The sequence below is a fragment of the Bradyrhizobium sp. USDA 3262 genome (assembly GCF_054060035.1).
The window spans coordinates 1025804-1082514 of the sequence record NZ_JBSSCT010000001.1 but is presented as its reverse complement, the minus strand read 5'-3'; the positions used below and the strand labels follow the sequence as shown (position 1 = coordinate 1082514).

General features: G+C 65.0%; 52 protein-coding genes, 1 tRNA gene and 2 pseudogenes (2 of these 55 running past the window's edge). 32 read left to right on the top strand and 23 right to left on the bottom strand.

The genetic code is table 11. The features are described 5' to 3' along the window. The 7 genes from dnaJ to ACVWYP_RS05000 all read left to right on the top strand — a co-directional run. Positions 1–961, top strand: the 3' portion of a protein-coding gene (dnaJ, locus tag ACVWYP_RS05030) for a molecular chaperone DnaJ (RefSeq protein ID WP_028341758.1). Its footprint begins 167 nt before the window's first position; 961 of the gene's 1128 nt are visible here — the last part of the coding sequence; its start codon lies beyond the left edge, outside the window; the stop codon is at positions 959–961. A 99-nt stretch (positions 962–1060) separates the two neighbouring features. Beyond that, positions 1061–1663, top strand: a complete 603-nt coding sequence (locus ACVWYP_RS05025; RefSeq protein WP_028341757.1) for a class I SAM-dependent methyltransferase — start codon at positions 1061–1063, stop codon at positions 1661–1663. 50 nt (positions 1664–1713) lie between these two features. Next, positions 1714–2292 (top strand): NADPH-dependent FMN reductase, encoded by a 579-nt coding sequence (locus tag ACVWYP_RS05020; protein WP_038382696.1) that lies wholly within the window; start codon positions 1714–1716, stop codon positions 2290–2292. 6 nt (positions 2293–2298) lie between these two features. Beyond that, the gene (gene pyrF / locus ACVWYP_RS05015) at positions 2299–3009 is read left to right on the top strand and encodes an orotidine-5'-phosphate decarboxylase (protein WP_304497958.1); all 711 of its coding nucleotides are present in this window, start codon (positions 2299–2301) and stop codon (positions 3007–3009) included. Positions 3010–3030: 21 nt separating this feature from the next. Continuing rightward, entirely contained in the window at positions 3031–3333 is a 303-nt protein-coding gene (locus ACVWYP_RS05010) for a DUF1330 domain-containing protein (protein ID WP_028335765.1), read from the top strand. A gap of 65 nt (positions 3334–3398) precedes the next feature. Next, the gene (gene dapB / locus ACVWYP_RS05005) at positions 3399–4211 is read left to right on the top strand and encodes a 4-hydroxy-tetrahydrodipicolinate reductase (protein WP_304497957.1); all 813 of its coding nucleotides are present in this window, start codon (positions 3399–3401) and stop codon (positions 4209–4211) included. A gap of 47 nt (positions 4212–4258) precedes the next feature. Further along, a complete protein-coding gene (locus tag ACVWYP_RS05000; RefSeq protein ID WP_304497956.1) occupies positions 4259–4888 on the top strand; it encodes a 2,3-bisphosphoglycerate-dependent phosphoglycerate mutase in 630 nt (209 codons plus the stop codon). 155 nt (positions 4889–5043) lie between these two features. Here the strand turns inward: ACVWYP_RS05000 and ACVWYP_RS04995 are convergent, their stop codons facing one another. Next, positions 5044–5940, bottom strand: a complete 897-nt coding sequence (locus ACVWYP_RS04995; RefSeq protein ID WP_028341752.1) for a methylated-DNA--[protein]-cysteine S-methyltransferase — start codon at positions 5938–5940, stop codon at positions 5044–5046. 108 nt (positions 5941–6048) lie between these two features. Beyond that, entirely contained in the window at positions 6049–6609 is a 561-nt protein-coding gene (locus ACVWYP_RS04990; RefSeq protein WP_304497955.1) for a DUF2244 domain-containing protein, read from the bottom strand. A 22-nt stretch (positions 6610–6631) separates the two neighbouring features. Here ACVWYP_RS04990 and nth point away from each other — a divergent pair, with 22 nt between their 5' ends. The 6 genes and pseudogenes from nth to ACVWYP_RS04960 all read left to right on the top strand — a co-directional run. After that, on the top strand, positions 6632–7417 hold the full coding sequence (gene nth / locus ACVWYP_RS04985) for an endonuclease III (RefSeq protein ID WP_304497954.1): 786 nt from the start codon (positions 6632–6634) through the stop codon (positions 7415–7417). 66 nt (positions 7418–7483) lie between these two features. Next, complete coding sequence (locus ACVWYP_RS04980; protein ID WP_304497953.1) at positions 7484–8617, top strand: HlyD family secretion protein; 1134 nt, start codon at positions 7484–7486, stop codon at positions 8615–8617. After that, on the top strand, positions 8604–10232 hold the full coding sequence (locus ACVWYP_RS04975) for an MFS transporter (protein WP_304497952.1): 1629 nt from the start codon (positions 8604–8606) through the stop codon (positions 10230–10232). The genes ACVWYP_RS04980 and ACVWYP_RS04975 overlap by 14 nt, the downstream gene beginning before the upstream one ends. Positions 10233–10372: 140 nt before the next feature. Further along, a complete protein-coding gene (locus tag ACVWYP_RS04970) occupies positions 10373–11425 on the top strand; it encodes a type III polyketide synthase (RefSeq protein WP_304500437.1) in 1053 nt (350 codons plus the stop codon). Then, entirely contained in the window at positions 11422–11934 is a 513-nt protein-coding gene (locus ACVWYP_RS04965) for an isoprenylcysteine carboxyl methyltransferase family protein (protein ID WP_304497951.1), read from the top strand. The genes ACVWYP_RS04970 and ACVWYP_RS04965 overlap by 4 nt, the downstream gene beginning before the upstream one ends. Then, positions 11931–13450: pseudogene (locus ACVWYP_RS04960) on the top strand (DHA2 family efflux MFS transporter permease subunit); the annotation flags it as partial. The gene ACVWYP_RS04965 and the pseudogene ACVWYP_RS04960, both read left to right, overlap by 4 nt. Positions 13451–13491: 41 nt before the next feature. Here the strand turns inward: ACVWYP_RS04960 and ACVWYP_RS04955 are convergent. From ACVWYP_RS04955 to ACVWYP_RS04945, 3 genes are all read right to left on the bottom strand, one after another. After that, positions 13492–14244, bottom strand: coding sequence for a sulfate transporter family protein (locus ACVWYP_RS04955; protein WP_304497949.1), 753 nt, complete (start codon positions 14242–14244; stop codon positions 13492–13494). Between the two features lie 205 nt (positions 14245–14449). Then, positions 14450–15862 (bottom strand): MFS transporter, encoded by a 1413-nt coding sequence (locus tag ACVWYP_RS04950; RefSeq protein ID WP_304497948.1) that lies wholly within the window; start codon positions 15860–15862, stop codon positions 14450–14452. Between the two features lie 254 nt (positions 15863–16116). Next, positions 16117–17040: a LysR family transcriptional regulator gene (locus ACVWYP_RS04945; RefSeq protein ID WP_016840003.1), complete on the bottom strand. Its 924-nt coding sequence runs from the start codon at positions 17038–17040 to the stop codon at positions 16117–16119. Between the two features lie 171 nt (positions 17041–17211). On the opposite strand from ACVWYP_RS04945, the gene ACVWYP_RS04940 reads away from it, so the two are divergent. Further along, positions 17212–18381, top strand: coding sequence for a CaiB/BaiF CoA transferase family protein (locus tag ACVWYP_RS04940; RefSeq protein ID WP_304497947.1), 1170 nt, complete (start codon positions 17212–17214; stop codon positions 18379–18381). 7 nt (positions 18382–18388) lie between these two features. Further along, complete coding sequence (locus tag ACVWYP_RS04935; protein WP_304497946.1) at positions 18389–19336, top strand: hydroxymethylglutaryl-CoA lyase; 948 nt, start codon at positions 18389–18391, stop codon at positions 19334–19336. A 113-nt stretch (positions 19337–19449) separates the two neighbouring features. Here ACVWYP_RS04935 and nikR read toward each other — a convergent pair whose 3' ends face one another. Next, positions 19450–19893 carry a nickel-responsive transcriptional regulator NikR gene (nikR, locus tag ACVWYP_RS04930; RefSeq protein ID WP_038382678.1) on the bottom strand — a complete coding sequence of 148 codons (444 nt, stop codon included), beginning with the start codon at positions 19891–19893 and terminating at the stop codon, positions 19450–19452. A gap of 147 nt (positions 19894–20040) precedes the next feature. Here nikR and ACVWYP_RS04925 point away from each other — a divergent pair, with 147 nt between their 5' ends. Then, positions 20041–22242 (top strand): TonB-dependent receptor, encoded by a 2202-nt coding sequence (locus tag ACVWYP_RS04925; RefSeq protein ID WP_304497945.1) that lies wholly within the window; start codon positions 20041–20043, stop codon positions 22240–22242. Between the two features lie 3 nt (positions 22243–22245). Here the strand turns inward: ACVWYP_RS04925 and ACVWYP_RS04920 are convergent, their stop codons facing one another. Then, entirely contained in the window at positions 22246–23121 is an 876-nt protein-coding gene (locus ACVWYP_RS04920) for a YiiX/YebB-like N1pC/P60 family cysteine hydrolase (RefSeq protein WP_304497944.1), read from the bottom strand. 199 nt (positions 23122–23320) lie between these two features. Here ACVWYP_RS04920 and ACVWYP_RS04915 point away from each other — a divergent pair, with 199 nt between their 5' ends. After that, positions 23321–24733, top strand: a complete 1413-nt coding sequence (locus tag ACVWYP_RS04915; protein ID WP_304497943.1) for a flavin monoamine oxidase family protein — start codon at positions 23321–23323, stop codon at positions 24731–24733. Positions 24734–25043: 310 nt separating this feature from the next. On the opposite strand, the gene ACVWYP_RS04910 is transcribed toward ACVWYP_RS04915, so the two are convergent. The 4 genes from ACVWYP_RS04910 to pheS form a co-directional block, all read right to left on the bottom strand. Next, entirely contained in the window at positions 25044–25988 is a 945-nt protein-coding gene (locus tag ACVWYP_RS04910; protein WP_304497942.1) for an MBL fold metallo-hydrolase, read from the bottom strand. Positions 25989–26027: 39 nt separating this feature from the next. Further along, on the bottom strand, positions 26028–26804 hold the full coding sequence (locus ACVWYP_RS04905) for a sulfite exporter TauE/SafE family protein (RefSeq protein ID WP_304497941.1): 777 nt from the start codon (positions 26802–26804) through the stop codon (positions 26028–26030). A gap of 242 nt (positions 26805–27046) precedes the next feature. Beyond that, a complete protein-coding gene (pheT, locus tag ACVWYP_RS04900; RefSeq protein ID WP_304497940.1) occupies positions 27047–29455 on the bottom strand; it encodes a phenylalanine--tRNA ligase subunit beta in 2409 nt (802 codons plus the stop codon). Positions 29456–29580: 125 nt separating this feature from the next. Beyond that, positions 29581–30663 carry a phenylalanine--tRNA ligase subunit alpha gene (pheS, locus tag ACVWYP_RS04895; RefSeq protein ID WP_304497939.1) on the bottom strand — a complete coding sequence of 361 codons (1083 nt, stop codon included), beginning with the start codon at positions 30661–30663 and terminating at the stop codon, positions 29581–29583. Positions 30664–30871: 208 nt separating this feature from the next. Here pheS and ACVWYP_RS04890 point away from each other — a divergent pair, with 208 nt between their 5' ends. After that, entirely contained in the window at positions 30872–31282 is a 411-nt protein-coding gene (locus tag ACVWYP_RS04890; protein WP_304500436.1) for a hypothetical protein, read from the top strand. A gap of 15 nt (positions 31283–31297) precedes the next feature. On the opposite strand, the gene rplT is transcribed toward ACVWYP_RS04890, so the two are convergent. The 3 genes from rplT to infC all read right to left on the bottom strand — a co-directional run bounded on the left by rplT (position 31298) and on the right by infC (position 32919). Continuing rightward, a complete protein-coding gene (gene rplT / locus ACVWYP_RS04885) occupies positions 31298–31657 on the bottom strand; it encodes a 50S ribosomal protein L20 (RefSeq protein ID WP_018269297.1) in 360 nt (119 codons plus the stop codon). A gap of 75 nt (positions 31658–31732) precedes the next feature. Then, complete coding sequence (gene rpmI, locus ACVWYP_RS04880; RefSeq protein ID WP_008539890.1) at positions 31733–31933, bottom strand: 50S ribosomal protein L35; 201 nt, start codon at positions 31931–31933, stop codon at positions 31733–31735. Positions 31934–32379: 446 nt separating this feature from the next. Then, on the bottom strand, positions 32380–32919 hold the full coding sequence (gene infC / locus ACVWYP_RS04875; RefSeq protein ID WP_026192043.1) for a translation initiation factor IF-3: 540 nt from the start codon (positions 32917–32919) through the stop codon (positions 32380–32382). Between the two features lie 229 nt (positions 32920–33148). Between infC and ACVWYP_RS04870 the strand changes: the two genes are divergently transcribed. Together ACVWYP_RS04870 and ACVWYP_RS04865 are read left to right on the top strand one after the other, a co-directional pair. After that, the gene (locus tag ACVWYP_RS04870; RefSeq protein WP_304497938.1) at positions 33149–33973 is read left to right on the top strand and encodes an alpha/beta hydrolase; all 825 of its coding nucleotides are present in this window, start codon (positions 33149–33151) and stop codon (positions 33971–33973) included. 177 nt (positions 33974–34150) lie between these two features. Continuing rightward, a complete protein-coding gene (locus ACVWYP_RS04865) occupies positions 34151–34618 on the top strand; it encodes a nuclear transport factor 2 family protein (protein ID WP_304497937.1) in 468 nt (155 codons plus the stop codon). 141 nt (positions 34619–34759) lie between these two features. On the opposite strand, the gene ACVWYP_RS04860 is transcribed toward ACVWYP_RS04865, so the two are convergent. The 3 genes from ACVWYP_RS04860 to ACVWYP_RS04850 form a co-directional block, all read right to left on the bottom strand. Then, the gene (locus ACVWYP_RS04860) at positions 34760–35557 is read right to left on the bottom strand and encodes an acyl-CoA thioesterase domain-containing protein (protein ID WP_304497936.1); all 798 of its coding nucleotides are present in this window, start codon (positions 35555–35557) and stop codon (positions 34760–34762) included. A 105-nt stretch (positions 35558–35662) separates the two neighbouring features. Continuing rightward, complete coding sequence (gene queG, locus ACVWYP_RS04855) at positions 35663–36886, bottom strand: tRNA epoxyqueuosine(34) reductase QueG (protein WP_304497935.1); 1224 nt, start codon at positions 36884–36886, stop codon at positions 35663–35665. Next, complete coding sequence (locus tag ACVWYP_RS04850) at positions 36835–37527, bottom strand: glutathione S-transferase family protein (RefSeq protein WP_028341731.1); 693 nt, start codon at positions 37525–37527, stop codon at positions 36835–36837. Before ACVWYP_RS04850 ends, queG begins: the two co-directional genes overlap by 52 nt. Positions 37528–37790: 263 nt before the next feature. Here ACVWYP_RS04850 and ACVWYP_RS04845 point away from each other — a divergent pair, with 263 nt between their 5' ends. Next, the gene (locus tag ACVWYP_RS04845) at positions 37791–38597 is read left to right on the top strand and encodes an undecaprenyl-diphosphate phosphatase (protein WP_028341730.1); all 807 of its coding nucleotides are present in this window, start codon (positions 37791–37793) and stop codon (positions 38595–38597) included. A gap of 187 nt (positions 38598–38784) precedes the next feature. Here ACVWYP_RS04845 and ACVWYP_RS04840 read toward each other — a convergent pair whose 3' ends face one another. After that, positions 38785–39753 carry a complex I NDUFA9 subunit family protein gene (locus tag ACVWYP_RS04840; RefSeq protein ID WP_304497934.1) on the bottom strand — a complete coding sequence of 323 codons (969 nt, stop codon included), beginning with the start codon at positions 39751–39753 and terminating at the stop codon, positions 38785–38787. 146 nt (positions 39754–39899) lie between these two features. Between ACVWYP_RS04840 and ACVWYP_RS04835 the strand changes: the two genes are divergently transcribed. Next, positions 39900–39986, top strand: a tRNA-Leu gene (locus ACVWYP_RS04835). A 155-nt stretch (positions 39987–40141) separates the two neighbouring features. Here the strand turns inward: ACVWYP_RS04835 and ACVWYP_RS04830 are convergent. The 3 genes from ACVWYP_RS04830 to styA all read right to left on the bottom strand — a co-directional run bounded on the left by ACVWYP_RS04830 (position 40142) and on the right by styA (position 42412). Continuing rightward, a complete protein-coding gene (locus tag ACVWYP_RS04830; RefSeq protein WP_304497933.1) occupies positions 40142–40357 on the bottom strand; it encodes a hypothetical protein in 216 nt (71 codons plus the stop codon). A gap of 150 nt (positions 40358–40507) precedes the next feature. Further along, on the bottom strand, positions 40508–41035 hold the full coding sequence (locus ACVWYP_RS04825) for a flavin reductase family protein (protein ID WP_304497932.1): 528 nt from the start codon (positions 41033–41035) through the stop codon (positions 40508–40510). A 126-nt stretch (positions 41036–41161) separates the two neighbouring features. Beyond that, positions 41162–42412: a styrene monooxygenase subunit StyA gene (gene styA, locus ACVWYP_RS04820; protein ID WP_304497931.1), complete on the bottom strand. Its 1251-nt coding sequence runs from the start codon at positions 42410–42412 to the stop codon at positions 41162–41164. 93 nt (positions 42413–42505) lie between these two features. Between styA and ACVWYP_RS04815 the strand changes: the two genes are divergently transcribed. Further along, positions 42506–43402 carry a LysR family transcriptional regulator gene (locus ACVWYP_RS04815; protein ID WP_304497930.1) on the top strand — a complete coding sequence of 299 codons (897 nt, stop codon included), beginning with the start codon at positions 42506–42508 and terminating at the stop codon, positions 43400–43402. On the opposite strand, the gene ACVWYP_RS04810 is transcribed toward ACVWYP_RS04815, so the two are convergent. Then, positions 43368–43625 (bottom strand): hypothetical protein, encoded by a 258-nt coding sequence (locus ACVWYP_RS04810; protein ID WP_304497929.1) that lies wholly within the window; start codon positions 43623–43625, stop codon positions 43368–43370. The genes ACVWYP_RS04815 and ACVWYP_RS04810 overlap by 35 nt on opposite strands. 274 nt (positions 43626–43899) lie before the next feature. Here ACVWYP_RS04810 and ACVWYP_RS04805 point away from each other — a divergent pair, with 274 nt between their 5' ends. Continuing rightward, entirely contained in the window at positions 43900–45105 is a 1206-nt protein-coding gene (locus ACVWYP_RS04805) for a GNAT family N-acetyltransferase (RefSeq protein ID WP_304497928.1), read from the top strand. Between the two features lie 112 nt (positions 45106–45217). Here the strand turns inward: ACVWYP_RS04805 and ACVWYP_RS04800 are convergent, their stop codons facing one another. Further along, positions 45218–46486, bottom strand: a complete 1269-nt coding sequence (locus ACVWYP_RS04800) for an MFS transporter (RefSeq protein WP_304497927.1) — start codon at positions 46484–46486, stop codon at positions 45218–45220. Positions 46487–46937: 451 nt separating this feature from the next. On the opposite strand from ACVWYP_RS04800, the gene ACVWYP_RS04795 reads away from it, so the two are divergent. From ACVWYP_RS04795 to ptsN, 8 genes and pseudogenes are all read left to right on the top strand, one after another. Then, positions 46938–49721 carry an autotransporter family protein gene (locus tag ACVWYP_RS04795; RefSeq protein WP_453945769.1) on the top strand — a complete coding sequence of 928 codons (2784 nt, stop codon included), beginning with the start codon at positions 46938–46940 and terminating at the stop codon, positions 49719–49721. A gap of 230 nt (positions 49722–49951) precedes the next feature. Next, positions 49952–50566 carry a ribonuclease D gene (locus tag ACVWYP_RS04790; protein ID WP_304497924.1) on the top strand — a complete coding sequence of 205 codons (615 nt, stop codon included), beginning with the start codon at positions 49952–49954 and terminating at the stop codon, positions 50564–50566. Positions 50567–50720: 154 nt separating this feature from the next. Further along, entirely contained in the window at positions 50721–51452 is a 732-nt protein-coding gene (gene lptC / locus ACVWYP_RS04785) for an LPS export ABC transporter periplasmic protein LptC (RefSeq protein ID WP_028341726.1), read from the top strand. After that, positions 51449–52181: pseudogene (locus ACVWYP_RS04780) on the top strand (LptA/OstA family protein). Before lptC ends, ACVWYP_RS04780 begins: the two are co-directional and overlap by 4 nt. A gap of 341 nt (positions 52182–52522) precedes the next feature. Next, positions 52523–53509: an LPS export ABC transporter ATP-binding protein gene (lptB, locus tag ACVWYP_RS04775; protein ID WP_304497923.1), complete on the top strand. Its 987-nt coding sequence runs from the start codon at positions 52523–52525 to the stop codon at positions 53507–53509. A gap of 90 nt (positions 53510–53599) precedes the next feature. Next, the gene (gene rpoN / locus ACVWYP_RS04770) at positions 53600–55255 is read left to right on the top strand and encodes an RNA polymerase factor sigma-54 (RefSeq protein ID WP_456683987.1); all 1656 of its coding nucleotides are present in this window, start codon (positions 53600–53602) and stop codon (positions 55253–55255) included. Between the two features lie 185 nt (positions 55256–55440). Beyond that, complete coding sequence (gene hpf / locus ACVWYP_RS04765) at positions 55441–56040, top strand: ribosome hibernation-promoting factor, HPF/YfiA family (RefSeq protein WP_028337939.1); 600 nt, start codon at positions 55441–55443, stop codon at positions 56038–56040. Positions 56041–56270: 230 nt separating this feature from the next. After that, positions 56271–56711, top strand: the 5' portion of a protein-coding gene (gene ptsN, locus ACVWYP_RS04760; protein ID WP_016843543.1) for a PTS IIA-like nitrogen regulatory protein PtsN. 21 nt of this gene lie beyond the right edge of the window; the window shows 441 of its 462 coding nt (coding positions 1–441); it begins with the start codon at positions 56271–56273; its stop codon lies beyond the right edge, outside the window.

The window sequence follows — 56711 nt, the reverse complement described above, 5'->3', positions numbered from 1 at the left end:
GGTGCTGAAGGACGGCGACAAGCGCGCCGCCTACGACCGCTTCGGCCATGCCGCGTTCGAGCAGGGCATGGGCGGCGGCGGTCCCGGCTTCGGCGCCGGCTTCGCCTCATCCTTCTCCGACATTTTCGAAGACCTGTTCGGCATGGCCGGGCAGCGCCGCGGCGGCGGCCGCGAGCGCGGCGCCGACCTGCGCTACAACATGGAGATCACGCTCGAGGAAGCCTTCCAGGGCAAGACCGCGCAGATCGAGATCCCGGTCTCGGTCACCTGCGAATCCTGCTCGGGCACCGGCGCCAAGGCCGGCACCAAGCCGAAGACCTGCTCGCATTGCGGCGGCGCCGGCCGTATCAGGCAGGCCCAGGGCTTCTTCACGTTGGAGCGGACCTGTCCCGGCTGTCAGGGCCGCGGCCAGATGATCGAGGACGCCTGCACCTCCTGCGCCGGTTCCGGCCGGGTGACGCGCGACCGCACGCTGTCGGTCAACATTCCCCCGGGCGTCGAGGACGGCACCCGGATTCGTCTCGCCGGCGAAGGCGAGGCCGGTGTCCGCGGCGGACCGCCCGGCGACCTCTACATCTTCCTGTCGCTGACCACGCACCAGTTCTTCCAGCGCGACGGCGCCGACCTGCACTGCCGCGTGCCGATCTCGATGGTGACCGCGGCGCTCGGCGGCGAGTTCGAGGTGCCGACCATCGACAAGGGCAAGACCAAGGTGAAGGTGCCGGCCGGCACCCAGTCCAGCCGGCGATTCCGCATCGCATCAAAGGGTATGCCGGTGCTCCGTTCGCGCCAGACCGGCGACATGTATGTGCAGGTCGTGGTCGAAACGCCGCAAAATCTGACCAAGAAGCAGCAAGAACTGCTGATGGAGTTCGAAAAACTCTCGTCCGGCGCAACCCAGCCGGAGGCAGCGGGTTTCTTCTCTAAGGTCAAGGACTTCTTTGGCAATCGCTCCGTCTAGCCGCAGTCGTTATGCTTGACCGTAACGACTTCGACCTATACGTCTTTGTGACTGTTTTCTGACAACCGCTCGATTGTGCGGTCCCCGCCTGGTAGCGACATGCCTTTGCAATCGTCCGTGCGTGCGTCGAAGAAGCCCCTCCGTCTCGACGACGAGGTTCGATTTCTCCGTTCATGGATGGAGAAGCCGCTGCATATGGGCGCGGTGATGCCGTCCGGACGGCTGCTCGCCCGCACCATGGCGCAATATGTCGATCGTGACGCCGAAGGGCCGGTCATCGAACTTGGGCCCGGCACCGGGGCGATCACCAACGCGCTGATCGAGCACGGCGTCGATCAAAAGCGTCTCGTCCTGGTCGAATACAATCCCGGCTTCTGCGCGTTGCTGCGCGAACGCTATCCGCAGGCCAGGGTCGTCCAGGGGGATGCCTACACGCTGCGCGATACTGTGTGGGAGGTGCTGAAATCTCCCGCCTCGGCGGTGGTCTCCGGCCTGCCGCTCGTCACCAAGCCGATGCTGACCCGCCTGAGGCTGGTCCGTGACGCCTTCCTGGCGCTCGCGCCCGGCGCGCCGTTCATTCAGTTCACCTATTCGGTGGTGCCTCCGATTCCGAAGTCGCTGCCGGGCGTGTCCACAGAGGCCTCCGAGCGGATCTGGATGAACCTTCCGCCCGCGCGGGTCTGGGTGTATCGCAAGGGCTGACCACCCAGCGCCGTCGCGCCGGGCCTGCGCCCAATACCTGCGATTTCAAGATGTCCGCGCTGAAAATCCTCGTGATCCCCGGATCGCTTCGGTCAGGCTCGCTCAATGCGAAGCTGGCCGCCGTGCTGGCGTACGAACTGGCGCAATCCGGCGCCGACGTCACCCGCATCTCGCTCGGCGATTTTCCGCTGCCGATCTATGACGGCGACCTGCAGGCGAAATCCGGCGTGCCGCAGCATGCCGTGAATCTGAAGCGCATGATCGGCGCCCATCATGGCGTGCTGATCGTGACGCCGGAATACAATTCCTCGGTGCCGGCGCTGGTGAAGAACACGATCGACTGGGTGAGCCGCGTGCAGGATCCGCATGAGGTGCGAGGTCAAGTGTTCCACGGCCGCGCGTTCGCGATTTCAGCCGCATCCGGCAACCGGCTCGGCGGCACGCGCGCGCTGGCTGCGCTGCGCCTGATCCTGACGGCGTGCCACGCCACCGTGATCCCGAACCAGCTCGCGCTGTCATTCGCCGAGCAGGCCTACGACGATATGGATCATCTGAAGCACCAGGCCGACATCGATGCGATGCGGGCGCTGGTGCGGCAGCTGATCGACCATTCCCAACGCATGATGTGAGGTGACATGCAGCCAACCAGGATCGCTCCAAGAGACCGGTTGATCGTGGCGCTCGATCTGCCGTCCGTCGCCAGCGCCGAGGCGATGATCGACCGGCTCGGCGATGCCGTCACCTTCTACAAGATCGGCTATCAGCTCGGTTATGCCGGCGGCCTCGCGCTGGCAAAACAGCTTGCAGGCAGCGGCAAGAAGGTCTTCCTCGATCTGAAACTGCACGACATCGGCAACACCGTCGCGCGCGGGGTCGAAAGCGTCGCCGAGCTCGGCGCGACCTTTCTCACCGTGCATGCCTACCCGCAGACCATGAAGGCAGCGGTCGAGGCCCGCGCCGGCTCCGGCCTGAAGATCCTCGCGGTGACGGTGCTGACCTCCTACGACGACACCGACCTGCATGCGGCGGGCTATCGCCTCAACGTCTCCGATCTCGTCGAAGCGCGCGCCAAACAGGCGCAGGCGCTTGGCGTCGACGGCCTCGTCAGCTCGCCCGAGGAGGCGGCCGCCTTGCGCAAGATCGTCGGCGATCAGATGAACCTGGTGACGCCGGGCATCCGCCCCGCGGGCTCGGCGACCGGCGACCAGAAGCGCATCATGACGCCGGCCCGCGCCATCGCCGCCGGCGCCGACTATCTGGTGGTCGGACGTCCGGTGATGGAAGCCGCCGATCCGAAGGCTTCAGCCGAAGCCATTCACGCCGAAATCGCCCAGGCGCTCGCCTGAACAACAAGAGGGAGAACAGAGATGGCGAAGGGATACTGGATTGGACGCGTCGACGTTCATAATGACGAGGGCTACAAGCCGTACGCGGTGGCCAACCTTGCGATCTTCAAGAAGTTCGGCGGCCGTTACGTGGTGCGCGGCGGCCAGCTCAACTGCGTCGAGGGAGAGAGCCGCTCCCGCAATGTCGTGATCGAATTCCCCGACTACGCAACCGCGATGGCCTGCTACAACTCCCCGGAATACCAGGCCAACATCAAGGTGCGGCAGCCGCATTCGATCGCCGACCTCATCATCATCGAGGGCTATGACGGCCCGCAGCCCTGATCGCGGGTGGCCGGTTCGGTTGCCGGAACAGCCTTGGCTCGCTATATCGCGTGGAGAGGTGAGCCATGGCTGACATGCGTCTGATTGTTGCGGGAGCCGGCGGCCGGATGGGCCGCACGCTGACGCGGGTGATTTCCGAGACCCCGGGGGCGGTGCTGGTCGGTGCGCTGGAAGCGCCGGGCTCGGAGCTGCTCGGCAAGGACGCCGGCGTGCTCGCCGGCCTCCCCGCCAATGACGTCAAGCTGTCGGCCGATCTGTGGTCGATGTCGGCGGGCGCCGACGGCATCCTGGATTTCACGGTGCCGGCCGCGACCATCGCCAATGTCGCGATCGCGGCCGAGCGCGGCCTCGTTCACGTCATCGGCACCACCGGGATGTCGCCGTCCGACGATGCGGTGATCCGCAGCGTGACCAACCGCGCCATCGTGGTGAAATCCGGCAATATGAGCCTCGGTGTCAATCTGCTCGCCGCGCTCGTCAAGCGCGTCGCGCAATCGCTCGACCAGAGCTTTGATATCGAAATTCTCGAGATGCACCACAAGTCCAAGATCGATGCCCCGTCGGGCACCGCCTTGATGCTCGGTGAAGCCGCGGCCGCGGGACGCAAGATCGCGCTCGATCAGCATTCGGCGCGCGGTCGCGATGGTCTCACCGGCGCGCGGCGCGCGGGCGATATCGGCTTTGCCTCGTTGCGCGGCGGCACCGCGGCCGGCGATCACAGCGTGATCTTTGCCGGCCCCTCCGAGCGCATCACGCTCTCGCACCACGCAGAAGATCGCGCGCTGTTCGCGCAGGGCGCGCTGAAGGCGGCGCTGTGGGCGCATGGCAAGAAGCCCGGCATGTATTCGATGGCCGACGTCCTCGGGTTGGGCGACTGACGCCGCTCGACGGAATGAAATCCAGCTAAGCGAAAACGGAATCTGAAATGAGTGATCGTCTTCTTGTGCTCGTTCGTCACGGTCAGAGCGACTGGAATCTGAAGAACCTCTTCACCGGGTGGAAGGACCCCGATCTCACCGAGCAAGGCGTCAACGAAGCCAACGAGGCCGGCCGCAAGCTGAAGGCGCAGGGCCTGTCGTTTGATGTCGCGTTCACCTCCGATCTCACCCGCGCGCAGCACACGTTGAAGCTGATGCTGGAGCAGATCGGCCAGACCGGATTGCCGACCACGAAGAATCTCGCGCTCAACGAACGCGACTACGGCGATCTCTCCGGCCTCAACAAGGACGACGCCCGCAAGAAATGGGGCGAGGACCAGGTCCTGATCTGGCGCCGTTCCTACGACGTGCCACCGCCCGGCGGCGAAAGCCTGAAGGATACGCTGGCGCGCACGCTGCCCTATTACGTGCAGGAGATCCTGCCCGGCGTGCTGCGCGGCCAGCGCACGCTGATCGCCGCCCACGGCAATTCGCTGCGCGCGCTGATCATGGTGCTGGAGAAGCTGACGCCGGAGCAGATCCTCAAGCGCGAGCTCGCGACCGGCGCGCCGGTGGTCTATCGGCTCAACGCCGATTCCACCGTTGCGTCAAAGGTCGATCTGGCGGGGGTAGGCTGAAGCAATCAATTCGCTCGTCCCGTCATCCTGAGGAGCGCGCCCTTGCGCGCGTCTCGAAGGATGCACGGCCACCAGCCGGGCCGTCGACCCTTCGAGGCTCGCTCCGCTCGCACCTCAAGGTAACGGTGAGAGACCGTAGGTTTCATTCGCGGCGATCAGTGCAATCCGACCTGGCCGGCTTCCCAGCCCAGCATCGCCTGCTTGCGGGTGATGCCCCAGTGATAGCCGGTCAGCGCGCCGCTCTTGCCGAGTGCGCGATGGCACGGCACCACGAACGACACCGGATTGCGGCCGACCGCGGCGCCGACCGCGCGCGAGGCCTTCGGGCTGTTGATCTTGCAGGCGATGTCGGAATAGCTGACCGCGCGGCCCATCGGGACCTTGAGCAGCGTCTCCCACACCCGCACCTCGAAATCGGTGCCGATCAAGACGACGCGCAGCGGCTGGTCCGCCCGCCACAATCTTGTATCGAACACGCGCTGCGCCAATGCGGTGGTGCCGTTGGTGTCCTCGACATAGGTCGCGTTCGGCCAGCGCCGCTTCATGTCGGCGAATGCGGTCTGCTCGTCGCCGTGATCGGCGAAGGCAAGCCCCGCAAGCCCGCGATCCGTTGCGATCACGATCGCGGTGCCGAACGGCGAGGGGTGGAAGCCGTAGCGCAGCGTCATGCCGCCGCCGCCGGTCTTCCATTCGCCCGGCGACATCGCCTCATGCGTGACGAACAGGTCGTGCAGCCGTCCCGGCCCTGACAGGCCGGAGTCGAGTGCCGCATCGAGCACGCTGGCGGAATCGCGCAAGAGGTTCTTGGCGTGGTCCAGGGTCAGCGCCTGCATGAAGGCCTTCGGCGTCAGCCCCGCCCAGCGGCGGAACAGATGGTGCAGTTCATCCGGCGTGACGGCGGCGGCATCGGCCATCGCTTCGATGGTCGGCTGCGTGCGCCAGTGCTCCGAGATGAACGCGATGGCGCGCCGAACCGAGTCATAGTCGCGCAGCGCGGCGCTCTGGAGGCCCGGCTTGGCCAGGCGCTGATCGTGTATGGCGAGTGTCATCATGGTGTCTGATTTAGGAGCCATGGCGCGTCCAAACCACCCGATTTCTGACAAAGCATGATCCGGAAAAGTGGAGACCGGTTTTCCGAAAAGATCATGCTCAAATAAGACCTAGCGGATGGGGTTGTAGGTCGGGCCGCGTTTCGCGGCGTTGAGTGCCGCCGTCAAGGCCTTGGAGAAACTAGCCTTTTCGTCCGGACCCAGGAAGCTGCCAACGCTGACCCGGCGGCCCCGGGAGACCAGATAGAGCCGCTCGATGCCGAACTCCTCGTGCGAGATCTGTTCGAACCGCACCCAGAGCGGATTGAGCACCCATTCCACCACATGGCCGCGATGGCTGATCCTGCGCACCCGCAGTTCCGACGGCGTGACGGTGATTTCCTCGCTCGCCTTGGCGGTGCGGAAATTGACCTTGAATGCCCAATAGATCACCAGCGCGTCGAGGCAGAAGAAGCCGAAGATCGGCCAGGCGCCGAGCCACCAGAACACCGCGCCGGCGATGAAGCTGACCGCGGTGACGAACGACATCAGCACGATAAAGCCGGTGCGATTGAGCGAGCGGTGCGGCGTCAGCAATGCCGAGAACAGTTTGGGCTCAGTCTCCGCGGCATCAGCCGCGAGGTCATCGGCCCTGAGGTCTTCGCCCGGATCAAAGTCGTTGCCTGCGGTCATGACGTATCAGTATATCCGGTTCATGGCCAAAATCATTCGCTCTCAACGCGCCAGCACGTCGAGCGTTCGCTCCGCACCGAAGAAGAAAGCCGCAAAAGCGGCAAGGCTGCTGCCCAAACGCGGGGCAAAGAAGCCGGCCAAGAAGGCCGCCAAGCGAACCGTAAAGCCGAAGCCATGGACATCGGAGGAGGTCTACGAGGCTTTCGACCGGTTCCGCAAAGCCAATCCCGAGCCCAAGGGCGAACTCGAGCACCTCAACCCCTACACGCTGCTGGTTGCGGTGGTGCTGTCGGCGCAGGCGACCGACGCCGGCGTCAACAGGGCGACGCGGGCGCTGTTCGCGGTCGCCGACACGCCGGAGAAGATGCTTGAGCTCGGCGAAGACAGGGTGCGCGACTACATCAAGACCATCGGGCTCTATCGCAACAAGGCGAAGAACGTCATCGCGCTCTCGCAGAAGCTGATCGCCGAGTTCGGCGGCGAGGTGCCACGCACGCGCGCCGAGATCGAATCGCTGCCCGGCGCCGGCCGCAAGACCGCGAATGTCGTGCTCAACATGGCATTCGGCGAGCACACGATGGCGGTCGACACCCATGTGTTTCGCGTCGGCAACCGCACCGGTCTCGCGCCCGGCAAGACGCCGCTCGAGGTCGAGCTGGGATTGGAGAAGGTGATCCCGACCGAGTTCATGCTGCACGCCCATCACTGGCTGATCCTGCATGGCCGCTACACCTGCCTCGCCCGCGGTCCACGTTGCGACGTGTGTCTGATCAATGATCTCTGCCGGTGGCCGGAGAAGACCGTCTGAGGCATGTTCGTCATCATGTGCTAATAGGTTCGTCCGGCGTTTGGGCGCGTGCTTGAGGAGTTTGGTGTGGCCGAGCAGGTTCAAGATGGTCCGTCGCCCGCCAGCCAGACGGCGCCTGCCAAGCCGCAATCAGTAGCAAGCGGCTTCTGGAGCCGTTTCGCGATTCCGCTGTTTGCCGTGCTCATCGCACTGGTGTTCGTCGCGGTGGCGACCAGTCGCTGGGATGCCTGGGTCGGCAGCGCCACGATCCAGACCACCAATGATGCCTATGTGCGCGCCGAATTGACCCAGCTCTCCAGCCGCGTGTCCGGCGAGGTGCTCACCGTCGCCGTCTCCGATTTCCAGCGCGTCAAGGCCGGCGATCTCCTGGTGCAGATCGATCCAGCCGATTATCAGGCGCAGGTGGCGCAGGCCGAGGCCGGCGTGGTCGGTGCCCAGGCCGTGCTCGACAACCTCAACAACCAGGTCGAGCTGCAATATGCGACCATCGCGCAGGCCGAGGCTGCACGGTTGTCCGCGGAGGCGCAGCAGACTCTGGCACGTCAGGAGGAAGACCGTCAGCAGTCGTTGTCGCAAACCGACGCCGGCACGCGGCAGCGGCTCGAGCAGGCGACCGCATCCTACGCCAAGGCGGAGGCCGACGTGCGCGCCAGCCGCGCTGTCATCGCAGCGCAGCGCCATCAGCTCGAGGTCCTGCAAGGCACCAAGAAGCAGCGCGCCGCCGATCTCGACGCCGCCAAGGCGCTGCTGGCATCGGCCAAGCTCAAGCTTGGCTACACCAAGATCGTCGCGCCGTTCGACGGCGTCACCGGCGAGCGCCAGGTCCAGCCGGGCGACTACGTCAACATCGGCGCCAATCTGATCAACGTCGTGCCGCTGCCCAACGTCTATGTGATCGCCAACTACAAGGAAACCCAGCTGACCAACGTCAAGCCGGGCCAGCCGGTCGAAGTCACCGTGGATACGTTCGCGGGCGAGAAGCTGCGCGGCGTCGTCGAGCGCATCGCGCCGGCGAGCGGATCGCAATTCGCGCTGCTGCCGCCCGATAACGCCACCGGCAATTTCACCAAGGTGGTGCAGCGCATCCCGGTGCGGATCCAGTTCGACAAGGGCCAGCCATTGCTCGAGCGCCTGCTGCCGGGCATGTCGGTCGTCACGTGGATCGACACCGGCGAGGCGGTCGCCAATGGCGGAAAGTGACGACCGACACAGCGGTCCGGTCTCGCGCGGCGACGTCGCGCGCTATCCGCTGTTCGCGGTCGTCGCCGTGCTGCTCGGCGCGTTCCTGGCGAATTTCGACAGCCGCCTGACCTCTGTCGGCCTGCCCGATTTGCGCGGTGCGTTCTCGCTCAGCTTCGACGAGGGCGCCTGGCTCTCGACGGCTGCCATCGGCTCGCAGATCTTCGTCGCGCCTGCGGTGGCCTGGCTTGCCACCGTGTTCGGCCTGCGCCGTGTGCTCGGCATTCCGAGCCTGGTCTATGCGGTGGTCTCGCTGACCATCCCGTTCGTGCGCGACTACACGACGCTGATCACCCTCAGCATCGCCCACGGCATGCTGCTCGGCACCTTCGTGCCGGCGACGCTGATGATCATCCTGCGCAATTTGCCGATCCGATGGTGGCTGCCGGCGATCGCGATGTACTCGATTCGCGTCGGCTTCGCGCTCGACTCGTCGAGCTCGCTGGTCGGCTTCTATGTCGAGCATCTCGGCTGGCAGTGGCTGTATTGGCAGGGCGTGGTGATCGCGCCGCTGATGGGCTTGATGGTCTATCTCGGTACGCCGAACGAGCCGGTTAATCGCGACCTGCTGCACCATGCGGATTGGGGCGGCATGCTGCTGCTCGGCGCCGGGGTGTCGATGGTCTATGCCGGGCTCGATCAGGGCAACCGGCTGGACTGGCTGTCGTCGGGCACGGTGATGGCGCTTCTGATCGGTGGTGGGTTGTTGATCGTCGCCTTCATGATCAACGAAATGGTGGCGCGTCGGCCCTGGGCGCATTTCAACGTGCTGTTCTCGCGCAACATCGGGCTCTCGCTGATCGTCATCCTGCTGTACACGCTGACCAGCCTGTCGAATTCGTCGCTGGTGCCGAACTTCCTCGGCACCGTCGGCGCGCTGCGGCCGGAGCAGTCGGGCGTGCTGCTGTTCACCTACGGCGCGCTGCCGATGTTCGTGCTGGTGCCGATCTCGATTTTGCTGCTGCGCCACCTCGATCCGCGCATCGTCGTGGTGCTCGGCTTCTCGGCATTCGCGGCCGCCAATCTCTGGGGCACGCAGCTGAGCCATGTCTGGGCGCGCGAGGATTTTGTCGGCATCGTCCTGCTCACGTCGATCGGGCAGGCGTTCACGCTGCTGCCGATCATCATCATGGCGCTGTCGAATTCCGATCCGTCGCGGGCGACGGCGTTCGCGGCCTATATCCAGATCATGCGCCTTGGCGGCGCCGAGATCGGCGTCGCGCTGATGGGGACGTGGCTGCGGGTCCGCGAGCAGATCCATTCGAATTATCTCGGACAGCATGTGCAGAACGGCAATATCGACGTCGTGAACCTGCTCAAGCGGCTGGCAGGTGAATTTTCCGGCCACGGCATCGGGACCGCGACGGGGCGCGCCGTCGGCACGCTGGCGGCGCTGGTGCAGCGCGAGGCCAACACGCTCGCCTATATCGACGGCTTCTGGCTGTGCTTCTGGCTCGCGATCCTGGCGTTGGTCCTGGTCGCCTTCATCACGCGCGCGCCGGCTGGCCCGCTGTCGCCGGCACCGCTTGGCTTCGTGAAGAGCGTGATGCGCAGGCTGGGCGCCGCCGCTTCCTGATTTGCGAAGAGGCAGCGCGGATATCGCCGCCGGGTCAATTAATAGTGAATGCGGCGCTCGCGCTATGTCGCAGGCGTGTTGAAATATTTTGCTCATCGCGCGGTTCCAAGAGCGGGGGAAATGGAGCCACGATGATCGAGATAAAGCAGACGGCCGCGCTTGTTTCCCTGGCGACGGCGGTTCCACCGCATCTATTCCATCAGGGACAGGTCCTGCAAGCCGCGCGTAATCTCCTCGCGGACCGCTATGCCGAATTCGAGACGCTCGCCAGCCTGTTCGCCAACACCGGCATCCAGCATCGCTACGGCGTCAAGCCGATCGAATGGTATCTCGAACGGCGCGGCTGGCCGGAGCGAACGCTGGCGTTCCTCGAGGGCGCGGAGACGTTGTACGTCGACGCGGCCCGCAAGGCGATTGCGCGCGCCGACCTGACCGGCAGGGACATCGATATCGTGGTCACGGTGTGCTCGACGGGTATAGCCACGCCGTCGCTGGAGGCGCGCGTCGCCGGCAAGCTCGGTCTGCGGACGGATGTGTCGCGCGTGCCGGTGTTCGGCCTGGGCTGCGCGGGCGGCGTGTCCGGCCTGTCGATCGCGGCGCGGCTGGCCGAAGCGCGGCCGGGAGCGAATGTGCTGCTGGTTGCGCTCGAACTCTGCACGCTCGCGGTCCGGCACGACGAGCTCACCAAGGCAAATATCGTTGCGGCCAGCCTGTTCGGCGATGGCGCGGCCGCGATCGTGCTGCGTGCCGGGGATGGTGGTGCGACGCGGATCGAGGCGACGGGTGAAAAGCTGTGGCCGGATACGCTCGACATCATGGGCTGGACGGTCGATCCGGAAGGATTCGGCGTGGTCTTTCAGCGAACCATTCCGGATTTCGTCCGCGACCATCTTGGGCAGGCCGTCGCCGAAATCCTCGCGCGGATGCAGCTGACGGCCGATGACGTCGACCGCTTCCTCTGCCATCCCGGCGGCGCCAAGGTCATCGCCGCGCTTGAGCGGGCACTCGCGCTCGATCAGGGCACGCTCGATCACGAGCGCGACGTCATCGCGGCTTGCGGCAACATGTCAGGCCCGACGGTTCTCTTTGTTCTCGAACGCGCCTGCGCCAAGGGATTGCCGCCGCGCTCGCTGCTCACGGCGCTCGGGCCGGGCTTCACGCTCAGCTGCGTTGCGCTCAGGCACGCGGCGTGAGCTTCGCGGCGGTCATCCTCGCTCTGGTCACGCTGCAGCGTCTCGGCGAGCTTGTGCTGTCACGTCGCAACACGGAGCGGCTTCTCGCACGAGGCGCGGTCGAGGTCGGCGCCAGTCACTACCCGCTCATTGTCCTGGTTCACGCCGGCTGGCTGACCGCGCTGTGGATCTGGGGCCGCGACCAGGACGTCAATCTGGCCGCGCTGGCGGGTTTTCTGCTGCTGCAAGGCTTGCGGCTGTGGATCCTCGCCGCGCTCGGGCCGCGATGGACCACGCGGATCGTCGTGCTGCCGGGCGCGCCGCTGGTCGCATCCGGGCCGTACCGATATTTCCCGCATCCAAACTACGCCGTCGTGGTTGGTGAAATCGCGCTGCTACCCCTCGCGCTGCACCTGCCGCGATTGGCGCTGATCTTCACCCTCCTCAATCTCGCGGTGCTTGCGCTCCGGATTCGGGTCGAGAACCGCGCGCTCTCCGTTTCCGACTGGCCACGCACAAGCACATCATGAGCAAGGGGGCGGATCACCGAACCGACAGCCCATCAGCTGCGACCTGGGCCGGCTTCCTCCTGATGTGCTTCGGCATGTTCATGGCGATTCTCGACATCCAGGTCGTCGCAACTTCGTTGCCGACGATCCAGCGCGCGCTTGCGATCTCGCCGGCGGCGATGAGCTGGATCCAGACCGCCTATCTGATCGCAGAAGTGATCGCGATCCCACTGACCGGCCTGTTCACGCATGCGCTGTCGTTGCGATGGCTGTTCGCGCTTGCCGTGAGCCTGTTCACCGTCGCGTCGGTCGGCTGCGCCCTCAGCGACGGCTTTGCCGCGCTGCTGGCATTTCGCGTGCTGCAGGGATTTTCCGGCGGCGTCCTGATCCCGCAGTGTTCTCCGCCGTGTTCACGCTGTTCCCGGCGCGGCTTCATGCGGTGGCCACCACGATCGGCGGCGTCGTCGCGGTGCTCGCGCCGACCGTTGGACCTGTCGTCGGCGGCTGGATCACGCAGACCTGGTCGTGGCCTTGGCTGTTCCTGATCAATGTGATTCCCGGAACGGTGGCAGCCTCGGTCACGCCCTTGCTGCTTCCGAAGGAAGGCGTGCAGCTTCGCGCGTTCTCCAGGCTGGATAAATGGTCGCTAGTCCTGCTCGCAGCGACGCTCGCAAGCTTCATGATTGGTCTGAAGGAAGCGCCGCAACGCGGTTGGGCCGCGATGCCTTGCCTCGGCCTGCTGATCGGAAGCATTGCCGGGATGGCGCTGCTGATCCGGCGCACGCTCCGCGCGGCCTATCCGATCGCGCAATTGACGCTTTTCAAGCGGCGTCCGTTCGCGATCGGTTGCGCACTGAGCTTTTGCCTCGGCATTGGCCTGTATGGATCGACCTATCTGATGCCGGTCTTCCTCGGTTTCGTCCGCCGCCATGACGCCTTCGAGATCGGCACCATCATGCTGGTCACGGGAGTTGCGCAGCTCGTCGCGGCGCCGCTTGCGGCGGTCCTCGAAAGCCGCGTCGGCGCGCGGCGGTTGACCGGCGCGGGCTTCGCCTTGTTCGCGCTTGGCCTCGGCTGGAGCGCCTTTCAACCGCGCACGGCGGATTTTGGCGAGATGTTTTGGCCGCAGGTCGTGCGCGGCGTCGCGATCATGTTCTGCCTGCTGCCACCGACGCGCATTGCGCTGGGTGCCCTTCCGGAGGCGGACATTGCCGACGCCAGCGGACTGTTCAACCTGATGCGTAATCTGGGCGGCGCGATCGGGATCGCCCTGATCGATACCATCCTCTACGGGCGAAGCCCAATCTATGGCGAGGATTTCCGCGTGCGCCTGCTGGCAGGGGATGTCACCGCGGCGCAGGCGATCGGGCTCGATCCGAAGTTGCTGATCGACCGTCCGCCGGGTCTGCCGGACGACGCGACGGTGGCGTTCATCCGGCCGTTGGTCGAACGGGCGTCGCTCGCACTCACCGTCAACGAGGCATGGGCGATGCTCGCCTGCGTGGCGATCGTCGGACTGCTGCTCGTGCCATTCGCAAGCGATCGGGTATCGGCATCGCTGCCGGTGCCGGATACCACCTAGACCGAGGACACATTGGTTCGCCGCGCCGGCTCGATCAGCTCGCGCCGCGGGCCCGACAGCCGCTTGTACATGTGCACCATGAAGGCCATGCCGAACAGCGGCGTCGCCAGATTGACGATCGGGATCGAGACGAAGGCGGCGATGAACAGGCCCGCGGTAAAGACCGTCGCCGCGTTCTCCTTGCGCATCGCCTTGGCGTCATCAGGCGAGCGGAACCGCATCGCCGCAAGCTCGAAATATTCGCGGCCGAGCAGCCAGGCCGTCGCGACGAAGAAGATGATGAAGCCTGCGCCCGCGAACAGCACGAACGGCAGCGCGACGAGGTAGACTAGGATCGTCAGCAGCGCGGTCTTGACGCCCTCGATCGTCGCGAGCGTGACCGGCAGCGCCGTGCCGGGATGGTCGGCCGGATAATGCTCGCGCTCGACATGCTCGGCGACGTCGTCGACAAACAGGCTCGCCACCAGCGAGGTGATCGCGGGCATCAGGAAGATGCCGCCGAGCACGACGCCAAGGCCCGCCGAGATCGAGACGATCCAGGACAGCACGTGCAGCGTGGAATGGAAGTTGGGGCCGAGCATGCCTTCGGCCCAGACCTCGCCGGTGTCGGCAAACCAGCTCAGCAGCCGCTGCAGCCCGATCGCCAGCACGGTGATCAGCACCAGCGCAAGCCCGATCGAGCGCCACAGGATCGAGCGCATCGGCGGCGACAGGATTTGCGAAAGCGCCTTGACGGCGGCGGCTAACATGACTGGGTTACCTCTGCACAAATGACCCGCGAGAGGTAGACACCCAATATGGCTTCGGCAAGTGCCGTTTGTGCCGCGGTGCGAGCGTTTTCGAGCGAAAGGCTCTAAAGCGCGATGAGATTAGGTTGAATTGCCATCGCGCTTTAGCTCCTTGTTTGCGCATGATCTTTTCGGAAAACCGCTTCGCACTTTTCCGGATCATGCTTTAGGCGTCGAGCGGCCTGTCGCGGACGTTCGGCCCCCAGACACCGATAGCAATGATCACGATGACCATCGCCGCGGTGATCAGGCCGAATACCCCGCCGACGCCGGCCTCCTTCAGCATGAACGCCACGATGAAGCCGGAGAAAGTCGCGCTGAGCCGGCTCATCGAATAGACGAGACCCGCGGCGCGCGCCCGGATCGCGGTCGGGAACACCTCGGTCTGGTAGGCATGATAGGCGTAGGACAGCGTCATGTTGGCCCCCGTCACCAGCACGCCGCTGGCGATCAGCAGCACCGGCTCGGTGAGCTGCGAGAAGGCGAGGCCGAACACCGAGATCGCGGCAGCCGCGCCGCAGATGATCCATTTGCGCTCGAAGCGGTCGGCGAAGGTTGCGGCCAGGAGCGGCGCGAGCGGATAGGCGAAGGCGATGATGAACGAATATTGCAGGCTCTTGGTGACGTTGATGCCCTTCTGCACCAGCAGCGCCGGCACCCAGTTGGAGAAGCCGTAGACGCCGAACGCCTGGCAGAGATTGAAGATCATGAACAGCACGACCAGCGAGACGTAGGGCGGCCTGAACAGGTCGGCATAGCCGGTCTCGACCGGCGCACGAACTGGTGCGGTTGCGACCGCGGGAGCAGGACGCGGCGCAGCCGTCGGCGCTGCGGCCTCGAGCGTCCGCATGATCCTCTCGGCCTCGGCGGCGCGGCCATGGCGGGCCAGCCAGAGCGGGCTTTCCGGAACGTAGAGCCGCAACACCCAGATGATCATGCTGGCGGCGGCGCCGATCAGCACCACCCAGCGCCAGCCGTCGATGCCGTAAGGCGAGAGCGGCACCAGCCACCACGACAGCGCGGCGACAACAGGCACCGCCGACAGCATCACCGCCTGGTTGATCGCAAACGCCCGGCCGCGCATCCAGCTCGGCACCAGTTCGGTGATATAGGCGTCGATGGTGATGACCTCGATGCCGATCCCGATCCCGGCGATGAAGCGCCACAGCAGCAGGCCGCCGGGTGTGGTCTGGCACGCCATGATCACCGATGCAGCGCTGTAGAACAGCAGCGACCAGGTGAAGACCGCCTTGCGCCCGAAGCGATCGGCGAGGAAGCCGAGGCAGAAGGTGCCGATGAACAGGCCTGCAAAGGTCGCCGCGACGAAGGCGCCGATGCCGGAGAAGCCGAAGAAGGCCTGCGTCGTCGTGGTCATCAACCCGCTGCGGGCAAGGCCCGGCGCGATATAGCCGGTGAAGAACAGGTCGTAGATTTCGAAGCAGCCGCCGAGCGAGAGCAGGATCACCAGCCGCCAGACAAGGCCGGAGGTGGGCAGCGCCTCGAGCCGTCGCGAAATCTCGTCGGGTCCGCTTGTCGTGTTGGCGAGATCGGCGACCGAGCCGAGTTCGACGGCGCTCATGATGGTCCTCCCCGAATGGTGCAACGGCCGCCTTTCTTGCGAAGGCGTGCCGGTCGCGCATGTTTGGCAGCCGGAAGCCAGAAATCCAGACGAACATATCGAAGGAAACGTTCGATATTTTCGAACTCAGGGGGAAGGGTTGCTTTGATTCACCTGTCAAACGGCTTGTTCAATTGTCGTCCCTGCTCCCGTGCGCAATTGCGCACTAGGCAGGGACGACACTGAACCTGTTGTGCAACCACTGAGTCATGCATTCAGATCAGGAGCGTCGCCTCCCAGGCGCCGCGGCCCACCTGGTCTGCGATCAGGGCGCGGATCAGGCGGCACATCTCCTCCATGACGTAGGTCATCGGGCGGTTGCGCAAGCGGCAAAGATAGAGCGTGCGGGTCAGCTTTGGTTCGATGACTTCGCGCGCGACCAGCGATCGTGCCTTCAACGGCTCGCTGACGAAATGGGTGGTCGCAATCGTGCAGCCCAAGCCCGCGGTCAGCGCGCCGATCATGCCGCTGGTCGAGTTGAGGTGCATGATCGCATTGGCCTCGAGCCGCTTCAGCAGCACGGGATCATCCAGCAGTGCGCGCGCCGATAGTCCGTACCGCAACAGGATCAGGGGCAGCCGCGTCACCTCCTCGAAGGTGATTGGCGTTTTCTTGCCGATCAGCTTCTCGGTGCCGACGCAGAACATCTGTTCCTCCAGCACCGGCTCGGCGATCAGGTCCTTTTCCGACGGCGGATTGTAGACCAGCGCGAGGTCGACCTCGGAGCTCAGCAGATGCAGCAGCGTCGCGCCGGAGAGACTCTCGGTCAGCGACAGCTTCAGGTTCGGATATTTCGTCAGCACGGTCCGCATCAGCGGCACGCCGATCGCCTTCATCCCGGAATTGGCCATGCCGATCGAGATGTCGCCGGCGATCACGCTGGCGCCTTCCTTGATCTCGCGCTCGGCCGCCGCCATCGCGCGCAGGATGATGCGGGCATGTTCATAGAGCCGCTCGCCCGCCGCGGTCGGTTCCATGCCGCGCGGCTTGCGCTCGAACAGCGGCGTGGCGAATTCCGCCTCGAGATTGGCGATGTGGTGGCTGAGCGCGGATTGCGCGACGTTGGCCTGATCCGCCGCCCGCGACAGGTTGCGCTGCTCGTAAACCGCGATGAAATAGCGAAGTTGGCGCGAATCCATGAGGGTTCAGCGTTCTAGAACCACGAATACACTATTCGACAGATTATATTTTTCAGATAGCGTGCGGAAGCCTAACCTGCGCCGATCACAAAGCGTTTTCGAGCGAAACGGGTACCGGTTCGCATGGAGAAAACGCGTCAGAACAAGAGCGCAACGAGCACGGAGAAACCGATGACCGGGAGCGGATTGCCGCTGGAAGGCGTGAGGGTCGTCGAGATGACCCACATGGTGATGGGGCCGACCTGCGGCATGATCCTGGCGCAACTCGGCGCCGAGGTGATCAAGGTCGAACCGCCCGCCGGCGACAAGACCCGTTCGCTCGGCGGCATGGGGGTCTCGTTCTTTCCGCTGTTCAACCGCGGCAAGCGCAGCGTCGTGCTCGACTTCGCCAAGCCCGAGGACCGCGACACCATGCACCGGCTGCTCGCCAGCGCCGACGTGTTCCTGGAGAATTTTCGCGACGGCCAGCTCGACAAGCAGGGGCTCGGCGCCGAGGAGCTTCGCCAAAAATATCCGCAGCTGATCATCGCCGGCCACAAGGGCTTTCTGTCCGGTCCCTACGATCATCGGCCGGCGCTCGACGAGGTCGTGCAGATGATGTCCGGGCTCGCGGCGATGACCGGCACGCGCGACAAGCCGCAGCGCGTCGGCTCCTCCGCCAACGACATCATGGGCGGCATGTTCGGGGTGATCTCGATCCTCGCCGCGCTCTATCAGAAGCGTGGCGGCAAGGCTGATGGCGCCGACATCCGCATCGGCCTGTTCGAGAACTGCCTGTTCCTGGTCGCCCAGCACATGGTCGAGTACGAGATGACCGGGCGCAAACCGCGCTCGATGCCGGAGCGCGAGCATGCCTGGCCGATCTACGACATCTTCGATGCCGCCGGCGGCGATCGCATCTTCATCGGTGTCGTCACCGAAGGTCATTGGCAGAGCTTCTGCCGCGAGTTCGGCCTCACGGAGTTCGCCGACGATCCGACGCTGCGCTCGACCACGGACCGCATCATGGCGCGCGACCGGATCATTCCGCGCGTTGCCGCGGTGATCAAAGGCTGGAACGTGGCCGACTTGTCGGCGAGGCTCGATGCGCTCAACATCTGCTTCTCGCCGATCAATCGGCCGGAGGATCTGCTCGGGGATCCGCATGTGCTGCGTCCCGGCGGGCTGGTCAACAACGTGAACGCCGACGGCAAGCCGTTCCGCGTCCCCGCGCTGCCGCTCGAATGGAACGGCCGCAATATCGGCGAAGGCCTGAAAGTGCCGGTGCTGGGCGCCGATACCGAAGCGGTGTGCGCCGAGCTCGCACAACAGACAATTTCATCAACCGGAAACGCTGCGTGAGGCTGACATGACCCGCGTCCACGATGTCTATCCCAACGACAAGGTAACCCTGCGCGAGGTCGGCCTGCGCGACGGCCTGCAGCTCGTGAAAACGTTCCCGTCCACCGCGGCGAAAGCACGCTGGGTGCGCGACGAATACGCCGCCGGCGTCCGGCATTTCGAGGTCGGCTCGTTCCTGCCGGCCAAGACCTTCCCGCAGTTCGTCGATGTCCGCGACGTGGTCGCCACCATTGCCGCGCTGCCCGGCGCGCACGGCGTCGCGCTGGCGCTGAACGAGCGCGGCGTCAACGAGGCGCTGGCCTCCGGCGTCGCCGAGATCGCCTCGGTGGTGTCGGCGACCGAGGAGCACAGCCAGGCCAACGCCAACCGCTCGCGCGAGTCTGCGATCGAGAACATCAAGCGGCTCTGCGAGCTGCGCGATGCCAGCGCGCACAAGCCGCTGGTCAATGCCGCGATCTCGATGGGGCTGGGCTGCTCGATCGTCGGTCCCGTCGATCCGAAGGAGGTGCTGCGCCTCACCGAGAAGCTCTATGAGGTCGGCGTCGACATGGTCGCGATTGCGGATACGGTCGGCTATGCCGGGCCGAAGCAGGTCGGCGAGCTGACGCGGGGCGCGGTGAAGATCGCAGGCTCCAAGCCGGTCTGCGTGCATCTGCACGACACCCGCGGCATGGGCATCGCGAATGCCTCCGCCGCGCTCGACGAGGGCGCCCGCGTGCTCGACGGCTCGCTCGGCGGCCTCGGCGGCTGCCCGTTCGCGCCGGGCGCCACCGGCAATGTCGTGTTCGAGGACCTCGTCTTCCTCTGCGAGAGCAAGGGATTTCCGACCGGTATCGATCTCGATCGCCTGGTCGAGGTGCGCGCGATCCTGAAATCCGCGATGCCGAACGAGGCGCTCTATGGCGGCCTCGCCCGCGCCGGCCTGCCCCGCGGCACCAAGGCGAGGGCGGCGTAGCGTATTCATTGCGTAGCCCGGATGGAGCGAAGCGAAATCCGGGAAGCCCTGTCCGCGGGTGCGAGGCCCCGGATTGCGCTGCGCTCCATCCGGGCTACGAAAACGACACGCTCTCAATCATGCCTGTGCCCATGCCCGCGCTTGCGCGGCTTCTTGTCCGGGGCGGTCGGGATCATCACGACGCGGCCGTAACGCACGCCGCGTTCGGCGATGACGTGATCGGCGAGATGCCGGACCTCGCTGCTGGCACCCTTCAGGGCCGTCACCTCCATGCAGCTGTCGTCGTCGAGATGGACGTGCAGCGTCGCCAGCGACAGGTCGTGATGGCCGTGGAAATTCTGCACCAGCCGCTTCGACAAATCGCGCGCGGCGTGGTCGTAGACATAGACCAGCGCGGCGACGCACTGCCCTGACGGCGCGTTCTCCGCGCTCTGCTGCAACCCGGCGCGTGCGAGATCGCGGATGATCTCGGAGCGGTTCTGATAGCCGCGCGCCTCGGCGGCGGCGTCGATCTCCGCGAGCAGATCATCCTCGATGGTGATGGTGATGCGTTGCATGGATTATCCGTGGTGGCTCGACTGCCTGGCAGTATGACATTTATATTGTAACGTCATACCGCGCTTGCTAGCGTCGCGTTGCCGGGGTTGGTTGGACTGGTGCGGTCGTCGCGTGACTGTAACAGGTATCATGCGGGGGCATGCGCGTTGCGTCGTACTGCATGGCGGATATTTCCCGCCGCCGCATCCATTGCAGCATTCGCGCCGGTCGCCGAAGCGCAGACGGTCGCTACTGCGCCCGGCCAGTTGCCGCCGGTGACGGTAACGTCGCCGGATCTGGCGCCACCCAGGCGCGCCAGACCGTCCCAGCGTCCACGCCATGTCGCCGCCGGTGGCCGCAAGCCCGCCGCGCCGCAACCGAGCCAATCCACCGTGAGCGCCGGCATTACCGGCGGCTCGGCGACCGTGTCCGCGTCCGATCTGCAACCGACCGCCGCCAGCGCGCGGCAGATCAGCGGCGACGAAGTGAATGCGCGGCCGGTCTCGCGCGTCGGCGAAGTTCTGGAGGCGGTGCCGGGCCTGATCGTCACCCAGCACTCCGGCGAGGGCAAAGCCAATCAGTATTTTCTGCGCGGCTTCAATCTCGATCACGGCACTGATCTGGCCATCACGGTCGACGGCATGCCGGTCAACATGCCGACCCATGGCCACGGCCAGGGCTATGCCGACATCAATTTCCTGATCCCGGAGCTGATCCGGTCGATGGACGTCCGCAAGGGTCCGTACTATGCGGACAAGGGTGACTTCGCGTCCGCCGGCGCGGTCGAGATCAACTATCTCGACAGGCTTCCGAAGAATATCGTGGAACTGACCGCAGGCAGCTTCGGCTATCAGCGCACGATGGCTGCGGGTGCGACCAAGGTCGGCGATGGAACGCTGCTCGCGGCCTTCGAGGCAAACAAATACAACGGCCCGTGGGACGTACCCGACGATATCCGCAAGCTGAACGGCGTATTGCGCTACAGTCAGGGCACCGCGACCGACGGCTTCTCGCTGACCGCGATGGCCTATTCCAATGGCTGGAACTCGACCGATCAGGTGGCGCAGCGCGCGATCGACCAGGGATTGATCGACCGGTACGGGTCGCTCGATCCGACCGACGGCGGCACCTCGAGCCGCTTCAGCCTGTCCGGCAATTGGGCGCAGTCCAGCGATTACGGACAGACCAAGCTCAACGCCTATGTGATCCGCTCGTCCCTGCAGCTTTATAACGATTTCACCTATTTCCTCGACGACCCCGTCAATGGCGATCAGTTCAGCCAGACCGACAGGCGCACCGTCTATGGCCTCGACGCCAGCCATGCCTTCGACCTTCGTTTCGCCGGCGTCGATGCGCAGACCCGGGTCGGCGTCCAGACCCGCTACGATGATATCAATGTCGGCCTGTTCAAGACCGCGCAGCGCGAGATCCTGTCCACCGTGCGCAACGACCAGGTGCAGGAAGGCAGCGTCGCACTGTGGGCCGATAGCACCGCGCGCTGGACCGACTGGCTGCGCACCACGGTCGGTATCCGCGAGGGTTATTTCGCCGGCCATGTACTGAGCGACACGCCGCAGAATTCCGGCAACGCGCAGGCCGCGATGACGAGCCCGAAGGCCGGCATCGTGCTCGGCCCCTGGTCCAGGACCGAGTTCTACGGCAATGCCGGCTTCGGCCTGCATTCCAACGACATCAGAGGCGCGACCATCACCGTCGATCCCAACGACAAGATGACGCCGCTCGATCGCGTGCCGCTGCTGGTGCGCTCGAAGGGCGCCGAGCTCGGCATCCGCACCAGGGCGATCGACGGCCTCACCTCGTCGCTCGCGGTGTTCGTGCTCGACTTCGATTCCGAGCTGCTGTTCGTCGGCGATGCCGGCACCACTGAACCGAGCCGGCCGAGCCGGCGCGTCGGCGTCGAGTGGACCAACCAGTACAAGCTCCTGCCGTGGATGAGTTTTGATTTCGATCTCGCCTACACCCGCGCCCGCTTCACGGATGTCGATCCAGCCGGCAATTACATTCCGGGTGCGCCGGCCTGGGTCGCCAGCGGCGGCGTCACCTTCGGCAGCGACACCGGCTGGTTCGGCAGCCTGCGCGCCCGCTATTTCGGCCCGCGCCCGCTGATCGAGGATGACAGCGTCCGCTCGTTGTCGTCGTTCATCGTCAACACCCGCGCCGGCTATGAATTCGACAACGGGATGCGGCTGCAGCTCGACGTCCTCAATCTCTTCAACGCGCAAACCAACCAGATTGAATACTACTATTTGTCGCGGCTGCCGGGCGAACCGATCGACGGCGTCGCCGACCGCCATGTGCATCCCGCCGAGCCGCTTGCCGTCCGCCTGACGCTTGCGGCAACGTTCTGATCGTCACACCGGCGCGCGATCTTGCGCGGTCATTTCCGCAGCCGGAAGCGCCGCCTCTTCGTCAGTCGCTTCAGGAACAAGTGGCGGCGATTTTGGAAACACACTGAATTCGCCGGCCACCTCCTGGAGCGGCTTCTGCTTGTCGGCCCAGTGCAGGGCCGTGTAGTCGAAACCGTGCACGATGGTGGGTTTGACGACTTCGAAATAGGGCGAGATGTCGAAGTCGCGCGGCATGTAAAGCGAGGAATCGCGGATATGCAGGATGTCGCGGCGCGCCTTGCGGCTGGCAGCGCGCGTGATCTTGGGCAGGATCGGATAGCGCACGGCGTCGAACGCCTGCGCGATCAATGCCGAGCAGATGATCTTGGTCGGATCGCCGGAGCCGAACGCGATCATGCGGCGACGCCAGCGCTGCGGGATCGGCAGCGGAAACAGATAGCGCGCGAGATCGACGATGTTCTTGGTGTCGTAGCCGAAGCCGATGCGGTTGATGGCGTAGCGGCACACCGTGGTGCGGTCCTCGAACGACAGGCCGACCGGACGGCAGAGGCGGGTGTGGTAGGCGAGATATTTCGACAGCGGCGCGGAGGTCACGCCTTCGCCGATATTGGCCTCGATCAGCACATGCTGTTCGCCGTCAGGCTCGAACGCGCCGTCGATCGGTCCGACAAACAGCGCGGCGTGCGACCAGGTCGACTGCGTGAGGTATTTGATGATGCCGGAAATCCGGTTGTTGCCTTCGACCAGCAGCACGTCGCCGGGCTGCATGATGCTCCGCAGATGGTCCGGGTCGCTCGGCGTGAACGGCTCGTAACCGGGAACTTCTTTTTGAAGGTACCCCGCGATCCATTTACCGACGGTATCGAGCATTACGCCCATGGATTCCCCCCAGCGGTTCTATGACCGCTTGTGTTTCACTTAATCATGGTCGCAAGCTGTTGCAATTTAGTTCATGCCATCGGCGGATCAATCATGATTGATTTACCATGATGGTTGCTGAGGTCGGTGAGATGCGGCACAGTTCGCGAAGCGTTCCCGCTCTCCGCAAGCTCTCGGAAACCATGCCAGAAGCTATATCATGCCAGTGACCCGCCGCGATTTCCTGTCGGCGTCCGCAGCTTTCGCGCTGGTGCCTGCGCTGGGCGGCCGGGTTCTTGCTGCGCAGCCGCCGCCGCGCGAGGCCGACATCGTCGTGATCGGCGCGGGTGCCGCAGGCATCGCCGCGGCGCGACGGATCATTGCCGCGAACCGCAAGGTGATCGTGGTGGAGGCGGCCGGCCAGGTCGGCGGTCGCTGCCAGACCGACGCATCGACATTCGGCGTGCCGTTCGACCGCGGCGCGCGCTGGATGCACAATCCCGAAACCAATCCGATGATCCGGCTGGCCCGCTCCGCAGGCCTCGACATCGTCACGGCCCCCGCGGGCCAGAAGATCCGGATCGGCCGGCGCTATGCCCGCCCCGGCGAGACCGAGGAGTTTTTGGCGGCGCTGGTGCGCGCCAACCGCGCCATCGACGACGCTGCGCGCAAGGCCGATGTCGCCTGCGCCGCGGTCATGCCGAAGGACCTCGGCGATTGGGCCGGCACCGCGGAATTCCTGCTCGGGCCCAATTTCTGCGGCAAGGATCTGAAGGATCTTTCCGCCGTCGACAAGGTGCGCGCGCAGGATCGCAACACCGCGATCGCCTGCCGGCAGGGGCTAGGCGCGCTGATCGCAAAGCTCGGCGAAGGACTGCCGCTGGCGCTGTCGACGCCGGCGCAGCGCATCCTGTGGAGCAATCGCGACGTGATGGTCGAGACGCCCTCCGGCAAGATCACCGCGCGTGCCGCCATCGTCACCGTGTCGAGCAACGTGCTTGCGAGCGGCAACATCAAGTTCGCGCCGGAGCTTCCGAAGCGCGCGCTCGATGCCGCCGCCAAGCTCAGCCTCGGCAGCTACGATCGCATCGCATTGCAGATTCCCGGCAATCCGCTCGGGCTATCGCGCGACGACGTCATCATCGAGCAGAGCAATTCGACCAAGACGGCGCTGCTCTACGGCAATATCGCGGGCTCCTCGCTGTGCACGCTCGACGTCGCAGGCTCGTTCGGCCGCGATCTGTCAGCGCAGGGCGAGAAGGCGATGGCGGCTTTCGCCGTGGAGTGGCTGACCAAGCTCTATGGCAGCGAGGTCGGCGCCGCCGTGAAGAAGACCAGCGCGACGCGCTGGAATGCACAGCCCTTCATCCTCGGCGCGATGTCGGCCGCTGCACCCGGCGCACAGTTCTCGCGCCGGATCCTGACCGAGCCGATCGGCGCGATGTATCTCGCGGGCGAGGCCACGCATGAAACGCTGTGGGGCACGATCGACGGCGCCTGGGACAGCGGCGAGCGCGCCGCCGACGCCGCGCTGCGCAGGATCGGCGGGGTGAAGGAAGCGACACCGGCGCCCGCAGCGCCCGCCGCAAAACACAAGCGCCGCACGTCACCTCGCTCCGGTGCGATGAATTGATCGCTGAGGAAGATCAGGCACCGCTACTGGATGTGCGGGCAGAGGAGTGCCGCATAGCAGATGTCGTCCCTGCGAAAGCAGGGACCCATAACCACAGGGTTGTGTTGTAGGACTGAGCTGCGGCCCCAGCATCGTGCAAACAATGACGGCCCGTGGTTATGGGTCCCGGGTCGCGCTTCGCTTGCCCGGGACGACAGCGAATTTTTGGCGCCACTTGAGGCATACATCCGCACTCTCGCGACATGACCCGATGGATTCCGGGTTCGTGCTTCGCACACGCCGGAATGACGACTTGGGAGAGAGTGTCCCCTCACACCGGCAGCTTCAGCTCCATCAGATCCTTGGCCACCACGATGCGGCCGGAATAGTTCTTCTTTACATCCCGGGTCCAGTCATCATCGGTGACCTGCCGATCGTCGCCGGGGACGAAGTGGCTGAGCACCAGCGTCTTCACGCCGGCAGCGGCGGCGATGCGGCCGACGTCCTCGGTCGAGGTGTGGCTGTCGAGCAGATGCTTTTTCAGCGTGGCGCCGTTCTTGGTCGTGGCGACCAGGCGATCGACCGCGGGGACGTAGAGACATTCGTGCACCAGCACGTCGACGCCCTTGGCAAACTCGGCGAGCTTCGGGTTGTAGGCGGTGTCGCTGGAGAACACGATGGTGCCGTCCGGCGTCTCGAACTTGTAGGCGAAGTTATCCGTGATCGGCGGGTGCGGCGTGCGGAACGCGGTCACGGTGACATCCGATGTCTTCAGCACCACGCCGTCGTCGCTGATGTCTTTCGCGATCAGCAGCTTGCGCGGGTCGGGCCGGCCTTCGTCCTCGATCCGGGTCTCGACGTCGAACTTGTTCAGCTCCCAATATTCCTTGGTCATCGCCTCGATGCCCTTGGGGCCGAACGAATGGATCGGCGTCGAGAGGCCGGCTGCCCAGGCGTTGTAGAACAGGTTGCCGTATTCCAGATTGTGATCGGAATGATGATGGCTGATGAGGATGTACTTGACCTGCGGGATCGGCACGCCCGCGCGCACAAGCTGGCGGCTGACGCCCATGCCGCAATCGATCACGAACGGGGTATCGTTGACGACGACGAGATTGGCGGGGTTCGAAGCGCCGTTGCCGACGCGTGGCCCGCCCTTGGTGCCGAGGAACACGATGCGGGTCCGCGCCTTGTCGGTTTGCGCACGCACGTGAGGTGCCGCGAGCGCGGCGGCGCTGCCGAGCGCCAGTTTCAATGCATTGCGGCGATCGATCATGATGTTCCTCCCGCGGTCTTCTTCTGAACGCTGGTAACCCTAGCCGCCGCGCAAGATGCCATCAAGCGCCGGCAGACCGACGATGACGGCCGCGGCGATCAGCGCGTAGCAGATCGCGCGAAACACCTTTTCGCTCGCCTTGCCGAACAGCGCGGCGCCGAACCAGACGCCGATGCCGTAGATCGGGCCGACGATCAGCGAGAACTTGACCGATTCGATCGTGATCAAGCCGGTGAACCAGTAGCTGACCAGCGAGAAGAAATCCGAGGCGCCGAAGAACAGCACGATGTTGGCGCGCGAGATCACCGACGAAATCGGGCGGCCGAGCCAGTAGGCGACGATCGGCGGGCCGCCGGTCTGCGCGAGGCCGCTGCAAAATCCGGAGAGGCCGCCGACGCCGACGGAGAGGGCGACGTGCTCCTTGCCGTGATAGCGCCAGCCCGACAGCAGCAGCGCGAGCAGCGCCGCGACAAAGCAGGAGATGATCCAGCGCGTCGTGACAGGCTCGAGCACGGTCAGGAAATAGGTGCCGATGGGCACGCCGACCAGCGCGCCGGCGACCATGACTGCGGTCGCCTTGCGGTCGGCATGGGTCCAGGCGTTCGGCAGCAGCGGCGTGGCGGCGATGAAGTCGATGATCAGCAGCAGCGCCGCCACCAGCCGCGGCGCCGCGACGCTGCTCGCGAGCGGCATGAAGATCAGCGCCGAGCCGAAGCCGGAGAAGCCGCGCGCCGTACCCGACACGAAGGCGATCGCGCAGATCGCGAGCGCGATGCTGGTCGAGACGTCGGAGGGGATCAGGCTGAAGGAGGTCATGCGGGAGGCTGGAAGTGAGGTTCGATTTGCTGTCCGGCGTGCCCGCCCGCACTACGGTTCTAACGCAACGGCACTTCTGTCAGACCGTCATCCCCGCGCAAAGGCTTCGCCTTTGTCGCTGGAGGTGCGAGCGGAGCGAGCCTCGAAGGATGCACGGCCACAGACGGGGCCGTCGACCCTTCGAGACGGCCGCTACGCGGCCTCCTCAGGGTGAGGGTGCAATAGACCGCCTGCGGCTGACATTACCCGCGCAGCGTGCCGCCGGTCTTCTTGGTCACATCGGTGACGACCTTGGCGGCGACGGCGTCGATCTCCTGGTCGGTCATGGTCTTCTCGCGCGGCTGGATCGTCACCGCGATCGCGATCGACTTCTTGTCGGGATCGATGCCCTTGCCTTCGTAGACGTCGAACACGGTCACATCAGTGATCAGCTTCTTGTCGACATTCTGTGCCGCGCGGACGATGTCGCCCGCCTTGACGCTGCGATCGACGATGAAGGCGAAGTCGCGCGACACCGGCTGGAATGCCGAGAGTTCCAGCACCGGCTTGGCGCGCGTCGCCCTCTGCTTGCCTTGCGGGATGCGCTCGAGGATCACCTCGAACACGATCATCGGGCCGTCGGCGCCGAGCGCCTCCGCCGCGCGCGGATGCAGCTCGCCGAACGTGCCGAGCACATTCTGCGGGCCGATCTGGATGGTGCCGGAGCGCCCCGGATGCAGCCAGGCCGGGCCGCCGGGGACGATCTGCAGCGCCTGCATCGGCGCGCCGGCGGCGGCCAGCACGGCGAAGGCGTCGGCCTTGGCATCCATCGCATCCGCCACAGCCGAGCCGGTCCAGTGCCGTCCGATCCCCCTCGACGAGGCGAAGCCATGGCGCACGCCGGAGGCGGCGACCAGCTGGTCCTCCGGGCGGTCGCCGCGGAACACCTGGCCGACCTCGAACAGCGCCACGTCAGGATAGCCGCGGTTGATGTTGGCCTGAACCGCCGCGACGAGGCCGGGCAGCAGGCTCGGCCGCATGTCGGAGAGATCGGCCGCGATCGGGTTGGCGAGCACGAGCTCGCTCTGGCCGCCGCCGAACAGTTTTGCCGCATCATTGGTGATGAACGACCAGGTCACGGCTTCCACCATGCCGCGCACGCCGAGCGCGCGCTTGGCGCGGCGGGTGCGCAGCTGCATCGGCGTCAGCACCGGCTTGCGCGGCTCCTCGCCGCGCTCGAACGGCGTCATCGGCACCTTGTCGACGCCGACGATGCGCACGATCTCCTCGACGATGTCGGCCTTGCCGTGCACGTCGGTGCGCCAGGACGGGATCGCGATCTTCACCACGGGGCCGTTGCCGGCCAGCATGAAGCCGAGCCGGGTGAGGATCAGCTTCACCTCGACCAGCGGCACCTCGATGCCGGCGAGGCGCTTCACTTCACTGAGCGGGAAGTCGATGACGCGATCCTCGCCGAACTGCTTGCCGACCACGACGTTCTCGGACGGCGTGCCGCCGCACAGCTCCAGCACCAGTTTGGTCGCGAGCTCGAGCCCGGGCACCATGAAGGCCGGATCGACGCCGCGCTCGAAGCGATAGCGCGCGTCCGAATTGATGCCGAGCTTGCGGCCGGTCTGCGCGATGTTGATCTCGTTCCAGAGCGCCGATTCGATCAGCACGTCGGTGGTGTTGTCGTCGCAGCCCGAGGCCTCGCCGCCCATGATGCCGGCGAGCGATTCGACGCCGTGCTCGTCGGCGATGACGCAGATGTTGCTGTCGAGCGCGTAGGTGCGGCCGTCGAGCGCGAGCAGCGTCTCGCCGTCTTTCGCGCGCCGGACGGTGAGGTTGCCCTGCACCTTCTTGGCGTCGAACACGTGCAGCGGGCGGGCGCGGTCGTAGGTCATGAAGTTGGTGATGTCGACCAGCGCGTTGATCGGGCGCAGCCCGATCGAGGTCAGCCGCTTCTGCAGCCATTCCGGCGACGGGCCGTTCTTCACGCCGCGCACCAGCCGCAGCGCGAAGCCCGGACACAGCGTGGCGTCTTCCACCTTGACCTGGACCGGGCAGGGGAATTCGCCCTTGATCGGCCTGATGCCGGGGTCTTTGAACTTGCCCATGTCGGCGGCGGACAGATCGCGCGCGATGCCGTGCACGCCGGTGCAGTCCTGCCGGTTCGGCGTCAAATTGATCTCGATGGTGGGATCGCCGAGCCCGGCCCAGTCGGCATAGCCCTTGCCGAGCGGCGCGTCCGCCGGCAGCTCCATGATGCCGTCGTGGTCTTCCGAGATCTGCAATTCCGCCGCCGAGCACAGCATGCCGCGGCTCTCGACGCCGCGGATGGTACCGACGCCGAGCGTGATGTTCTTGCCAGGGATATAGGTGCCGGGCGGCGAGAATACGCTGATCAGCCCGGCTCGCGCATTCGGCGCGCCACACACCACCTGCACCGGCTCAGCCCCGTCGCCGGTGTCGACCATGCAGACGCGCAGCCGGTCCGCATTCGGATGCTGCTCGGCCGAGATCACGCGCGCGATGGTGAACGGCGCGAGCGCCTTCGCCTTGTCCTCGATGCTCTCGACCTCGAGCCCGATCATGGTGAGCTTGTCGGCGAGCTTGTCGAGCGGCTCGTCGGTCTCGAGATGTTCCTTCAGCCAGGAGAGGGTGAACTTCACGGCTGCCTGCCTCGGTTCTTGTTGGTGGTTACTAGTTGATCTTGATCAATGCTCCGTTCCGTCCCCCACAAGGGGGGAGGGAACGGAGAGAGCCTTTGCTGGGGCGGATAGTCGAAGCATCAAGCTCACGAACTCAAGCCCCCCGCGATCGACGGGATGTCGAGCGGCTTGAAGCCGTAGTGGCTGAGCCAGCGCACGTCGCTGTCGAACAATTGGCGCAGGTCGGCGATGCCGTATTTCAGCATCGCGATGCGGTCGATGCCCATACCCCAGGCAAAACCCTGGTAAACGTCGGGATCGAGGCCGCAGGCGCGCAGCACGTTCGGGTGCACCATGCCGCAGCCGAGAATCTCCAGCCAGTCCTCGCCCTCGCCGAAGCGGATCTCGCCCTTGTCGCGGCGGCACTGGATGTCGACCTCGAGCGACGGCTCGGTGAACGGGAAGAACGACGGCCGGAACCGCATGTTGATGTGGTCGACCTCGAAGAACGCCTTGCAGAACTCATGCAGGATCCATTTGAGGTGGCCGAGATGCGAGCCCTTGTCGATCACCAGGCCCTCGACCTGATGGAATTGCGGCGTGTGCGTCGCGTCGGAATCGATGCGATAGGTGCGGCCCGGGCAGATCACGCGGATCGGCGGCTGCTGGGTCAGCATGGTGCGCACCTGCACTGGCGAGGTGTGGGTCCGCAGCAGCATGCGCGAGCCGTCCTCCTTCGGGTTGAAGAAGAAGGTGTCGTGCATCTCGCGCGCCGGATGGCCTTCGGGGAAGTTCAGCTTGGTGAAGTTGTAGTCGTCGGTCTCGATGTCGGGACCTTCGGCGACCGCAAAGCCCATGTCGGCGAAGATCGTGGTGAGCTCGTCCCAGACCTGGCTCAGCGGATGGATGCGGCCGGTCTCCGCCGGCGCCTCGCGCAGCGGCAGCGTGACGTCGATGGTCTCGGCGGCGAGGCGCGCATCGAGCGCGGCCGCTTTCAGCACGTCGCGCTTGGCCGCGAGCGCCTGCGTCACCGCATCCTTGGCGAGGTTGATCTTGGCGCCTTCGGTCTTGCGCTCCTCCGGCGACATTTTTCCAAGGGTCGCAAGGAGTGCCGAGATCGAGCCCTTCTTGCCGAGCGCCGAGACGCGGACCGCCTCGAGGGCGGCCTCGTCAGCGGCTGAGGCGATCTGGTCGAGGATGGATTGTTCGAGCGTTGCGAGGTCGGACACGGTCAATTCCTGCGCTTGAGCGGAGCATGATCTGGTGGGAAGTACCGCTACCCGAACCGGTACCATGCGCCAAAATTCGGCTGGGTTGTCGCCGCCCGAAGGCGGTAACGTCAAGCAAAAAGCCGGTCATTTCGGGCCGATGGCCGGCAGCATTGAACCGCGCGCGGAGGCCGGGCTACCCAAGGGGGAGTTCAAGGAGGCCCACGCGATGTTGCTGCGATCTTGCCTGGCCGTGCCGGCGGTGCTGTTGATGCTCACCACCGTGCATGCCGCGACCGAGGAATGCCCCGCCAAATCGACCCAGATGGACGACATCATCGCGGAGCTGGAGAAGGCGCCGAGCTGCAACCGCGCGATGAAGATCTTCGAGGCGTGCGAATACGGCGCCAGCGGAGACGTCCAGTTCGGCGCCGTGGTCGAGAAGAGGTGCGAGGGCGACTTCCTGTCCGGCCTCGGAGCGTCGCAGAAGAAGGCCTATGCCGGCCAGCTCAAGCGCTGCGACCACAAATACGACAACGAAAGCGGCACCATGTACCGCTCGTTCACGGCGTTCTGCCGGGCGATCGTCGCCCAGCGCTATTCGCAGAAGGCGCTGAAAGCGGGCCCCAAATCGCGTTAGGGCCGCCCGCTAGGATCAGGCGGCCAGCGCGGCCTTGGCCTTCTCGGCGATCGCCTGGAACGCAACCGGCTCGTGGATCGCGAGATCCGACAACACCTTGCGGTCGACGACGACGCCCGACTTGGAGAGGCCGTTGATAAACACGCTGTAGGTCATGCCGAACGGACGGACCGCGGCGTTGATGCGCTGGATCCAGAGCGCGCGGAAGGTGCGCTTCTTGCGCTTGCGGTCGCGGAAGGCGTACTGGCCGGCCTTTTCGACGGCCTGCTTGGCGACGCGGATGGTGTTCTTGCGGCGGCCGTAATAGCCCTTGGCGGCCTTGTAGACTTTCTTGTGCTTGGCGTGAGCGGTCACACCGCGTTTGACGCGAGACATGACGGAAATCCTTGATCTGGAAGAGGTGACGGGGCGCCGCGCAGTCGCGGCGAGGGTTCAAGCGGATCGGTGCGATCAGGCGTTCGGCAAGAAGTACTTCTTGACGTTGTCGCCGTCGGTCTTGAACAGCACGCGGGTGCCGCGCAGCTGACGGATCTGCTTCTTCGTCCGCTTGATCATGCCGTGGCGCTTGCCGCGCTGGGCGTGCATGACTTTGCCAGTGGCAGTCACCTTGAAGCGCTTTTTGGCGCCCGACTTGGTCTTCAACTTGGGCATTTGGCTCTCCTGTCGCACAGCACGAAAATCGCCCCGAGGGGCGTCCGGCCGGCTAAAATGCTCGTTAGAGCGTTGAAAGTGCTAAGGTTTTTTCCGAATTGAAAGAACCTGCACGAACCGTCGCCACGGCAGCCCTTGATCAGCCGGGCGGCGAAGGCCCGGCTTATGACAGAGGATCGGCGGTTTTGCAACGTTTGCGGCGGGGAACCGGGCGGAACGGTCTTCCCCTTCCCCCTGAAAGGGGGAAGGCCGGGATGGGGGTCGGCCGCGGCGTTGCTGCTCGTGGAGAGAGTAGATCCCCACCCGCTTTGCTCTGGCGAGCAAATCGACCTCCCCTTTTCAAGGGGAGGTTGGCACCACCGCGCCATAAGGGGCGCCCGAGATACGAAACAGCCCGCCAGATCGCCTGACGGGCCATTTCATTTCAATAAAGCGACAAATTCGAACTAGCGTGGCGCCAGCACCATCACGACCTGGCGGCCCTCGAACTTCGCGTCCTGCTCGACCTTGGCGAATTCGGCGACGTCGGCCTTCACCTTGTCCAACAGCTTGGTGCCGATCTCCTGGTGCGCCATTTCACGACCGCGGTAGCGCAAGGTGATCTTGACCTTGTCGCCTTCCTCGAAGAAGCGCTGCATCGCGCGCATCTTCACGTCGTAGTCGTGATCGTCGATCATCGGGCGGAGCTTGATCTCCTTGATCTCGACGACCTTCTGCTTCTTGCGAGCTTCGGCAGCCTTCTTCTGCGCGGAATACTTGTACTTCCCGTAGTCCATGATCTTGCAGACGGGAGGGCTGGTATTCGGCGAAATCTCGACGAGATCCATGCCGGCTTCCATGGCCATCTTGATGGCCACCATGGTTTCGACGGTGCCCTGATTGACACCCTCCGCATCGATCAGCTGGATCTGTGCGTTGCGAATCTCGTCATTGGTGCGCGGCCCTTCTTTGGCGACTGTGGGCGGGGCTCTATTGGGACGGCGAATGGGTAACTCTCCAAAGTTGTGAAAGGGAAGGCGGATATTTTGAAGCAAGATGCTGCGACGGGCAAGCGAACTCGCTTCTTTAAGCGGCAAAACCGCCAATTGCGAGGCATTTTGGCCACGCCCGGCACATATAGCGGGCGCGTCTGCTCCGCAAGGCGGGGCTTGCAGCCGTTGACCGGTGCTGCGCGACAATTGAAAAGCAGATGTCTGACACGCGAGTGACCGAACCATGAGCCAAACCGCCGCATCGGAACAGGAACCTGCCTTCATCGAGGTCGGCGAGGGCAGTGAGGCGCGCCGGATCGCGGTGCGGGCCCGTGCCGGCAGCAATCCCGGCAGCGCAAGTGGCGCGCCGGGGCTGTTCTGGCTCGGCGGCTTCAAGTCCGACATGGCCGGCACCAAGGCGCTGGCGCTCGATGCGTGGGCGGCCGAGCACGGCCGCAGCTCGGTCAGGTTCGACTATTCCGGGCATGGCGAATCCGGCGGCGAGTTCGCCGACGGCACCATCGGCCGCTGGCTCGAGGAGAGCGTGGCCGTGTTCTCGCAGTTCTGCAGCGGGCCGCAGGTCGTGATCGGGTCCTCGATGGGCGGCTGGATGGCGCTGCTGCTTGCGCGTGAGATCGCCAAACGGGCCAATGCCGGCGGCGGCAGTGCTTCGCTCGCCGGCCTCGTGCTGATCGCGCCGGCACCCGACTTCACCGAGGAACTGATGTGGAAGGCGTTCTCGCCGGAGGTCCGCGCCGAGATCGAGACCAAGGGCATGTGGCTGCGTCCGTCCGACTATGGCGACGGCACGCCCTATCCGATCACCCGCAACCTGATCGAGGAGGGCCGCAACCACCTGCTGCTCGGCAGCAAGATCGACGTCGGTTGCCCGGTGCGCATCCTGCAGGGCGCGCAGGATCCCGACGTGCCGTGGAAGCACGCCTTCGCGCTGGTGCACCGCCTGCCGGCCGAGGACGTCGTGCTCACCATGATCCAGGACGGCGACCACCGCCTGTCGCGGCCGCAGGACATCGCCCGAATCATCGCCGCGGTGGCGGAGATCGGCTAAGCTTTTTCCTTCTCCCCTTGTGGGAGAAGGTGGCGCGGACGATGTCCGCGCCGGATGAGGGGTTCTCTCCGCGGACACAGACCCCTCACCCGTCTCGAATGAGCTCTCGCTCATTCGATCTTTCCTCTCCCACAAGGGGAGAGGGAAGAAGAAGCGAGGAGCCGGGAGAGAATACCAATGGAAACCACAACGATGCTGCGCGCGTTCTGCGACGCGGTCGAGCGGCGCAACGGCAAGGCCTTTGCGAGCCTTTTCACCGAGGACGGCGTCTATCACGATGTGTTCTACGGTGCCTTCAAGGGCCACGGCAAAATCGCCGAGATGATCGACGACTGGTTCTACCGGACCGCGACCGATTTCCGCTGGGTGATGCACGATCCCGTCAGTGACGGCGCAACGCTCTACGCGCGCTACACGTTCAGTTACCGCTCGACCTTGCCGGAAGCCAAGGGGGCCCGCGCGATGTTCGAGGGCGTCGCGATCATGCGGCTGCGTGACGGCAAGATCACGGAGTACCATGAGGTCGCCAACACCGCGCCGGCCTTCGTCGATTTGAACTTCGCGTCGGAGCGCATCGCCAAGATCGTCGGCAAGCAGGGCGCGGAGCTGAAAGCGCGGCCGGAGATGCGGCGGCATTTGAAGTGAGCTGCGCTGCGGATTCTCTCCGTCGTCATTCCGGGGCGCGCGAAGCGCGAGCCCGGAATCCATCGGGCCGCATGCGCTGTCGGAGAAATGGATTCCGGGTTCGATGCTGCGCATCGCCCCGGAATGACGGCTGAGAGAGTTTTACGGCGGCGGCGGGTTGGTCATCGGCTTGCGCTGGGCGAGCGCCGCCACGGTGGAGGTGCCGATCGGGCCCTTCTCGTCATAGAGCCAGCATTCGCCGATCGCGATGCCGTCCGTGGCGTGGTGGTTGACGACCTCGAAGCCGATCCAGTTGGTCACCGGCAAACGATGCAGATAGATTGTGACGTCGCTGTTGATGTAGCCGAGCCCCTGGTCGCCGGCGTTCGCAAAGGGGCTGGCGAAATCCGCGCCGGTCGCGACATGGACGAACGGCGTCATCTTCACGCCCGCGACGAGCTCGCGCACCTCGCTCATCCAGAGCCGTCGCTCGCCGAGCGAGCCCATATGGCCGACGATCGGCCGCGTCTCCCATTTGCCGTTCATGCCGAGCCTCGGATCGGTCGGCTTCGGAATCTCCGCCGGCGCCGGCACCTGCCAGTTCGGCGGTGACCACACATTGCCGGGTGCATTTTCCGTCCTGCGCAACAATTGGCAGGAGGCGCGCGCCATGCTGGTGCCGCCGGAGACAAACTCGGCCTCGATCATCTTGATGCGCATGCCGTCGCGCACGACCTTGCTCGTCACCTCGATCGGCGTCGTGATGTTGGGCAGCCGGAACATGTCGACGGTCAGCCGGGCGGGGACGAAATCGTCGGAGCCGTGGCGCTCCTCGATGACGAAGGCGAGCAGGCCGATCACGACGCGGCCGTGCAGGGATTCCGGACTCCACGGTCCGTTCGCAACGGCCGTTGGCATGAAGCCGTCGCCGTGCCTGGTGAAGAAGGGCTGGTTTGTCATGGCGGGCGACCATGACGGGAACAGCGCGATGAAATCAAGACTCTTCACCCTCATGGTGAGGAGCCGCGTAGCGGCGTCTCGAACCATGAGGCCCGGTCTGTGGCCTCATCCTTCGAGACGCGCTGCGCGCTCCTCAGGATGAGGGGACAGAGCCGTGCGCCACTCCTGCTGCACCGTGACGTCGGGCTCGCCGCCGGCCCGCGACGCCAGCGCGGCGAACGCATCGCGGTTGATCAGTTGCGACAGCGCCCACACCGCGGCGCCGCGCACCAGCGGGCTCGCATCGTCGAGCAAACGCCGCGCTTCGCCGGCAAGACTTGCATCGCCGGAGTTGCCGATCGCGATCAGCACATTGCGGATGAAGCGGTCGCGGCCGATGCGCTTGACCGGCGACTTCGTGAACAGAGCGCGGAAGGCGGCATCATCCAGCCGTGCGAGATCGGCAAGCGCCGGCGCCCGCAACGTATCGCGCGCGGCGAGCTTCTGCTCGCGCCCCGCTTGCGCGAACTTGTTCCACGGACACACCGCGAGGCAATCGTCGCAGCCATAGATGCGGTTGCCGATGCTCTTGCGGAATTCGTGCGGAATCGGGCCCTTGTTCTCGATCGTCAGATACGAGATGCAGCGCCGCGCATCGAGCTTGTAGGGCGCGGGAAACGCCGCAGTCGGGCAGATGTCCTGGCAGGCGCGGCAACTGCCGCAATGATCGGCCTCGGCATCATCGCGCGGCAGCTCAGTGGCGGAATAGATCGCGCCGAGAAACAGCCACGAGCCGAATTCGCGTGACACGAGATTGGTGTGCTTGCCCTGCCAGCCGATGCCGGCCGCCTGGGCGAGCGGCTTCTCCATGACAGCGGCGGTGTCGACGAACACCTTCACCTCGTCGCCGGTGATGGTGGCGAGCCAGCGCGCCAGGATCTTCAGCCGCTTCTTGATCACGTCGTGATAGTCGTCGCCCTGCGCATAGACCGAGATCGCGCCACGCGACCGGCGCGCGAGGATGTCGAGCGGGTCGTCGTCCGGCCCGTAATTGACGCCGAGCATGATGATCGAGCGCACGCCGCCCCACAGCACGCGCGGATCGGCGCGCCGCTCCGGATTGGCCGCGAGCCAGTCCATGTCGCCGTGGCCGCCGGAGCCGAGGAATTCGAGGAAATATTTTCCGGCCTCGCTGGTCGCGTCAGGCGCGGTGAAGCCGATGGCATCGAAGCCGAGCGCGCGTGCCTTGCGCTGAAGCGCCGCCTTGAGATCGGAAGGGGAGAGCCTGACCGCCGGGTTCAGAAGTCGAGGTCCACATAGGTGCGCGACGCCGGGACCCCCGCCAGCCATTCGCTGAGCAGCGGGCGGAACGACGGGCGGGACTTCACCCGCGCGTACCACGACTTTGCCGCGTCGTCCTCGCTCCATGGCACGTCGCCCAGATAGTCAATCGCCGAGAGATGCGCCGCGGCGGCGAGATCCGCGTAGGTGAGGCGGTCGCCGGCGAGGTAGTTCCGCGTCTTCGCCAGCCAGCCGATATAGCTCAGATGATAGCGCACATTGACCTTGGCGGCGCGCATGACGTCGGGGGCCGGCGGACCGCCGCCATTGTCCTCGCTCATGAAGCGCTTGTAGATCCGCTCGGTCACCAGCGGGTTGGAGGCTTCCTCGAAGAATTTCTCGTTGAACCACGCCATCAGCCGGCGCACCTCGACGCGCTCGGCCGTCGATGTCGGCAACAGCCGCCGATCGCCGGCATCGAGGCCGTGCGCCTCGTCGACATATTCGGCGATCACAGGCGCACCCGGGATCGGCGGAAAGCCCTCGGCGATCAGCACCGGCGTGGTGGCCGCCGGATTGAGCGCCAGGAACGCCTCGCGCCGTTCCCACACCCGTTCCTCCACAAGGCGCAAATCGAGCCCATACTCGCCGAGCACGAGCCGAATGAAGCGCGAATGCGGACAGAACGGATGGTGATACAGCGTATACATGAAGCCCTTGGTAGTTTCGCGGCGCTTAAGAAATCATCAACCTGTGCGGCCTGGACCTGTGCTTTGGCCAGACCAGTTCCGGTCGTCTCTATGTCGCGTCAGCACGCAAACCGGTAGCCACCCCCGCAGATGGTGCGGGTCACAAAAACGCTATAGCTCAGCAAATCGGCCGGGTAACCCATTGTTTGACGATTTTTTGCGATTGCGGCCAATGTGCGAATAAGCGAGAAGAATCCCGTTTTCCACACAGGGCAGGCCACAACATGATGACGGATATGCTGCGGGCGGTGATTCTCGGCATCATCGAGGGCGTCACGGAGTTCCTGCCGGTCTCCTCGACAGGCCACCTGCTGCTTGCGGAGCGCTTCTTCAATCTGGGCGAAGGCAATTTCTGGAAGAGCTTCGCGATCCTGATTCAGCTCGGCGCGATCCTCGCGATCCTTGCGCTCTACTTCGTCAAATTGTGGCGCGTGGCGCTCGGCATGTTCACCAATCCCGACGACCGCCGCTTCGTGATCGGCGTGCTGGTGGCGTTTTTGCCTGCCGTCGTGATCGGCCTGATCGCCGGCAAATACATCAAGGAGTTCCTGTTCAATCCGTGGGTGGTCTGCTTCACGCTGATCGTCGGCGGCGCTGTGCTGCTGTGGGTCGATCAGCTCGATCTCAAAGTGTACGAGGACGATGCGACCCGATTCCCGCTGCTGATGTATTTCTGGATCGGCGTCGCGCAGTGCCTGGCGATGATTCCCGGCGTGTCGCGCTCGGGCGCCAGCATCGTGGCGGCGATGCTGCTCGGCGCCGACAAGCGCTCGGCGGCGGAGTTCTCGTTCTTCCTCGCGATCCCGACCATGGTCGGCGCGTTCGCCTATGATTTCTACAAGAACCGGGCCGACTTCACCTCCGACAATCTCAGCGTCATCGCGGTCGGGTTCGTGGTGTCGTTCATCACGGCGATGATCGTGGTGCGGGCGTTCCTCAACTTCGTCACCCGCCGCGGCTTCACCTTCTTCGCCTGGTGGCGTGTGATCGTCGGCACGCTCGGCCTGATCGCGCTGGCGATGGGACGGTAAGGAACAGCTCTCACTGCGTCAGCGGTCTTCACCTCTCCCGCTTGCTTGCGGGGGAGGTCGGATTGCATCGCAGATGCAATCCGGGTGGGGGCTCTCTCCACACCAAGAGAGTTGTTTTGCGGTGAAACCCCCACCCCAACCCTCCCCCGCAAGCGGGAGAGGGGGCGCAGTCTTTCCGTGGTAACGCCTACGCGCTCTTCTTCTGGAACTGGCCCGTCGCGCGGAAGCGCCAGAGATATTGCGGGGCGATCGCTTCCATCGAATCCGGCGAGATGCCGAGGCCTGCGAAGGTCAGGCCGGCGGCCTTGGCGGCGTCGGACACCACATTGTCCGAACGCAGCATCTCGACCTGGTCCGGCGTCAGCGTGAACGGCCCCGGCGCGAACTGCAGGAAGTACGACTGGAACTTGGCGAGGCCGAACGGCAGCGGCGCCAGCATGCGATCGCGCTGGGTGATCTTGAGGATGATCTGCATCACCTCGCGCATGGTCAGCACTTCCGGCCCGCCGAGCTCGTAAGCTGCGCCCTGCTTCGCCTTGCCGTCCACGGCATTGGCCACGGCGACCGCGACGTCGCCGACATAGGCCGGCTGCACCGTGTTGACCCCGCCGCCGACCAGCGGCAGCACCGGCGACATCCGTGCCAGCGCCGCAAAGCGGTTGGTGAACTGATCCTCGGGCCCGAACAGCAGCGACGGCCGCATGATGGTGGCCTGTGGCAAGGCCGCCAGCACCGCCGCCTCGCCCTCCGCCTTGGCGCGGAAATAGCTCGAGGGTGAATCCGCGTCGGCCCCGATCGCCGAGACGTGGACCATCCGCCCGCCGGCAGCGGCCGCCGCCTTGGCGATGCTCTCGGCGCCCTTCACCTGCACGGCATTGAAGCTCTGCCCGCCGCCCTCGGCGAGGATGCCGACCAGGTTGATGGCGATATGCGAATCACGCATCGCCGCCTCGACCGAGGCCGGGTAGCGCACATTGGCCTGGACGGCATGAATCTGCCCGACACGGCCGAGCGGCTGAAGATGGCCGGCCAGTTCAGGCCGCCGCACCGCGACTCGGACGCGGTAATCGCGCTTGCAGAGCGCCCGGACCACGTTCCGCCCCAGAAAACCCGATCCGCCGAAGACCGTGACCAGCGTGTCCAGGTTCGATGCCATGGGGTGATTCCTGTGGGATTCGAGAGCGATTGACGTGGGTTAACCGTCTGGCGATACGCCATCGGCCTTATCCTGTACAGGGTATTTGAATTTCCAATCGCGAATTTGACAAGCGCGCAACCGATCCTTACTAAGCCGCTCCACATGCCCAGGTGGCGGAATTGGTAGACGCGCTGGCTTCAGGTGCCAGTGGCTTAACGGCCGTGAAGGTTCGAGTCCTTTCCTGGGCACCACCCCCTTTTTAAGCGATTGAAATCGCTCAGTATCCGGAAGGGGTGCGGCGAAGCCGTAACCCAGCGAGAGCAGGTGAGATGGCGATGATACCGCCGCCCAACCTAGCTACATCGGCCTCGGTTTCCGGTACGCGACCGTTTGCGCATTTCCTCCGTCAGGCGAGACGGACGTAATCTCGTTCGATCCAAATGGAGTCCATGTAGCTTGGCTCCCCGAGGACCTCGCCGACTTCGAGCTCGACCAGATGTCCCTTGACATCGACGATCGGAAAATGGCGGCCGAGGCACTTCATGAAGAGCGCCTGCGTTCCCATGTGCTCCGGTAGCGCATCCGGAATCGCCATGACTTCGACTCTGTCCCCGATCTTCATTCCAGCACCTCTGGACGGTCTTTTGAGACGAGCTTAGCGGCATCCTGCTCAGCTGGCGCTCGCGATCGTTCCCCCGTGGGGCCACCGCTCCAGTGTGCTGCAGATTTCGGGTTCTCCAGGGTTCGTCGCGCGAAGACTTCGCGCTTCGCCTTAGATCGCCCATCCGTCGGCGGGATAGGCGATCGTCTCCGCGGGCATGATCGCCGCACCGAGCCCGTTGCAGAATCGGCTGGAATAAAAGGCGAGCGGGGAACCGTTTCGCTGCCGGCACCAGCGGACCTCGCCAATGAACAGCGTGTGGTCGGCGACGTCAATTGACCGGACCACGTCGCAAGCGAACTGGGCGATCGCTTGCGGCAGGACCGGAAACTCTTCCCGTTTGACCAGCGATGGCGAGCCTTCGGCCCGCGGTCTGCCGGAGAAGTGCGCGCAGAGTGCGAGATCTTCCGCGTGAAGGACATTCACGGCGTAACGCTTCGAATCCATGATCGCCTGCCAGGTCCGCCCTCGCATCACCGACACCAGCACGGTCGGCGGTTTGGTGGAGACGGTTGTGAAGCTGTTGGCCGTCATGCCGACCGGAGTGCCGTCGCGGTCGATGCTCGCCACGACTGTCACGCCTGTGGGGAAGCGCGCAGCGGCCTCCCGGAAGCTCGCCGGATCGGGATGCGGGTTCATCGATAGCGCTCCATGGCGAAACGGCAAGAGGTCGCGCCTTTCGGCGTGTGGCTCGAGCGATGGTTTTTCGGCAGGCAGCTGCCTGGTGCAAGTGGACCGTACGGCCGGCTCGCGATCATTGTTGCGTCAGGCGGCGAGCGGCGCGCGCCTGTCGATCCAAGCGTGGATGCGCTTGTCGGTCGCGACGCGATCCCACTGGCGCTCCGGGTAGTTGAAATTATCGGTGAACTCGTCGCAGAGTTCTCGGTCCTGCGCCATGGTGAGGATCAGCCGACCCATCGCCTCGGACGGCGGCCGCAGCATCAGATTCGTCCAGCGCGCAGCCGCGAACACGCGATTTTCGCGGGCGCGATCCACCTCCTCAACGAAGCGAGCGTCGAAGGCCACCGTTTCCACGATCGCCTTGCCGAGTTCGAAGGCGGCGTAGGAGGCGATGTTGGCGCCTTGGCCCATCAACGGGTCGACCACTGAATGGACATCGCCCAGCGCGACGGCGAATTTCTCGCCATCGAAGGCGACCGACGATTGCCGCACGGTCGGCACCACCGCGCCTTGCAGCAGGTCGAGCGGCTGGGCAAGCCCGAAGCGATGGGTATCGATCCGGTTGTAGGTGTGCGGATGATGCTTTTCCAGCTTGTCGAGAATTGTCTGGCGGAAGGCTGCAGGGTCCGCGTCGTAGTTCAGCGAGACCAGATCGGCCATGTCGCCGCCGGGAATGTTCTCCATCAGGAGCGCTGTCTTCATGCCGCTAAATGACAGCGTCGGAATGACGATCATCTCGCCATGTCCGGGTGACACCGAGAGCGTGACACCGCGCGGGTCGTCACCGCCCGGGCTGCCGTGATCGATGCCGTCATAGAGGCCCACGCAGAGCAGGCGCTGTGGCTGGCTGTAGGGGGACAACTCCGGCCGATGGGCGAACATTCGCCCGAGCGCACCCTTGCCGGTCGACACGACGAGAAGGTCAAAGCGTGAAACCAGAGCCGGGATGTCGTCGTCCTGGATGCTGGCATATTCGATGCTGCCGCCGCGATGCTCGAAATCCTTCATCAGCGTGGGCAGGTACATGCGGTAATCCACTGCCCGGCTCGGCTTCTTGAACGCGCCGCGAAACAGCAGCCCGTTGCCTGGGAAATTAAAGAAATGGTCGTGGTGGTGGTAGATCGTGGCCGCGTCATCCCAATGGTTCACGCCTAGCTCGTTCTCACGCGCGATGGTGACGCTGTGATGGGCGACCGTGTTCATCAGCCGTGCCGAGGCGTACTGCTCCGGAGTGCGGTCGGTCAGCACCGTCGCCTGGATCCCGTGCTGTTGCAGATAAAGAGCCAGATGCAGGCCGCCGATTCCGGCGCCGACGATCCCGATCGATTTGTTCATTGTTGATCCTCCCTGGTTACCGAGAGGCTAGACCGGATCGACTGTGCTCATGTAGGGAATGATAAGAATATTACAAATTCCTGGGAGGAATGCATGGATCGGATCGATGCGCTGCAAACCTTCATTCGCGTGATGGAGGCGGGCAGCTTCAGCCAGGCCGCGAGCGATCTGGGCCTCGGACAGCCGGCCATCAGCAAGCGCGTGGCGCTGCTGGAGGCGGAGTTCGGCTGCCGGCTGTTCGTCCGCACTACGCGCAAGGTTCGTCCGACGCCGGAGGCCGATCGCGTGCTCAAGCTCGCCAAGGATATCGTCGCGCTGTTGGAAAGTGCCAGCACGCCGGCGCAGAGCCGGGTTCGCAGTCCGTCGGGGACCTTGCGGATCACTGTGCCGACCTCGTTCGGTCGGTATTTTTTCCGCGGCATTTTCGCGGAGTATCTTCGCCGCTATCCCGACGTGCGGCTCGATGTGAGCTTCACCGAGCAGTTCGTAGACCTGGTGGAGACCGGGACGGAGCTGGCAATTCGGATCGGAATGCTGAACTCCAGCTCGCTGGTGGCGCGGCGGGTCGGCACCATCAAGCGCCTCCTGGTGGCGGCCCCTTCACTGCTCGCACGGCATCAAGCCCCGCTCCTCCCCGACCATCTGCGCCGCATGCCGAGCGTAACGTATTCGCGCTTGTCGCCGCGGAACCAGTGGACGTTCGAAGCCGAGACCGGCCGCCATGTGGTCGAGATCGCGCCGTCCATGACCTGCGACGACGCCGACGTGATGACGCTCGCGACGGTTGAGGGCCTCGGCGTCGCGGTGCTGCCAAGCTGGTGCGCCGTCGAGCACATCGCCGGAGGCCGGCTTGTTCATCTGCTGCCGGATTATGCGGTACCATCGCTACCGATGCATCTCGTCTATCCTGACCCGCATTGGATGTCGCACCGCGCGAGACTATTCCGCGATCTGATCATTGAGCGTGCCGACATGTTTGCGATTGGCTGAACACGTCGGCCGATGCTTGGAATTTGAGAACGCCGGCGATCGCCGCCGCCGCAGAGACTGAGCCCAGCCCGCCCGACAGCTGCTGCACCGAGGCCGAGATCGCGCTGAACGATCCGCGCTGGCTGGCGTCGGCAAGCGCAGCCTCGAGCCGCTGATGGTCGGCCTTCGACCTGGGCTCGATCGCAATTTCGATCATGCCGGGCTGTACCAAGTGATCCGCCATCGCAGCTTGATATCACGAGATGAATCGTGGCGGTGTGTTGACCACATGGCCGCCGAATACGTGGTTCGGTTGTCAACACGGAGCCTGAAGGTAGGTGTATCCAAAAACGGAAACGACAGCTTCATGACCAACGAATAAACGATGGAGGTAATCCCAGTTCTCTCGTCCTGCGGCATTTTTGCCAATTTTGTCCCGACATCGAATTACGCTCAGATCGGCGCCGACTGGACGGCCTCAGCCCCGCTGCGACTATACACCACGACAGAGCTTGGCGATGATCGCGATCGAAAGCCGGACGGCGCGAGCAACGCGCATCGCCGCCGTCGACGTCGTCCACGATCTCGACGCCGCCGAGACGATCTGGCGGAGTCTTGAGAACTCGAGTCATTCCATCACGCCCTTTCAGCGGTTCGACTTCCTCGCCCCGTGGCAGCGTGAGGTCGGTGAGCGCGCGGGACTGTCGCCTTTCATCGTTATCGCGCGTGACGGCGATGGCCAAGCACGGGGCTTGCTGCCGCTTGCTCTGCAAACGGCTCTCGGCGTGCGCCGCGCGAGCTTCATGGGCGGCGAGCACGCAACCTTCAATATGGGCCTGTGGGAGCGCGGGTTCGCTTCCGATGCCACGAAGGCCGATCTCCACGCATTCATGGCGATGCTCGCCAAGCGTGACAAAGTCGACGTGCTGGCGTTGCGCCAGCAGCCGGCGCAGTGGCGCGGCGTGCAAAACCCGCTGGCGCTGCTGCCTCATGAGCCCCTGGTCTTGAACTGCCCGATGCGCACAATCGAGCCGGGCGCAACGGCCGTGAACCTGGTCGGCAATCTCTCCCGCCGCATGAAGCTCAAGCAGCGCAAACTGCTGGAGCTGACCGGCTACCGCTATCACGTCGCCTCCGCTGATGCCGACATCGACCGCCTGCTCGACTGGTTCTTCCGCGTGAAGTCGGAGCGGTTGGCTGAGCGGAAGCAGTCAAATGTGTTCGCCGAACGCGCCGTGGAGAAATTCATCCGCGCCGCCTGCATGACAAGGCTGTCCCACGGCGGCCGTGTCATCGAAATCCATGCGCTCGAATGCGACGAGGAAGTGATCGCGATCTTCGCCTTGGCTGCCGATGGCCACCGCTTCTCGACGATGTTCAACACCTACACTTTGTCAGGCAGCGCGAAATTCAGTCCCGGCCTGCTCTTGATGCAGGAAATCATCCATCATTTTGTCGGCCGGCACTATCGCGCCTTCGACTTCGGCCTCGGCTCGCATGACTACAAGCGGCTATTCTGCAAGGACGACGAGCCATTGTTCGACAGCTTCATTCCGCTCACCAGGCTCGGCCGACAGGCCGCCGGAGTGATGTCCGCGGTGGACCGCACCAAGCGGCTGGTAGAACACCACCCGACGCTCCGCGGCGTTGCGCAGCGCCTTCGCAAGGTCTTGCTCGACAAAGCGTTCTGCGCAATTCCTCTCGTTTCCTTGCTTCAAATGTAGCTGCCGAGCTTCGTCAGCCGCGGAGGTCAAGCATCCGCGGCGGCCAGCCGGGAAGCGCGCAGGCCCGAGCCTGCGTCCCAGCCCGCGTAGCCGGAACGAGCGGCGCCTGCCGTCACACGATCCGCCGGCCCGCGCGGCGCGCGATCGGCTGCTGCACGAAATACATCGCGATCATCGAAATGATGGTCGTTGCGACGACGATGTAGCCCAGCCGGTCGAAGTGCAGCAGCGAACCGTCGGGATTTTCCGCGATGATCGCCGCCGCAAAGACCGAGCCCAGCCCGCCCGACAGCTGCTGCACCGAGGCCGAGATCGCGCTGAACGATCCGCGCTGGCTGGCGTCGGGAATCGCCGACATCAGCGCCTGCGACGGGATCATGCGGGAGAAGATGCCGATGAACATCAGCACATTGACCACGATCGCGGTCAGCAGCGAGACGTGGCCGAGGTTGGTGTAGATCAGCACCATGATCACGCTCACCACGCAGCCGAATGCGAAGGTCGGATATTTGCCGAACGCATCGCTGGCGCGGCCGACCAGCGGCCCGATGATGATGCTGAACAGGCCTGAGACGAGATAGATCGTCGGCAGGTGGACGATGTCGATGCCGAGATTATGCACGGTGAAGGCGCTGCCGAACGGCATCAGCATGAAGCCGCCGGTCGCGAGCAGCGTGGTCACCAGGAAGGCCAGCGTGTAGCGCGGCTGGCCCACGGTTGCGATCAGATGGCGGAACGGATTGCTGTCGTGCTGCAATTTGAGATGGGCATCGACCGGATGCATCGCGATCGCAATCGCCGCGATCGCGGCAATCGACAGCCCGACGATGGCCACGAAGCAGATGTGCCAGTTCCAGTGATTGGCCAGGAACAGGCCGGCCGGCACGCCGAGCACCTGGCTCGCGGCGAACGCCGTCTGCAGCACCCCCATCGCGCGGCCGCGCTGTTGCAGCGGGAACAGGTCGGTGACGATGGCAAGCACCACGGAGCCGATCACCCCGCCGAAAATGCCGGTGACGATGCGGCCGAGCAGCAGCACGTGAAAATTCTGCGCCAGCGCGCAGAGAACGGTGCCGAGCATGAAGCCGACATAGAAGAACAGCAGCAGCCGCTTGCGGTCGAAGCGATCGGCAAAGCCGGCGGCGAGGACGCCGGAAATGCCGGCCGCGAACGCGTAGGCCGAGACCGCGACGCCGAATTGCCCGGCCGTGATGTTCAGCGACGGCATCAGGATGGCGCCGAGCGGCGACATGATGATGAAATCGAGGATCAGCGTGAATTGCGTGAAGGCGAGCAGCGCGATCAGGAACGATTGGTAGCGCGAGAAGCCGCGCTCCTGCTGGTCGTCGTCGATCGGCGCAGCGATGGTCTGGTCGGACATAAGGCTCATTTCATTGGGGAGGCCGGTGCTGGCCGGCAACAGATAGGGAGGGCGCGGCCGGATTTCATGGGGCACGCGGGCAACAGTTCCCTCGAAATTGAACGCGTAGCGGCAATGACTTGGCCCCGACCTGGCCGCGTGCCACGTCGAGCTTGGCGAGAAAATGGGAGCAGCGGCGCACCCGAGACGCCATGACGATTGTTTCCGGTTGTGTCGGTCGATAACTGCAACGGGTGAATGCTGTACTTCACAACCTTGGAAGAGTACGCACGTCAAGCGTGTGAATCAGACCGATGCATCTAATGGTTCCGTCTGTGGCGGCTGCGCAACAGGTCGCTGCAAATCGCTTCAAGCTTGAACGGAGTGGATCAGCGGAGCTGAGGACGGGGCGGGGGTAGCAGATGGCGGCGAGGCCGGGGGCTCGGCTTCGCGCCGACGGTGGAGTAGGGGCATGGTTTCCTCGCGGCTCGCGGCGATCCTGTCGTGCACGGCCTTGGGTGGCGGTTGTCTGTTGTCCACGTCGCCGGCGTTTGCGGCCTGCGACAGTCTCGCGCCAGTGAGCGGGCAGACGGTAACCTGCTCGACCGCAGCGCCGAATCCCTCGCCGACCGGCGTGCAGGCTGTTGCCGGCAGCTCGAACGTCACCGTGAACGTGCTGCAGGGCGCCGGCATCACGCCGGGCGCCGGAGCGACCGCGATCGGCCTTGTCTCCAGCAGCGCCGCCACCAACAACGGCACGCTGACCATCAGCGGCGGTGGCACCGGCATCTTCGGCAGCGGCAACGGCAATGTCTTCACCAACGGCGCGTCGGGCGTGATCACGACCTCGGGCGCCGGCAGCAATGCGATCGCCGCCAGCAGCAACGGCAACACGCTGATCAACAACGGCACGATCACGACGCAGAACGGCACCTCGCGCGGCCTTGCCATCACCGGTCTCACGCAGCACAACAACAACACGCTGATCAATACCGGGACGATCACCACCCAGGGCCCGCAATCGCACGGCCTTTTTGTGCAGACCGGCGACAGCAACACCTTCACCAATAGCGGCACCATCACCACGGCCGGCGCAGGCGCCCGTGCGATCTTCTCCGCCGGCCAGTTTGCGACCATCACCAATACCGGCACGCTGCTGACGACCGGTGGCGACGCGGGCGGCACCGCCAACAACACCGTGTTCATGCAAGGCAATGCCGGCGTCCTGCGCAACAGCGGCACGATCGAGGCACGCGGCGTCAATGCCGACGGCGTGTTCTCCAACACCGCCGGATCGTCATTCACCGCCCGCATCGAGAACCTCGCCGGCGGCAAGATCATCAGCCAGGCGGGGCCCGCGATCCGCACGCTCAACGGCGCCACCACCATCGTCAATGCCGGCCTGATCGCCGGCAACAGCGGCACTGCGATCGCGGGCGGCGGCGGCGCGGTGACGATGATCCTGCAAACCGGCTCGCAGATCGTTGGGCTTGCCGATGGCGGCGGCGGCAACAACCAGGTGCGGCTGCAAGGCAGCGGCACGGTCGACAATGCGTTTGCGCGATTCCAGACGCTGACGATGGAAGGCAATGACTGGACCTGGGCCGGTACCGGCACCTTCGCCAACACCTTCATCAACAACGGTTCGCTGACGCTGCAGACGTCGCTGACCGGCAATGTGTCGATCGCGGCCGGCACCAGCCTGCTGGCGGGCAATGGCGCCAATCCGTCGATCACGCCGTTTCCGGGTGGCCCGCCGATCACCGTCACCAATGCCGGTGTCATCAACCTGACCAATGGCGGCGCCATCGCGGCGAACAGCCTGACGATCGCGGGCAACTATGTCGGCAATGGCGGCGGGCTCTACCTGCGCACCGTGCTCGGTGGCGATGGTTCGCCGTCGGATCGGCTCGTCATCTCCGGCGGCAATGCGTCGGGCTCGACCGCGGTGACCGTCACCAATGCCGGTGGCGCGGGCGCGTTGACCACCGCCGACGGCATCATGGTGGTGCAGGCCGTCAACGGCGGCACCACGGCTGCGGGCGCATTCGGCCTCTCCAACGCCGTCGTGGCGGGCGCGCACGAATATCTGCTGTTCCGCGGCGGCGTCTCCGCCGGCAGCGCCAACAACTGGTATCTACGCTCGACATTGTTGCCCGGCACGGCCTCGCCCGCGCCCCCGGCTGCGCCTGCACCGGCGCCGCCTTCATCGCCCAACGTGGTGCCGCCGCCTCCGGGGCTACCTGCCGAGGATCTGTCGTCGCTGACGCCGCCGCCGGCAGGCGCCGCGCCGGTCCAGCTCTACCGTGAAGAGGTGTCGGTCTATTCGGCACTGCCGCAGGTGGCGCAAAAGCTCGGGCTGGCGACGCTCGGCACCTTCCATCAGCGCCAGGGCGATCAGGCCTTGCTGACCAGCGGCGGCGAACAGCCGGCGGCGTGGGCGCGTGCCTACGGCTCGCACAGCTCGCAGAGCTGGGCCGGCACGGTCAGCCCCGCCTTCGACGGCACCATGGCCGGCGTGCAGGTCGGCGTCGACATCCTGCGCTTCCAGTCGGCGCCCGAGCATCATGATCGCGCCGGCTTCTTCTATGCGTATGGCTGGGCCAGCGGCACCGTCAACGGCTTCGCGCTCGGCCTGAACGACGTCCGCACCGGCACGCTCTCGATCGACAGCCAGAATATCGGCGGCTACTGGACCCATGTCGGCCCGTCGGGCTGGTATGTCGACGCCGTGCTGATGGGCAGCTTCTACGGCGCAAGCCCGCAGTCGGATCGTCAGGTCGGCGCGCGGGTGTCCGGCACCGGCGTCGCTGCATCGCTGGAAGCCGGCGCGCCGATCCCGCTGAACAGCTTTCTCGCGATCGAGCCGCAGGCGCAGCTGATCTGGCAGCGGCAGTCGTTCGACAGTTTCAACGACATGTTCTCGAGCGTCGCGCTCGGCAGTGCCGATACGCTGACCGGGCGGCTCGGCGTGCGCATTCCGGCAACCTTCGTCGTCGGCACGGCCGAACTGCGTCCCTATCTCGAGGCCAATCTCTGGCACACCGCCGCGAATGACCGCAGCATCGCGTTCGCGACAACGGACCTGATCGGCGTGCAAAGCCGCGGCACCGCCGTCGAGGTCGGTGCCGGCGTCTCCGCGCAGCTCAATCGCACGATCAGCGCCTATGCGAGCGCCGGCTACACGACCTCGGTGGACAGCCTCCATCGCGAGGACATCACCGGCCGCTTCGGCCTGCGCGTCAGCTGGCAGTGATGGCGCGCCCTCGTGGGGGCGCGTGGTGGGGATAGCAACCCATTGTCTCCGCTGCACAATGGCGGTACACCCTCAACTATCCGTGCCGGAACAATTAAGGATTCCCGCTGCTGGTGTCCGGTCCTGACCGGACCCGATGCCAGTGCGATCCGAAGACTGGCGCATGCTCGCCTGTCGGCGGATTGGACGGTAGTTTATTCCGACGGCGATTCGACGAGGTTTTTGACAGCATGACCATCCGCCTGCACCGCGGCGACCTGCCCGATCTGTCCCGCTACACCGACTCGGTGGCGATCGACACCGAGACCATGGGGCTGCATCCGCACCGTGACCGGCTCTGCGTGGTGCAGATGTCGAACGGCGACGGCACCGCCGACGTGATCCAGATTCCGAAGGGCCACACCGATTCGCCGAACCTGAAGGCGCTGCTCGCCAATCCCGGCATCACCAAGATCTTCCATTTCGCACGGTTCGACGTCGCGGTGCTCTACAACACGTTCGGCGTGATGCCGACGCCGGTCTATTGCACCAAGATCGCCTCGCGCCTGTCGCGCACCTACACCGATCGCCACGGCCTGAAGGACCTGGTGCGCGAGGTGCTGAACGTCGAATTGTCGAAGCAGCAGCAGTCGAGCGACTGGGGCGCGCAAAGCCTCAGCGAGGCCCAGCTCGCCTACGCCGCCTCCGATGTGCTGCATTTGCATGCGCTGCGCGACAAGCTGAATGTCATGCTCGCGCGCGAGGGACGGACAGATCTCGCCCAGGCCTGCTTCGACTTCCTCCCCGCCCGCGCCAGGCTCGATCTCGACGGCTGGGAGGCCGAGGACATTTTCGCCCATTCATGATGCGCGCCGAATTCGTCGCGGCCGGGGCAGTTCCGCCCCGTTTCGGCCAAACTGTTCACGCGTGGTCCGGTGCGGGGGCGCGAGGCGAGGTCCGGGCTGCATATTTGGGCGGCTCCGGCTAGAATAGGGGCAGTTTCGCGCCTCTGGAGCTCAGGTGAATTCGGTTCAGAATCCAGCCTATGTCACGGGCCTCGAGGCGCGCTTTGCCGCCGCCGCGCGGCACAGCCGCATGGTGCGGATCCTGCGCGTCGCGGTGCCCGCGATGGTCGGGCTGGCGATGGCCGTGGTCATCTACATCGCGCTGTTCAATCCGTTCCACGACCTGATCCCCAAGCTGCCGCTCGAGATGGATAATCTCGTCGTGTCCGGCACCAAGATCACGATGGAAGCGCCGCATATCGCCGGCTTCTCCAACGACGGACGGCCTTATGAAATGTGGGCCAAGGCGGCGATCCAGGATGTCACCGATCCTGACCATGTCGAGCTGAAGACGATCCGCGCCAAGGTGGCGCAACAGGATCAGTCGACGGTGACAATGGATGCGCGCACCGGCTTCTTCGACAACAAGAAGCAGCTGCTCGACCTGCGCCAGGACATCTTCCTGCAGTCGTCCACCGGCTATGAGGCCCGGCTGACGCAGGCCTTCGTCGACATCAACAAGGGCAACGTGTCGTCGGACGAGCATGTCGACGTCAAGCTGCTCGACGGCACGCTGACCGCCGACAGGCTCCGGATCTACAACAGCGGCGAGCTGGTGCGGTTCGAAGGCAATGTCGTGATGAATCTCGACAAGCTCGGCGACAACAATGCCGCCCCGCCGGCCGAGCCCGCTCCACCGCCGCCGCCGCCGTCACCGAAGCCACGCAAATCCGCCAACACGAAATGATTTTGATGATGAGACGTTTTCCGCACGGCATGGCAATTGCGGCGTTCCTGTTCGCGCTTTTCGCCGCGAGTGCTGCGTTCGCGCAGGGCTCGATGAGCGGCGTGCCCAACGCCATGCAGGGCTTCTCGCAGAACCGCGACCAGCCGATCCAGATCGAGGCCGCCTCGCTCGAAATGCGCGACAAGAAAAAGGAGGCGACCTTCGCCGGCAATGTGAAGGTCGTGCAGGGCGACACCACCATGACGTCGAAGACGCTAGTCGTGTTCTACGAGGATAAATCGACCCAGGCGCCGGCGCCCGCCCCGACCGGCACCAAGGGTGCAGCCGCCAAGGGCGCCGCGCCGATGCAATCGGCAACCCCGGGCCCCGGCGGCGCCTCCTCGATCAAGCGGCTGGAGGCCAAGGGCAATGTTGTCGTGACCCAGAAGGACCAGGTCGTCACCGGCGAGACCGCGATCTTCGACACCAAGACCAATTTGATCACGATGCTCGGCGGCGGCGGCAGCCAGGTGGTGCTGACCCAGTGCCAGAACGTGCTGCGCGGCGACCGCCTTTTGGTCGACATGACCACCGGCCGTCTCGCGCGTCGAAGCCGACAATGGCAAGGTGCAGGGCCTGTTCATCCAGTCGCCGGGCGGACAGAGCGGCAAGTGCGGCGCGCCGGCCGCCCCCGGCTCAGCCCCGGCCCCGTCGCCGCTGCAGCTGATTCCCGGCGGCAAGTCCAAGTAAGCCTCACGTAAGGTCAAGCAGAATCAATTGGTTAGATAATATTCTGCGGCCGCGAGGTTGAAGCCGGCGGGGCGAGACTGTATCTACTGCAGCGGCCCGGCCGAACAATGCGCCTCGAGGGGATTATGTTGGCCGGGACAGGGGCATCCATTCATTCAAGGCGCGGGTGATCGCGCTTTGCCGTGTTGTTCGAGCATGATCTCCGCGCAAACGCGTCCGCTTTTGTCGCGCGGGAAGGCCGGTATTCAGATTTCCGGCTCATGCTTGCGGCGTCGCATGCGAATCGATCGATGCGCAGGCAAGGTCGCGGGATCACCGTGAAAGGCTGAAGCGAAGCGGGGATGGTGGATTTTCTCGGCATGTTCCGGCGGCGCTCTGCGAAACGCAGTACCGGATTTGCGCGCTCGCATGACGACATCACGGCGCTCGACGACCAGTTCGGCGAGATGCTGACGTCTCCGGTGCGTGATGCGCCGCCGATGGCGCGCGCCGCGTCGGCTCCCGGCGTCGAGCTGCCGCGAGCCCAGCCGGCAGCAGCGCCCGCGCCGGCGCGTGCGAGGCCGGCCCGGAACAGCGCTCCCGCCGCGCCGCAGCTCATCAAGCGGCCGGGTTATCTGGCTGTGCATAGCGTGGAAAAGAGTTTCGGCAGCCGCCAGGTCGTGCGCGGCGTCAGCATCTATGTGCGCCGTGGCGAGGCGGTCGGCCTGCTCGGCCCCAACGGCGCCGGCAAGACCACCGTGTTCTACATGATCACCGGGCTGATCAAGGCCGATCGCGGCGCGATCGAGCTCGACGGCCACGACGTCACCAAGCTGCCGATGTATCAGCGCGCGCGCCTCGGCATCGGCTATCTGCCGCAGGAAGCCTCGATCTTCCGCGGCCTGTCGGTCGAGCAGAACATCCGCGCGGTGCTCGAGGTCGTCGAGCCCTCGAAGAAGAAGCGCGAGCACGAGCTGGATTCGCTGCTCGACGAGTTCAACATCACGCGGCTGCGCAAGAGCCCGTCGATCGCGTTGTCCGGCGGCGAGCGCCGCCGCGTCGAGATTGCGCGCGCGCTGGCGACGCGCCCCAATTACATGCTGCTCGACGAGCCGTTCGCCGGCATCGACCCGATCGCGGTCGGCGACATCCAGGATCTCGTCCGCCATCTCACCAACCGCGGCATCGGCGTGCTCATCACCGACCACAATGTCCGCGAGACGCTCGGCCTGACCGACCGCGCCTACATCGTCTATGCCGGTGAAATCTTGACTGAGGGAAGCCCTGAGGAGATCGTTAATGATCCCGATGTACGCCGGCTTTACCTTGGCGAGGAATTCCGCCTCTAGCGCTATTTTCCGATCCGTCAAGCCGTGTACAAGGGCTTCGGACTAATATAAGCAAGAATCGAGCCAACTTTTAGGATCGTTCTTGCCTCCATGGCGCTGACCCAAAGACTAGAGTTCCGCCAGTCGCAGTCGCTGGTGATGACGCCGCAGCTGATGCAGGCGATCAAGCTGCTGCAACTGTCGAACCTTGATTTGTCGGCCTTTGTCGAGGAAGAGCTGGAGCGCAATCCGCTGCTGGAGCGGGCCGCCGATGGACCGGAGCCGCCGGTGGCGGGCGAGCCGGCCATGGAGCGGCCGGACTACGGCGATTCCGACGGTTCCAGCAGCTACGGGGACGATGGCGACGCCTCCGACATGGCCGCAGGCCCAGGCGGCGAGGCCGCCTTCGAGCCCGGCCAGGAGGAATGGCTGAACCGCGACCTCGGCAGCCGCGCCGAGATCGAGCAGACGCTCGATACCCGCCTCGACAACGTGTTTTCCGAGGAGCCGGCGGAAGCGGCGGCGCGCGCCGCACAGGATGCACCGCCATCGGTCTACACCGAATGGGGCGGCGGCGCCTCCAGCGACGACGAGTACAATCTCGAAGCCTTCGTGGCCGCCGAGCTGACGCTTGCCGACCACCTCGCCGAACAACTCGCGGTGGCGTTCTCGGCGCCGGCGCAGCGCATGATCGGGCAGTATCTGATCGACCTGGTCGACGACGCCGGCTACCTGCCGGCCGATCTCGGCCAGGCCGCCGAGCGGCTCGGTGCGTCGCAGCAAGCGGTCGACGAGGTCGTCGCCGTGCTGCAGAAATTCGATCCGCCGGGCGTGTGCGCGCGAAACCTGAGCGAATGCCTCGCGATCCAGCTGCGCGAGCTCGATCGCTACGATCCGGCGATGCAGGCGCTGGTCGAGCATCTCGACCTGCTCGCCAAGCGCGACATCGCGGCCTTGCGAAAGCTCTGCGGCGTCGACGACGAAGACATCACCGACATGATCGCCGAGATCCGCCGGCTCGATCCGAAGCCCGGGCTGAAGTTCGGCACTGCGCGGACGCAAACGATGGTGCCCGACGTCTATGTGCGTCCGGGTCCCGACGGCGGCTGGCATGTCGAACTCAACAGCGACACTCTGCCGCGCGTTCTGGTCAACCAGACCTATTACGCTGAGCTGTCGAAGACGATCCGCAAGGACGGTGACAAATCGTACTTCACCGACTGCCTGCAGAACGCGACCTGGCTGGTCCGCGCGCTCGATCAGCGCGCCCGCACCATCCTGAAGGTCGCGACCGAAATCGTCCGCCAGCAGGATGGCTTCTTCACTTATGGCGTCGCGCATTTGCGGCCACTCAATCTGAAGGCGGTCGCGGACGCGATTCAGATGCACGAATCGACGGTGTCGCGCGTCACCGCCAACAAATACATGGCGACCAATCGCGGCAGTTTTGAATTGAAGTATTTTTTCACCGCCTCGATCGCCTCCGCCGACGGCGGCGAGGCGCACTCGGCCGAGGCGGTGCGTCACCACATCAAGCAATTGATCGACGGCGAGGCGCCGTCGGCAATCCTGTCCGACGACACGATCGTGGAACGTTTGCGCGCCTCGGGCATTGATATCGCCCGCCGCACCGTCGCGAAATATCGCGAGGCGATGCGGATACCATCCTCGGTGCAGCGCCGCCGTGACAAACAGAGCATGCTCGGTAATGCCCTTTCGGCTCCTGCCTCCTCGTCCGACCGGTCGCGCGATACAGCGCCCGTTTAGGTTACTTCTTGAGCGTGACCCCATCCGGGTACGGAGCGGGCCATGCGCTCGTTGCGTTCGCGCCAAATCGGGATAGTCTCAATCTTTCCAGGTCGAGCGTCGTCCAGAAAGGGAGGTAACCGGAAGCCCAGCAAGCATCATGCTCCTGCAAGAGTGATCGAGGCATCCAGCAATTGAGGCATCAAATGACCCTTCGAATCTCGGGAAAGAGCATCAGCATCGGCGAGGCGCTTCGCGCGCGCGTCAGCGAGCGCACCGACGAGGTCCTGCGAAAGTATTTTGATGGCAACTATTCGGGTCACATCACGCTGAGCAAGGATGGCTTCGGCTTCCGAACCGATTGCGCGCTGCATCTGGATTCCGGCATCACGCTGGAAGCCGAATCCAATGCCACCGACGCCTATGCCAGCGCCGACGCCGCGCTCTTGATGATCGAGAAGCGTCTGCGCCGCTACAAGAGCCGGCTCAAGGATCGTTCCGCCCGCAAGACCTATGCCGCGACTGCCGCGCTTGCCGAATTGAACGGCGTCGGGCTCGACGCGCCGAGCTACGTCATCGAGGCGCCCGAGAACGAGGACGAGGTCACCGAATACAGCCCGGTGATCATTGCCGAGGCAACCACCGCGCTGAAGCGGCTGTCGGTCAGCGAAGCCGTGATGGAGCTCGACCTGACCGGCGCCTCCTGCCTGGTGTTCCAGCATGGCGGCAGCGGCCGGTTGAACATCATTTACCGCCGTACGGATGGCAATGTCGGCTGGGTCGATCCGCCGGCGGTGAGCCCTTGAGGATAGTTGGCAGATGGCATTGACGTCCGAAGCCGGCCCTGCTTATGGTCCGCCGCCTCCAGGAACAAGGGGGCGGAACAGGGTTCGCAGGTGTTGGCACCGCCGATACGTTGGAGTAGAAGCCCTGCGAACCGGACCCGGGCTAAGCCCGCATCCCACCTCATCTTCTTGACGCCGCCGCTGTAAAGCCTATTTCGCAACCTGACGGTCATTCACCTCGGAACGTCCCAATGCCGATTACCGATCTGGTCGCACCCGAGGCGATTCTCCCGGCTTTGAAGGTCATCAGCAAGAAGCAGGCGCTGCAGGAACTCGCTGCGCGTGCCTCCGCTCTGACCGGGCAGAATGAGCGCGCCATCTTCGAGGTGCTGCTGCAGCGCGAGAAGCTCGGCACCACGGCGGTCGGCTATGGCGTCGCCATTCCGCACGGCAAGCTGCCCAAGCTGGAGAAGCTGTTCGGCTTCTTCGCCCGCCTCGAGCGCCCGATCGATTTCGAGGCGATGGACGGACAGCCGGTCGACCTGATCTTCCTGCTGCTGGCACCGGAAGGCGCCGGCGCCGACCATCTCAAGGCGCTGGCGCGGATCGCCCGCCTGCTGCGCGACCAGGACGTCGCCAAGAAGCTGCGTGCCTCGCGCGACGCCCAGGCGATCTACTCGGTGCTCGCGCTG

Bases quoted from the DNA above. Each gene is read 5' to 3' on its own strand.
- ACVWYP_RS05025 (WP_028341757.1), top strand. From the start codon at position 1,061: ATGCCTTTGCAATCGTCCGTGCGTGCGTCGAAGAAGCCCCTCCGTCTC.
- ACVWYP_RS05020 (WP_038382696.1), top strand. From the start codon at position 1,714: ATGTCCGCGCTGAAAATCCTCGTGATCCCCGGATCGCTTCGGTCAGGC.
- pyrF (WP_304497958.1), top strand. From the start codon at position 2,299: ATGCAGCCAACCAGGATCGCTCCAAGAGACCGGTTGATCGTGGCGCTC.
- ACVWYP_RS05010 (WP_028335765.1), top strand. From the start codon at position 3,031: ATGGCGAAGGGATACTGGATTGGACGCGTCGACGTTCATAATGACGAG.
- dapB (WP_304497957.1), top strand. From the start codon at position 3,399: ATGGCTGACATGCGTCTGATTGTTGCGGGAGCCGGCGGCCGGATGGGC.
- ACVWYP_RS05000 (WP_304497956.1), top strand. From the start codon at position 4,259: ATGAGTGATCGTCTTCTTGTGCTCGTTCGTCACGGTCAGAGCGACTGG.
- ACVWYP_RS04995 (WP_028341752.1), bottom strand. From the start codon at position 5,940: ATGATGACACTCGCCATACACGATCAGCGCCTGGCCAAGCCGGGCCTC.
- ACVWYP_RS04990 (WP_304497955.1), bottom strand. From the start codon at position 6,609: ATGACCGCAGGCAACGACTTTGATCCGGGCGAAGACCTCAGGGCCGAT.
- nth (WP_304497954.1), top strand. From the start codon at position 6,632: ATGGCCAAAATCATTCGCTCTCAACGCGCCAGCACGTCGAGCGTTCGC.
- ACVWYP_RS04975 (WP_304497952.1), top strand. From the start codon at position 8,604: ATGGCGGAAAGTGACGACCGACACAGCGGTCCGGTCTCGCGCGGCGAC.
- ACVWYP_RS04955 (WP_304497949.1), bottom strand. From the start codon at position 14,244: ATGTTAGCCGCCGCCGTCAAGGCGCTTTCGCAAATCCTGTCGCCGCCG.
- ACVWYP_RS04950 (WP_304497948.1), bottom strand. From the start codon at position 15,862: ATGAGCGCCGTCGAACTCGGCTCGGTCGCCGATCTCGCCAACACGACA.
- ACVWYP_RS04945 (WP_016840003.1), bottom strand. From the start codon at position 17,040: ATGGATTCGCGCCAACTTCGCTATTTCATCGCGGTTTACGAGCAGCGC.
- ACVWYP_RS04940 (WP_304497947.1), top strand. From the start codon at position 17,212: ATGACCGGGAGCGGATTGCCGCTGGAAGGCGTGAGGGTCGTCGAGATG.
- ACVWYP_RS04935 (WP_304497946.1), top strand. From the start codon at position 18,389: ATGACCCGCGTCCACGATGTCTATCCCAACGACAAGGTAACCCTGCGC.
- nikR (WP_038382678.1), bottom strand. From the start codon at position 19,893: ATGCAACGCATCACCATCACCATCGAGGATGATCTGCTCGCGGAGATC.
- ACVWYP_RS04920 (WP_304497944.1), bottom strand. From the start codon at position 23,121: ATGGGCGTAATGCTCGATACCGTCGGTAAATGGATCGCGGGGTACCTT.
- ACVWYP_RS04915 (WP_304497943.1), top strand. From the start codon at position 23,321: ATGCCAGTGACCCGCCGCGATTTCCTGTCGGCGTCCGCAGCTTTCGCG.
- ACVWYP_RS04910 (WP_304497942.1), bottom strand. From the start codon at position 25,988: ATGATCGATCGCCGCAATGCATTGAAACTGGCGCTCGGCAGCGCCGCC.
- ACVWYP_RS04905 (WP_304497941.1), bottom strand. From the start codon at position 26,804: ATGACCTCCTTCAGCCTGATCCCCTCCGACGTCTCGACCAGCATCGCG.
- ACVWYP_RS04890 (WP_304500436.1), top strand. From the start codon at position 30,872: ATGTTGCTGCGATCTTGCCTGGCCGTGCCGGCGGTGCTGTTGATGCTC.
- rplT (WP_018269297.1), bottom strand. From the start codon at position 31,657: ATGTCTCGCGTCAAACGCGGTGTGACCGCTCACGCCAAGCACAAGAAA.
- rpmI (WP_008539890.1), bottom strand. From the start codon at position 31,933: ATGCCCAAGTTGAAGACCAAGTCGGGCGCCAAAAAGCGCTTCAAGGTG.
- ACVWYP_RS04870 (WP_304497938.1), top strand. From the start codon at position 33,149: ATGAGCCAAACCGCCGCATCGGAACAGGAACCTGCCTTCATCGAGGTC.
- ACVWYP_RS04865 (WP_304497937.1), top strand. From the start codon at position 34,151: ATGGAAACCACAACGATGCTGCGCGCGTTCTGCGACGCGGTCGAGCGG.
- ACVWYP_RS04860 (WP_304497936.1), bottom strand. From the start codon at position 35,557: ATGACAAACCAGCCCTTCTTCACCAGGCACGGCGACGGCTTCATGCCA.
- queG (WP_304497935.1), bottom strand. From the start codon at position 36,886: ATGGCTGGCGGGGGTCCCGGCGTCGCGCACCTATGTGGACCTCGACTT.
- ACVWYP_RS04850 (WP_028341731.1), bottom strand. From the start codon at position 37,527: ATGTATACGCTGTATCACCATCCGTTCTGTCCGCATTCGCGCTTCATT.
- ACVWYP_RS04845 (WP_028341730.1), top strand. From the start codon at position 37,791: ATGATGACGGATATGCTGCGGGCGGTGATTCTCGGCATCATCGAGGGC.
- ACVWYP_RS04840 (WP_304497934.1), bottom strand. From the start codon at position 39,753: ATGGCATCGAACCTGGACACGCTGGTCACGGTCTTCGGCGGATCGGGT.
- ACVWYP_RS04830 (WP_304497933.1), bottom strand. From the start codon at position 40,357: ATGAAGATCGGGGACAGAGTCGAAGTCATGGCGATTCCGGATGCGCTA.
- ACVWYP_RS04825 (WP_304497932.1), bottom strand. From the start codon at position 41,035: ATGAACCCGCATCCCGATCCGGCGAGCTTCCGGGAGGCCGCTGCGCGC.
- styA (WP_304497931.1), bottom strand. From the start codon at position 42,412: ATGAACAAATCGATCGGGATCGTCGGCGCCGGAATCGGCGGCCTGCAT.
- ACVWYP_RS04815 (WP_304497930.1), top strand. From the start codon at position 42,506: ATGGATCGGATCGATGCGCTGCAAACCTTCATTCGCGTGATGGAGGCG.
- ACVWYP_RS04810 (WP_304497929.1), bottom strand. From the start codon at position 43,625: ATGGCGGATCACTTGGTACAGCCCGGCATGATCGAAATTGCGATCGAG.
- ACVWYP_RS04805 (WP_304497928.1), top strand. From the start codon at position 43,900: ATGATCGCGATCGAAAGCCGGACGGCGCGAGCAACGCGCATCGCCGCC.
- ACVWYP_RS04800 (WP_304497927.1), bottom strand. From the start codon at position 46,486: ATGTCCGACCAGACCATCGCTGCGCCGATCGACGACGACCAGCAGGAG.
- ACVWYP_RS04795 (WP_453945769.1), top strand. From the start codon at position 46,938: ATGGTTTCCTCGCGGCTCGCGGCGATCCTGTCGTGCACGGCCTTGGGT.
- ACVWYP_RS04790 (WP_304497924.1), top strand. From the start codon at position 49,952: ATGACCATCCGCCTGCACCGCGGCGACCTGCCCGATCTGTCCCGCTAC.
- lptB (WP_304497923.1), top strand. From the start codon at position 52,523: ATGGTGGATTTTCTCGGCATGTTCCGGCGGCGCTCTGCGAAACGCAGT.
- rpoN (WP_456683987.1), top strand. From the start codon at position 53,600: ATGGCGCTGACCCAAAGACTAGAGTTCCGCCAGTCGCAGTCGCTGGTG.
- hpf (WP_028337939.1), top strand. From the start codon at position 55,441: ATGACCCTTCGAATCTCGGGAAAGAGCATCAGCATCGGCGAGGCGCTT.